Below are 56,115 nucleotides of genomic sequence, written 5' to 3'. Positions count from 1 at the left end.
GCATCTTAACCTTCCGTTATTTGGATAATAGATAATGTCTTTCAGTTGCCATCCAAGTGTCTATTGAGGACCTATATGTATTTACGTAATGACCATATAAAGAGTCTACAGCCATTAATAACGGAAACTGAGGAGATATTAATCCCGTCAATTCCTCTCCATTCAAAGATGGAGTAAATAATACATATTGAGAAAGACTGACCATTTTGGATTTTTTGTTGGATGTCATACATGCAATAGTTACGCCCCGTTCTTTTAAATGACTTAAATATTTTATTAAACGTTCATTACGCCCATTTAGCGAAATAATAAGAAGTAAATCGTTTGCATTCATCGGTGGGCCATACATATCCATTGAATCCGTATCATGAATAATGTCAACGAACTTACCCAGCCTTCTAAATCTTAACTTTAAATCTTGTGCAACAAGTGTGCTAAAGCCCTCACCATAAACATGAATACCTGGACGACGGTGAATCTCTTCAGCAATAGTCTGAGTGACTTTATCATCAAAGATGTCATATCTGTTCTGTAACAGATTTACATACTCATGATGCAGAGCACCTTGCTGATCCTCCTCAATATCCGGTGCCGTTTCCTCCAAACGTCGTTGATAACGATAATAAAATTCTTTAAACGATTGGCATCCAAGTTTTTTTGTAAAACGAGTCAAAGATGAAGCTGATACATCAATCGCTTTTGCAAGAATTTCAATCTTATCAGGTACTGGGTTTGCCAATAAATAGTCTGCAATTTGATTCTCTTTTCGGGTAAACTTTACTCGAGAATAAGCAATCACCATATCCAGATCGTTATTCATAACAGTCGCTCGCCTTAATCATCGCGTCAGCTTAACTAGTCCCCTAAAGACGCTAGCTAAGCTGAAGCTAGCTGGTCGTTTTGGCGCTATAGTTCACGCCTTTGTACCAAGAAAGTTTTTATTTGCTTAGGTTTGAAATCACCTAATTCTAACCTTCCATTATCTATTGTTATTTCTTCACTAATTTTTTCTGAGAGACCAACCAAATATATTTGCTCTACAGGTATCGAAAAATCGATATGACCAGCAGTTTCGACCGTTTCTGATGAAGGGTTGAAGATTCTGACAATCAAATCTTCGCTTTGTTGGGCGTGTTTTAACGCGCTATAAACCAGGCGAGGTGCATCAATTGTCAGTAAGCTTATCGTAGGATTGCTATCGCAAGTGACAGGGTTAATACCAAAATACTTCATAGTATTCGTAAATCGATTAATCTCTTGCTGTTGATAACTTTGCACCGGAACCGCAAACTGCTTCCATAGTCTCATGTTTTGGGCAGCGGAATACTGCTCATCAAGTGATATCGCAATATCAAAGGTCAGCGGTTCGAGAAGCTGGCTATCTGGCGTTGGAATATATTTAAATTGCTGGCCGGAAGCGATCCCCGGACGTCTTGCTAAATCAGGCTTACCTAACCATCCCACAGAGCGGAATAACGTCAATGCAATTTTACTTGTCGTAGCGCAGTTGCTTTCATTAATCACTTCATATTCTTTGATACCATTACTAAACAAAGTTAGACAATGATAGTCATCATAGATTGAAGCATAGTGTATCATCGGATAAATACTTGTCGGTTCTTCCTTCCATTTTTCGGCTCGCCATGTCTGCCATTTAGGGTGACGATTTGGCCTATGAACAACGCCAAATGGTGTATCTGCAATCGACTCTGTAGACTCAATATCACTATCAACAACAATCTGCATTCGATGATCTTTCGCAGTATTATTGACCGATAACTTTATCTCGAGTGGACTAGAACCGTTAGAAAGAGTGAGCTCAAGAGTAAAGTCTACCTGAGCTGAAGTGGTATGCTTTTCCCGTTCTTCAAGATCTTTAGGTAGTAACCATGATCCCTGAATAAGCATGGACTGACTTAATGACGTTTTCGTCGTATTAATAACACTGTTTAGGAAATTGAAATGCAACTCCCAATCATGTATCGGCGGTGAGTAATCATAATTATCACCATCATCACCGACATCACGTATATATATGAATTGTTTGGCTTGTTTTTTACTAGTAGTGTCTTTAAGCACCAACTCACCATTATCTATCAGCAATAAATAGCGTTCATTATTAATGAATCTATCTTCAGACTTAAAGTTTGTACTTGCTCTACCAGTTGACGTACTATGCTCTTGAATATCAAAGCTACGATATCCCAACGAAGGTAGCGATGCCTCTAATTCAATCTTATGGTGATAGTGATATAATTCCTCAAGTTGTTCTTCTACCGTTCGCCTAATTGAGCCATGATAAATTTTTTCTGAATTGAGCACATTAAAGGATAAAGGTACACCAGCGTCATCAAAAATCGAAAATTCTGAAGTTAAAGTATCTAACTCAAGAACAACACGCTCACTTCTAACATACGGCAGTGTGTTAATAAGTAATAAATTTCTTTCGTTATATGTCAACACTGACTCAGAAAGTTTACGAACCAAATAATCGCTGTTAGCTGCTGACATTTCATCCACAGTAATCAAGCGCTGCTTGATATGGCGATTGGTTCGATCACTATTACAACCACCAGCGCTATCATGCGCATGGCAACGCAGTAACGTCTTCCATATATGACTCAAAAGATCTCTTTTATAAGGAATATTTTGATAGTCAGCTATAGCCATAATGGGCTCGAGAACATAACTTAAACGAGTTTCCACACGATCATTAAGCTGTTTATGATCATAACGGGTTGAATATATCGAGCGATGGATTTTTGAATACTGTGCATCTATCATTTCGCCTTGATAAACGAAGGCATTTTCAAACGTATTATCTAAGCTTTCAAATAATGAATTGTAGTTACTTTCAATAAATTCATGACCCACAACAGTGGTTGAGTTATAGCTTTCGATTTTACTTTTTACATCAAAGTCGACTTTAATTTGATCCGCTCCGTACGGAAATGGAATCACATCGGCTGTTGTACCTTCTGATATCTGAGCTACGAGTTCATCTGGATCCATTCCAGAAATTTGAGGTTCTGCTAGATAATATCCATTCCGAATTTGGTAACAATTTACTTTACTTCCATCCTCACTCGTCCAGACAAACTCTCGCGATTCACAAGTATCACTAGATAAACCTCGCCAAAACACGGAGTGATTGATTCCAAATCCGTTATATATTTTGGGCATATCTATACTTTGACCGAAAGCATCCGGGACATAACCTATATCCCAACTAGCGCCTAATGAATCGGCAATGTTAGAACCAATAAGCAAATTTCTGACGATAGATTCACCGCTGATAATGAGCTGGTCTGTTTGCGTGTACCAGGGACCAATCTTAATTTGGCCATTAGTCACAAGCTTTCTCAGTCTATTTTCATTTTCAGGAGCAAGTTGAAGGTAGTCTTCTACAATGCTGGTTTGCCCGTCTAGTAAATACTGCTGTATTTGTTGTTGATCGAGAGCCTGAAATACATCATCCATATGATAGGTAAGCTGAACCGAAGATTCAGGATGTGTAAAATACCATTCATAGTCCCAATGTGTATGAGGGATAAGGTGAACAATCTTGGCCTTCATATAACACCTCCAAGTACTCTATCAATTTCAGTCGCAACAGTATCGCTTTCTGCATTCTTTAAGATATCTCTAAATTCAGCTTTCATATTTGCTCGAGAAATAGCAATAAGAGATTTCATGACATTTTCGCTTCCCTTATTCGGAATAGAAAGAGCAATAACAGTTTGAACATCTGAATTATCCATAGTTTCCCACGGAATAGGATTTGAAAAGCGGACAACCCAAATACTAGCATTTTTTACTTGCTTACTTTTCGCATGAGGAGTCGCAATACCATCTTTAAAACCTGTTGAATCTGTGCTTTCTCGTGCGATTAAGTCTTCAAGAAACTTATCTGGGTTGCTAATATAATTACGATTAAAAAGTTCATTTGCAATAAATTGCAAAGCTTCATCACGAGTCTTCGAAGAATCATCCATAAGTACATGAGTTGAGTTAAATATAGGTAGTGACTCCCCACCTATTAAGCCTTTAAACAGCTTGCTAAGCATACGCCTTCTCCATATTTTTCTCTGATTTTGTGCGCCAAACACCAATGATTACAGCTGTAAGTAGAATTCCGGCACCAGTACAAAGCACCCAAGAAACAATAGGGATAGGTTGTTCGATATAACCGATAATAGTACCCAACGGTGAACCTAAACCACCAAAATTACGGATTCCCCAAAGGCCAACTAATCCACCAGCCAATGCAGACCCACAAACGCTCGCAACGATAAGTTGTATTGGATTCGCGGCCGCAAAAGGGATCGCACCTTCTGAAACTCCTACAATTCCCATCGCACAAGCAGCGTTTGCAGTATTTCTCTCCTCACTGGAGAATCGTTTTTTAAATAAACGTGAAGCGACAAATATGCCAAGAGGAGCGATTGAAATCGACGCTTGTACAGCAGTAAACGGAAGTAAATTTGCCCCATCAACGCCATATTGACCTAAAGTGTCAACAAATACAGCAGTACTAAAAACATAAGCCGTTTTATTTATTGGCCCTCCGAAGTCGAATCCAATCATTCCACCAATTACAGCACCAATTAAGAATGATGAACTTTGATGCTCAGTAACTAGGATATTTAACCACTGATACATAGTGTCCATCGCTAACGAAATTGGCTTACCAATACCATAAAGAACAAATATGAAAATGAGAAATGTGGAAATAACAGGGATAATCATAATTGGTACAGCAGGTCGAAGAATCTTCGGCCAGGGAATACGTTTTAGATAGAGAACCATATAACCAACAATGAAGGCAATCAGTAACGCAGCTAGAAAGCTCCCCCCTGTTTTGGTTCCAAGGAAAGTAGGATCATTGGCAATATAAGCACCGATCATAGCTGGAGCGATCGCCGGGCGGTCGGCAATAGAGTTCGCAACAAAACCAGCAAATAAAGGGATCATTAAAGTGAAACCAACTTTACCTACCATGAATAAATGCGACATGAAGTAGCCTAATGCAGTAGACTCATCGAATCCCCAATTGACTAAGTGTCCCTGAGCATCACTATTGAAAGCAAAAATATTGGCGAGAGCCAAAAGCAGACCACAAGTCGCCATTGGTATCATGTAACCAACACCACTCATGGTGTGACGAAAAAAAGCGTTGTGTTTAGCAGTACCAATCGTAACTCCGCTACCTACATTTTTTCCTTTAGACTCTTCGATTGAATCCATCGTCATTTCGGCTTTTTCTGATGCCTCACTAATCACTTTCTTTGCATCGGCAATAGCATCATTTGTTGATACTTGGTAAACCCTTTTACCGGTAAAGCGAGCCAACGACACAGTGACATCACTTGCTATCACGACAAGATCAGCATCTTCTATCTCTTGTTGGGTTAAAGGTGTTTGTGTTCCAATATTACCTTGAGTTTCGACTCTGACGTTGTAATCAAGTTCTTTACCAGCCTCAACTAAAGCTTCTTCAGCCATGAAGGTATGAGAAATACCAGCAGCACAAGAAGTAACAGCAACTATTTTCATAATTATTTCCGTTCTTGGTAGGGATGTAATGTGTAATTGTTTTTCTTTCCAGTAATTACTTTATAAAATACCTAGTATTATCCTCAGTGCAAAAAACATTCAAATAAAAGTAACGTTTAGCTCACAAAATAACTGTATTTTGACGTTTTTTTTCAAAACAAGATGGATTGTTTGGTTTTATTTTCACTAGAAATAAGTAAATATCTTTATGTAGTGAGCGTCTATCTATTAATCGACTAAATATCGATTTTTCAAATTCACTGATGTGTAAAGAAGGTTGGATATTCGTTCAGCGATATACAAGCTGATATGAAAATCTATAATTTCATAATCTAAGCTTATGGTTACTTTTAATCGATCCCGAAATACTATTCACCAAAAAACGAGCAATACGGAGAATAAGTGGCTTATTTTACATATGAACTATCATAGAAACATGCGTTCAATACACAAATATCTCCTGTTTACGTATCGGTAAGCCGTCTCACTGAACGGTAGAAAATATAACGATGGTTTTATCCTATAAATTATCAACTATGATATTCGTTATCACCTTCCCTGTACCGCATTAGCCAATAATAACGAGAAATGGTTGAAAGACTTTAACCGATTAAAAAATTTATTATATAAGTCGATTTCAGATAATAAGAGTGACATTCATGGAAAGGTATATAAGAGGCAGGCAATTGCTGAAAGTGGTACGCTCTTCCGCCAAAGAAACAAGCAGTACTACCATGAATTATCAGCAGTTGACCGAAGGAAGAAGAGACCAGATTTTTGCTTTTTTGGAAAGGAGAATTTCGATTTCTGACATAGCTAAAACAGTTCAGCACCACCGCTCAACGGTATACCGCGAGATTAAGCGAGGTCGTAAAGATAACATTTATTGTCTGAACGAAGCTCAGATGTTGTCGATTAATAAGCTCAGAACAGCACGTAAATACCGCATACCAAAGGAGCGGGTGGATTTTATCCGCCACTTCATTTCTGTTAGCAACAATATCCAGCATTTATCAATTTATCTCGGATTTATCTAGGTTTTATTTGTAAAAAATAGTGATTTAGCATGTGAACCTCAAACAAATCCATGGTAGACATAAACATGAATCAACCCACGCGAAACATAGTACATAGGCTGTTATACAAAAGAGGCTATTACCCTGATAATTCTTATATTGAGTTAATAGTAAATGGAAGGATTAATGAAAAAACAGATGAAGCAATGTATACCTCACCACTAAAAAGGTCTTAAGGTTAAACATAATAAAATCTGTATTAAAGTAAATTATTTAATTGAGGTAAAAATGGGATTTACAAGTGCATTACTTTCTATTTTAGCTATTCACTTAATGGCTTCAATATCTCCTGGGCCTGACTTTGTTGTCGTCTCACAGAAAACATTATTCCAAGGCCGTAAAGCCGGTATATTATGCGGATCGGGTGTATGTATTGGACTATTGTTCCATATGAGTTATTCCTTATCCGGATTAGCAACGATATTAGCTCATTCAACACTATTTTCTCAGGGGATTGGCATTTTAGGGGGCAGTTATCTTATTTATCTTGGTTATAAATCAATAAAAAATTCTTTTTCAAAAAAAAATATAGTTAATGATACAATTTATACTAATTCAAAATCGTCTGCATTTTTAAGCGGCCTCATCGTTAATATTTTAAATCCTAAAGCAGCGATATACTTCATTTCACTATTTTCAATCATTATCAAACCATCAATGAATATTGAACAGTTAATTTTGATTGTTATTTCGATAATGGCCGTGCAAATGGCATGGTATTTGACATTTATCTATCTTGTCACCGTGCCTATGTTCAAAGAAAAATTCGATAATAATGTGTATTTGATTGACCGTATTTTAGGTAGTCTAATGTCGATAATGGGATTATATATGATTATTTCTTATATTTTTTAAATGAACATGAATAAAATTGGTGAGCATAAACTCGCCAATTTTATTTTATCAAATCGACCGCCTGCTTTAGTTGTCTTAATAAAATGTTCAGCTCATTTTTATAATCTGAGCGGAATTTATCATCAGTCAAACTATCGCCTACACGCCAATAGATAACATAAAGTAGTACCTTAGTGATTTTTTCTCTTAGCTCAAGAAGTTCAATACTATTTCCAGGCTCTGAATAGCAATCTAAAAATGAATGATAACAATCATCTATACGAGAAAAATGTTCTAATGCCTTTTCTTTATTTGGTTTAATAAAAGAAAAACCACTCCTATCATGACTTATCTCAGCAGCTTCACTATACTTAATACTATCTTGAATAATGTTAGTAATTGTATTCAAAAAAACATCTTTTTGGTCTTCGTCTTTACTTTTTCCACTAACAGGTAACCATTTATTAGAAACTTTATATCCAACGCCTCTGACTGTGACAATAAAGTCATCAATCATTAGATTTTTTAAAATATTTCGAGACTTAAAAATATATTTATTAGCAATAATACTATCAGCACAATCTTCCATATGAAAAGTAGATTTTTTCTCTCTTACAATACTCGCAATATCACTATACTCAACAAACACATTTTTGTGTGTAAAAAAACGCTCAAATAAAAATAAAACAGCAGAATCTTGTATAAAAACTTCCCGACCAAAGGATTTCAACATTTTTAAATTGATATCCATTGTTATAGTTCGAGATGTTTCTATATGTTTGAACGTAATCTGATTCATTATAATTATTTATTTCCCTAAGAACTGACACTAATACATGTAAAACATACATAATTTTCTAGCGATAATAAACCATATTACACACAACAACAATATCAAGTTTTCGGCAACCACAGCGAACTAAAGAAGAGTACCTTGAAAGCTTACAGGTTTGTTATGTCTGCTACTGGATAATGCATTTCTATTAGTTGATGCTCACCAACCACCTCTACCTCTTGAATGTACACAAAACCAAACCTTTCATAGAAGCTTCGTAAATAGGTATGAGCATGTATTTCTATTAACTGTACACCTTGCTTCTGCGCATACTCAATTAGTGCCTTTACTACTATAGAAGCAACACCGTAACCTCGATATTCTTCAATAACGGCGACTCTAGCCATTACCGAATAGCCATCAGAATTTATGTTTAACCGTGCGGTAGCTATTGATTGATTATTTTCAACGACAAGGACATGCGTAGCGATACCATCTAAACCATCAAAATCTAGGTCATTCGGAATGTTTTGCTCAACGGTAAATACTTGATATCGAATAGCATGAGCCTTTTCTATCAGATCCGAACTTTTTCCTATAATAACTTCCATGTTTAACTTCCTCTAAGTACATCATACCCTGCTAAGTGGCTAGCAACACAAACCACAATACTTAAATCAATAACGTAAACACTTTACCAAATTAGTAACAACATTGCCGAGTATTAATATAGTGAGTCTTGAGTAGATTGTGATTTTTAAAGCCAATCCAGATCACTGTACGGTTTCGTTCTTAAACATTCCGCCCGACTTTTTAGCGATCCCGAATGTACCTATAGCTTGTTGCCGTCAGGATCCAATCCGCTGAGGCAAGACTCATTGAAAACAAGGCAAAACCAGAGTTCACCTACAGACAAGTAAACTCCCTTATCCCACTTCGCATGAGCAGTAAAGCCTATAGTCTCTCCGTAGAACTTAAAAGGGGATTTCATATCATAACTGCGATAGTGATATGATTAAGTCCGAAAACCACCGCTTCTTCAGTTAAACATAACAGTATCTTTTAGGCAGACATCACCTTTAAATCTTTACCTGAAAATCTCGAATAATGATAGACACGGTTAAGGTCATATCGGTTACGCTTGGCGATATTCAGCCAAGCGTAAAAATCATCATTCAATGCTTTGTTGTCACCATTATAATTGGATCAGGCATTGTATTGAATGTGGCATCAAACACTTGTTTATCCCCTTCAGAGAGGTCTGATTGAATACTGAGTGCCTTTTCATAAAGCTCTATCGATTGAGCTTTTTCTCCCACAATAAGTAAAGCGTGACTTAATACCGCATTAGTGAAGGCTTGAATCCAGTCTGCACCACTTTTGTCAAAATAATGGTATGCCGTTTGCGCGAATGAGACACTCAGAGGAGACTGATTAACACATAACGATCTTGCTACTGCTAAATTGGCAAGCTCAACATTCTCCTGAGTACCAACCTCTTTCCAGTGATAAAGAGAAGAAAACGCGGTTACCATCAATCGATGTTTCTCTTCCTCATTTAAATCAGATTCAGATAACGACCAGAATTCATTATTGCTTTCAATAGCAAAATATCGATTAAAACGGGAGATGTCTTCTACATTTGGCTTAGTCATAAATATCCTTATTTATATAAACTATGAAATTCGCTTTATTGATTCGTTACCTGAAAGTAACTATTTATTAGTTATAACGATTTGTATTGTAGTAGTCAATAAAAATCATCTCAAAGATTAATAACTTAAAGAAAATTAATATTAGATTAATTTAACTTTAAAATATTTTACGATAAACTTTGATAAAGAAAATAATAAATCGTAAATAACGTCTAACTATGTAAAAATACACTCAGTGATGTCACCTCTCTGAGATTAAATTACTGAATTAAATATCGTAACAATTAAGAAATGATCGTTAATATAGGATATGCACAATCACCTAATAGAAATCCTGAGTTCTTTGCCCACTATCCACTTTAGTACAACTTTCGTTCATATCTGCAAAACCCAAATAGAGAACGGGTAAGGGTCAGTCGGAATACAAATTTGAGAATAATAGGACTAGATTACTAGCGCTTGAGTGCAGTCGATATATAGGATTGCTGGTAGTACTCACTGGCATTTTGGAGTGCTGAGACTGGCTTACTAGTGGATTTTAAAATAGAAAAGGCTAGATGGGTGGAAGCCCCAGCCACATCCCGGCACACACGTCGTTCGCTGTGGCTGCTTCCTTCCGGATCTGACCAGGTTCACGAATTAGTGTTGCGGGAGGACCAGGGCCTCCATAGGTTACTTCAACGTTGTTGCGTCGCTGAAGATTGATGAGGATTATCAAGCATTCCCTCTGCTAATGCAACCCCCAAGGGTAATAGATTCCGAGTTTTTTAATCAAGCGTTGAGTATTTAAACAAAATGTTGATTTTACAATCACTAAGTCAAGTTAATCAGCTTTTTGGGTGTCTTTGGTTACGCAGTTTTTTCAAAACCGCGTGTAATGTTTCAAGCTCTTGGCGTCTCATTGAGGTATTGATTTTTAACTGATAGGTGATATCAACTCCTCGTTTTGCGTCGATGTACACGCCGCCCTCTATTGTGTCAATAATCGCCTTTACCCTTGACTCATTCATCTTACCCACACCGACAAATGATGTAGAATGCAATCGATATACCTTACCTCGCCAATGCTTTTTAATATTTTTAGTAAGCTCTTTCAGCGCCTGGTCACCCACATCAAATCCGAAACTACGATTCACTTCTTTGATATTAAGTACGTCAATTCTCATCACACACAAATTTGCCGGTACACCCTGTTTAAATCGATGAAATAGCGAACGACGGGAAAACAAACCCGTTAGCGTATCCGTCATCATCGTCCTGCGTACGTATAAGAAAAACGCGATAATCATCACGAACACAATGAATGACATCACTTTAATCCGTTGTTGATAATTATTTCTAATAACAAAAATCGACCGCAGCTCTGGCTTTACATCGTACTTACGTACAATCTTATCGGTATCAATGAGAGCGATAGCGTCAGAAAACAAATGCGCTAATGCCAAGCCTTTCGGTGTTTTGGGAAAACCGAATGAGATGTTGTTCTGCTCAATGCTCCCTATCGCTTTATCTACTGTGAGCGGCATCATTTCGGGCGTACGCCCTAATGCGTAACTGTAACTGATCCTATGCATCACGATGTAATCAATCTTATGGTGTAATAGCGCGTTCACCATCTCTTGTTGAGAATCAAACTCTAATAAGGCTTTATTCGGTAATCGTTTATGTAGTAACTCAGCAAAGAAATCATCTTTAATTACACCAACGCGTTCGGCCAATAATTGCGACACATCTCGGTATGTACCATTTTTATAACCAGAGCGTTTGATAATATACGCTTTGGGGTGATAGAAACTGTCACTAAAATACGCGGTTTGTTTACGCTTTTTAGAGACAACTATCGGCCCTAATACATCAATGTCCCCGGAGACGAGATTGTGATACATACTGGTCCACTGTTCATCGGCAGTACTGATAATTTCGCAAGGTAACAATAAGATATCGCACGCTTTGGTCAATACGTCCGCACTCATACCCGAAACTTGTCCATTCGAGTGATAAATAACGTAGCGAGGCTGATTAAATAATTTTATCGTGAGTTTTTTTTGAGTATTAAAACCACTATTGAGAACCCGGCGGCGTAATGCTTGTCGGCGCAATTGAAATTGATAGTGTTCAACTGAATGACGTAACATCTTCTGCTGTTTATCAGTCAGAGCAAACGTTTCGAGAGCTTGCAGTATTTCTTGATTATGCCCCTTCGCTGTCACGATAGAAGTTGGTGGGATCAATAGCTGCCTATTCAGCATCTCTGCATTTAAGCCATCATTTAATAATGGCTTAAGCTTACTAAATACATCCACTACCCCTTCAATTTGACCTTGAGCGAGCAGTTGTCTAGCCTCACCTAAGTTTTGATAATAACGCAATTGAATGCTTGGAAACGCTTGCTGTAATTTGGGGATATAGCTCGCTTCTTCGGGAACACCTAATTTATGAAAGTCCTTCAGGTGTTTCTGACTTTGGCGACTAAATAGATATGTTGGTTCGATGTTGATCGGATCAGAGAAATCGAACGTTTTAGCACGCTCTTTCGTATAAGTAATATTAACCGCGAAATCGCTTTGTCCAGTTTTTACCGAACGCAACATTGCTTTATGACTATCAAACCGGTTAAATCGGATATCAAGATGATGCTCATACGCAAAAGCATCAAATAATACTCTTGCGATAAAATCATCGTCTTCTGTAGCAACAGAGTAGGTTTTGGCGTGTACTTGACATGAAAACAAAAGCACCATCAACCAACCCCAAGGGATTAGTTTTTTTGACATTGACGTTGTTAAATATTATTTATGTTTTTGTATTATCTATTGTATCTGAAATTAACCTATATGCCTAAAACTAATAAAAGCGAGGGTCGTGTAAGCGGCTAAGGATCCCACTGTTGCTCATCTTCATTACTTCTTAGAATGTAATCTGTCATCCAAGCGGTTACCAGTAAACACATCCAAACCACAAACACCGCGCTTGGCATTTCAAGATCAGGAGAAAGTACAAAAGTAACAAAGCCAACGGAAGGTAATGTCCAACACAATAGTGAATGCCAACAAAATTCTTCTTCATCGAGCGCAACATGTAAGCTCTCTAATGACGCAATGATACCAACGAACGTGAGTGATAATAATGCCGCATACTCTAATCCCGACATATACATAGGTATCACCAAACAAAGCACCCACCAGCTATGATGTTTTTGGGCTTTCCAACTTCTCGCAGCCCACCACATCAACATCACCGATACCAACTGCACCGTAGTAAGCCAAGGTGTACCATTGAGTTTACCGCTCGATTGACTAACCATAACGCCGGTTTCCAGTGCGATAGCAATCAAAGCACAACACACCACAACGGCTAAATTACTGCGAGAGGAAAATGCTACCATTAGCATCGGAAATAAAACCCAGACACTGATAGAAATATAAGCGGGCTGCTCGGACAACGTAACACCGTATGCGCCCATTGAGAGAAGTAAAATCACCCCAGATGCTCCCTGCCTAGGGAGAAGCCATAAGGCGGGGATGATCATAGCAATTAACGGTATATCATGATTACTGAGCCCTAAGGTCCGTGCACAAATAATCGCTAGAATGATGGCTATTAAAAAATGTAATATAGAATATCGCATGACTAAATCCTCTCAACCTTTCCGTGGTAATGATATTTAAGGACATGACTCTTATGAATAGTATGGATCAGTTTTTGGCACAGATCTTCCTCGTCATTGCAAGAATCCCACAAAGTAGTATCTCGACATATGGCGATATAGCGCGTATGGCGGGATATCCAGGTTATGCTAGGCATGTCGGAAAGGCGTTAAAACAATTACCTCAAGACTCTAAACTTCCTTGGTATAGAGTCATCAATAGCCAAGGTAAAATCTCTCTCACTGGTGACGACTTCAGTCGTCAGCGTGCTCAATTACTCGAAGATGGCATTGAAGTCAGTGCTTCTGGGCGTATTTCTCTACGCACTTATCGCTGGGATCCAGGAAAAAGCGAACAATAACCCCACCGATTAAAGACGAAGCCTTTTGCTTCTCGTGTCTTCATTTATTTCAGCAAACCATCGGTGCCTCTTGCGTCATAAGCTCAAAGTGACGTACTGTTAAAGTATCGATAGGCAACAAGGAATCCATTATTCATGAGTCAAGCATTGACCGAATTACTCGACTTATTACAGTTACAACCCCAACCGGATGGGCTGTATTTGGGAAATAGCCAAAATTTAGGACTACCTCAAGTTTATGGGGGACAAGTGATTGGACAAGCGTTATCAGCCGCTCGGTATACCGTCGAGGCCGATCGTAACGTGCATTCTTTTCATAGCTATTTCTTACATCCTGGCGATCCTGAACAGCCGATTTACTATGATGTCGAAACACTAAGAGATGGTCGTAGCTTTAGTACACGCCGCGTAAAAGCCATGCAAGGTAATCGTCCTATTTTTTATCTTACCGCCTCTTATCAACAAGCCGCCGAGGGATTTGAGCATCAAAACACCATGCCCGCCATTCCAGGGCCGGATGAATTTGTCTCTGAACGTCAGATTGCTGCCAAAGTCGCGCATCTATTGCCAGAACCATTGAAGTCAACCTTTTGTGGCGATCGTCCGATTGAAGTGCGTCCGGTGAACGTCGTCAATCCTTTGCAGCCTGAAAAAACGGATCCCATCCAATACTTGTGGATTCGAGCTAATGGTGAGCTCCCTGATAATCAATTACTTCACCAATATTTACTCGGCTATGCATCAGACTGGGGCTTTTTGGTGACCGCACTCCATCCACATGGTGTGTCATTGATGACACCAAACCTGCAAGTGGCAACTATCGATCATTCTATTTGGTACCATCGCCCAGTGAAAATGGATGAATGGCTATTATTTGCGATTGAAAGTCCTACCGCATCAAACGGAAGAGGACTCGTAAAAGGTGAGATTTACTCGCGAGATGGCCGCTTGGTCGCAACCGCTGTTCAAGAAGGTGTGATTCGTTATAAAAATTAGCGCTCTAATAGCGCATAACGTGTTGATTCATTCCCTATGGTCTCGCCATGGGGTTTGTGCCTTCGCCATGCACATTGTGATGATTAGTCATTTACACTAAAACAAAAGTACACTAAAACAAAGGCAGCTTCGTGGTATATTTCAGCGATTCCATAGCAAACGTTGACGTCACATTATTGATACCATCGACTCGATTAACGAGCTTTTTATAAAACTCATCAAAATGCCGCATGTCTCGCGCTAATACTTTCATCATATAATCATACTCCCCCGCCATACGATAAAATTCCATCACTTCTGGCAACTCCTGCACCGCATGAACAAATCTCTCATACCATTCATTAGAGTGATCATTGGTTTGTACCATCACAAAGGCCACAAACGACAAACCCAGTTTTTCCGCATCCAACAAGGCGACCCGTTGCGTAATCACGCCGGACTGCTCAAGTTTCTTCAAGCGCTTCCAGCAAGGTGTGGTGGTAAGGTTGACCATCTCCGCTAAAGTGGTGAGTGAGACATTACTGTCTTCTTGTAACTTCTCTAGCAAGATACGGTCAATATGATCTAATTCCATTCAATCTAAACTCTCTATAAAGGCAATATCATTGTTATGCTGTGCAATTTCAACATAGCAAATTATGACGCTCGCGTATGGTTTATCAAGGTTAATACTGCGCCTTTTCTGACATTATTGAATCCCTCCTGACTAATTAACCCTTTATTGACGCATCTATTACACATGTTGTTTGAAAGATGACGATGCACTGACTCGTATATTTAGCTCTTCATAAATAATAAGTCCACTCAATAACGAAGTCCGTTTATGTATAAACACAAAGGATGAATATGATGAAAAAATCCATTATCGCTTTAAGTGTCCTCACTGTTGTATTAGCTGGTTGTGACGGTGCATCCGATCAATCAAAAGAACCAAGTAAAGATCAGCAACAAACAGAAAGCTCAATTCAACAAAATGCAGAACCTGCTGCGAATGGCGACATGTCATCAGATGTTAGTGAACCGACAGGTTCGGCACCAGCCGAATCTGCTGCCTTGCCCGCTCACGGCGACAAGCTAGATTGGCCTGGCTCGTATCACGGTACATTACCGGGAGAAACAGGCACAGAAGTGAAAACAGATATCACGCTGAAAAAAGACAAAACTTTCGTAATGGAACAAGAAGTCGATGGAAAAGAAGTCACGACAACAGGAAAATTATCTTGGAATGATGATGCATCAAAACTCATTCTAGATGACGGTAAAGGTAAGCCAATGGAATTTGGTATCGAGAAAGACACCATTTTCAAACTGGATGCCGCCGGTAATCGCGTTAAGGGTGAAATGGCAGAACAATTCGATCTTGATAAAAAGTAATCGCTGCAATTGATGAAGGTTTCTCATAAGTTAGTGTCCACTGCATTATGAGTAATAAAAACGCCGGCAGGAAGCCGGCGTTTTTATTGGTAGTCAGTTACGAATAATCAAACAGCGTCACTCAACTATGCGTTTTGAATACCCACAATCAGCCATGGTGCATTCGCTACCGTAAGATCACGCTCAAGATGCCAGATGTCTTCAATGTTCTCTTCAATGTTTTCAGCAGAGTCACGATAACGACCAGAAAATTGCAAGCTCAACTGCGCCGTCGAGGCATCATAATCACAACGAACAATTTCTGCATCCACATACATAACATCAGTATGTTGCTCACCAGCCAATTTACTACGCTCAGCTTTCAAATCATCGAATAAGCTTTGCGATACATATTCGCGAATTTTATCCAACTGGTTGTAGTTCCAAGCACCTTGAATAATGCGATAATGTTCACGTGCACCATTAACAAACGCAACTTGATCAAAGCCTGGCGGATAATTATGGGGAACATCACTTTGTGCATTGGCACCAAAGCCACCCGTCTGTTGCGGTTGTTCGAAGTTGTGCACGTTATCGTTGCGGTTATCACGAAAATTGCCTTCATACGCATGCTGTTGATTCATACTGGCTTGCTTCGCCGCTAGTGAACCTCGCATTAAACGGAAAATCACAAACGCAATGCCCGCAAGAATCAAAATATCCATAAACTGGATACCTTGGAAGCCACCACCGCCAAGTAGAGAGGCAAACAAGCCTCCAACTAACAAGCCACCCAGTAAACCGCCCATTAGCCCACGGCGACTCGAATTAGGGTTTGTAGCGGTCCCTTTTTTATTCAGAGTGCTGGTATTACTGCTGTATTTACTCGCAGGAGCCGTTTTAAAACTTTTACCGAAAGATTTGCCACCACCGAACTTACGGGCATCTGCGTGAGGTATAACCATCACTGAGACCATAAGTAATGCGACAAATGAGAATAAACGCTTCATAGTAATCCTTTGGTTTATTTACATGCCAAAAATAACAAGTAAAAATATGACTATCGCGATAATAGCGGCTTCATTACCATAATCAAAGGTTTTCCCTACTTCTATCTGTATCAGGATATTGCAAATTGAGAATAAGTTGACGCTAACGCTATCGGTGATTAGTATAATGAACAATGTACATTATTTTTTAGAACGCTATGGCAAGAAGAAACGACCACTCACGAGAAGAATTGGTTCAACTAACGCTGGCATCCGTGAAAAGCTTCTTAGAGGAGCACTCTTATCACGAGCTAAGCTTAAGAAAAGTAGCAGGTATGATAGGTTACGTACCAAGCACATTAGTCAATGTGTTTGGCAACTACAACCTACTCTTGCTGCATGTGGTCGCCAATACTTTGGATGAACTTGCCGAGCGTGCTCATGCTGCCGTTGATGATTGTGACGATCCACAACAAGCTTTGTACTTATTAGCGTACTGTTACCATGATTTTGCGTTAGAGAACCCCTACCGGTGGCAGTTGATTTTTGAGCATAACATGAATGGGGACACACTACCTGAATGGCAAAAGGATCGTATCGATAATATGACCGGAATGCTTGAAGCCCTGCTCAAAGTGCTCGCGCCCCAGCGAACCGAGGCTGAAGTATTGCAAGCCAGCCGCGTACTATGGTCTGGCGTACATGGCATTACGTTACTCAGTGTTGACGATAAATTTTTTGCTTCCTCGCCTATCGATGGCAAAGAGCTCATTGAGAACTTACTCTCTCAATATCTTATGAATTGGTAGTGGCATGCCAACGTCTTCTTTATTGTCCAATCGCCGTTTTCTTCCTTATTTCATCACTCAATTTTGTGGCGCATTTAACGATAATGTGTTTAAAAATGTTCTTCTCTTGCTTGTGGCCTTCACAAGCCAAGATGCGCTGCCTATTTCTAGCAACCTCTTTATTAATATGGCTGCGGGATTATTTATTCTACCCTACTTTCTTTTCTCTGCTTCTGCTGGGGTACTCGCCGACAGCCATGAAAAGTCACAGTTTATTCGCTGGGTAAAACTTGGAGAAATTTTGATCATGGGGCTAGGCGCACTCGCCTTTATCACGCATAGCTTTGCCCTATTACTTGGTGTGTTGTTTTTAATGGGGACTCAATCGGCTTTTTTCGGTCCAGTGAAATACGCACTGCTGCCCCAACACTTAACCAAGCACGAAATTGTCCCGGGCAATGCGTTAGTCGAAACGGGCACGTTTCTGGCTATTTTACTCGGTACCATTGGCGCTGGCATGATTACTCCTCTCCCTTTTGCCGAGAGCATCGCGGCCACTGCCGTGGTTTGCATCGCAGTGTTAGGCTATCTCGCTAGCCGTTGGATACCTATCGCGCCTGTCAGCCAGACACATGACACGTTTCAATGGCGCCCCATTGCTCACACCAAGCAAACGTTGCAAATGGTGAAACAAGATCCGGTATTAAAGCGTACCATCATCACCATCAGTTGGTTTTGGTTTCTAGGCGCGGCCTATCTCACACAGTTTCCTAATTTTACGCGAGAACATTTGCTCGGCAATGAAAGTGCCGTCTCTTTTTTACTGGCACTATTCTCTGTCGGGATTGCTTTAGGCTCTCTCGCGTATGACAAGCTAGCAAACCATCGGGTTGAACTCGGCTCTGTTCCTATTTCAGGCATACTAATTACGCTGTGGGGGTATTTGTTTGCTACGCAAATCCCAGCAGACTTACCGGTTTTATTTACCTTTTCTGACTTCATCACTCATCAAGCATTATGGCCAACCTTCGCCTATCTATTTTTACTCGGCATGAGTGGTGGACTTTTTATTGTGCCGTTATATGCACTCTTACAACAACGTTCACAAGAGAATAAACGCGCACAAGTGATTGCCGCCTTAAACATTTATAATGCTTTGTTTATGGTTGGTAGTGCGTTACTGGGTATTGTGACACTCAGCATCATAGGGTTAGATATCCCACAATTGTTTGCGTTACTAGCACTGCTCAATCTTATCGTGGCGCTATGGCTTTTTTACCAATATCCGGTACATGTCGTTCGCCTAGGCCTATGGGTAGTATGTCGCCTGTTCTATCGAGTGCGAATCAAACACTTAAAGCACCTTCCAGACAGTGGCGGTGCATTAATTGTCTGTAATCACGTCAGTTATATGGATGCTCTGCTATTAAGTGCGACATCGCCGCGGCTTATTCGCTTTGTGATGGAAGAGGATTATGCCAATTTTCCTCTGGTGAGAGGGTTTTTACGTCGCGCTGGCGTCATTCCCATCAATGCAGCGCGCAGCCAATCGATTCGCCAAGCCTTTCAAGCAGTCGAGCAAGCGCTCGCTCAAGGAGAGTTGGTGTGTATTTTCCCTGAAGGAAGATTAACCCATGATGGGGAAGTGCACTCGTTTATGCGCGGCACCGATATTATTTTACAGCGTAGCGCCGCGCCGGTCATTCCTGTTGCCATTCGCGGTTTGTGGGGCACGTATTTTAGCCGTCACTTAGGCCGAGCCTGTAAGGGACTACCTCGCCGTTGGTGGTCAACCGTCGATGTTGTGATTGGCCCTCCCATCCCCTCAACAAAAGCCAATAGCCACATGTTACGCGATAAAATTCGCCTATTACGCGGCTCAAAACGCTAACGCATCCATAATGGATGGCGGTATCGGCCAACGCTCGGCGGCTCCATCTTAGAGGCGCTCCCAACCCCAGTATACCGCCTCTTAAATTGTCGTCTAAGAACAGCAATCGCGTTGTATTACAACAGCAACAGGTCATGGTAACGAGCAATATCATATGAGTTGAATTGGCCCACGTTCAATTTAATTGAACACCTGTTAAAAACTTTAAGACTTTTTGATTGGCTAAGTTACGTTACAATCGTATCCTTCTTCACTCACTGATAAATCGAATACCGCTCTTATGATAAAACTAAAGACCCTTCCCTTTTGGCTCGGCTTGTTGATCTGTTTTACTCCTGCGATTAACTCGCCAATTGCACTCATCCTGGGTTTTTTAATCACATCGTTTGGGCTAGTACCACACAACATTGCCGTCACCAAAATCACTAAAAAACTGCTGGCTTATTCGATTGTTGGGTTAGGCTTTGGGATCCCACTGCAACAAGCATTGACGGTCACCGCTAATGGTATTGGCTTAGTCATGAGCACCATTGTTGGCACCCTACTTTTGGGAACGATTATTGCGTCTTGGATTGGTTTGGATCGTAAATCTGGTCACCTTATTGCATCGGGAACGGCCATTTGTGGGGGCAGTGCGATTGCGGCGGTCGCCCCAGCAATTGATGCAAAAGATGAGCAGATTGGTGTGGCATTAGGTACCGTTTTTGTCTTAAATTCCGTGGCATTATTTTTATTTCCGCTGATCGGCCACGCACTGCATTTAGATCAACATACATTCGGTACTTGGGCTGCAATCGCCATTCACGACACCTCATCGGTAGTTGGCGCTGCCTCAGCTTATGGAGCCGAAGCACTCAAAACGGCCACCACTTTAAAGCTTGCACGCGCTTTATGGATTGTGCCAGTCGCGTTTGTCAGTGCTTGGCTATTTCGTAGCGAATCGAAAAAAGTCACCATTCCCTACTTTATTATTTTTTATTGCATTGCCATCGGTATTACTGCTTTATTTCCACAAGGGCAAACGCTCTATCACGGTATCTTTTTGCTATCGAAACAAGCACTCGTCGTATGTCTTTACCTAATTGGCTGTGGTATTTCAGTCGCACGTTTAAAGCAATCTGGTCCGCGACCGTTTATTTTTGGGGTAATACTATGGGGACTGATTTCTGGCTCTTCATTACTATGGCTACTTAATCACCCGTTATAAACCAAGCGATCCTTATTGGTACGCTGGGCACTATCAGCGCCCCCAACAATCAGAGGTTAAAGCGCTCAATTGTCCATTGCCGAGCGCGATTGTGGCCCAGATAACGCAAGGGCGATACAAGATAAAAATGCACTTAATTGCGCGGCATAACACAGCCAGCCTTGCTCAGTTAGCGCGATACCAATTTGCATCAAAATTGAAAGGAGTAAGATGAAGCGAATCATCATGTGCCATCCTTATGCCCAAATCATAATGGCATCAGTATGAGAAAATCACACGCAAAGCGGAAATGCACTTTTCATCTATCTCATAACTTTTCTTTTGGTTCCCCGTAACTCGTTAAGAAACGTGACACTGCAACAACCAGTCACGTAACGCACGCCGTGGCAATTTAATTGCGCCTGCCTCAAGGTGGCCGGGCATCGCATAATACGCAACAGGCCATTTATATTTTTCTAATTTTCCTTGGCACCAGACATTCCAATCCACCTGTGTGACATCATGGGTGGTTTTCACAATAGCCACAGGCCTAGCACCGTAGCGCTTGTCTGCAACAGGGACAACAATGGCACTTTGCACCGCATGATGCTGATTCAACACAGCCTCTATCTCTTCACAATGGATGTTTTCACCACCCGAAATAAATTGATTATCGGCGCGACCTACTATCACCAAATCGTCTGTGCTTTGCCAATCGCCTAAATCTTGCGTATCAAACCAACCACTCTTATCGAATAACGGCGTTAGCTCGCCTTGGTGATAGTAGCCGCTCGCTAATGTTTGTCCGCGCAGAAAAATACGCTGATCCTGTATTCTTAATTCGCGATACGGGAGAACACGACCCACCCCATTTCCCTCTTGTACTCGTCTTGCAGTAATGGTGGAAGCCGCTTCTGTCATGCCATAACCAAGCCAAGTGTCTATGCCTAATGCCGCAGCGCGTAAGCCAAGCGATTGAGGGATATGGCTACCTCCCAATAATACATGCGATAAACTGAGCGATCGTTTGCTCGCGAATAATTGCTGTAATTGAAACGGGACTAACGAAGCATGAGTCACGCCTTCTATATCGTCAGCCAGTTGTCCTTGGCCTATTTTCAAACACGCTCCCGCCGTTAACCAGCGATAAATAATCGACAATCCAGAAACATGATACAACGGCAGGCTTAACAGCCAACAATCTCCCGGAGCATACTGCAACCTTTGCAGTAATCCCATGGCAGACGCAAAATGGTGCAAGTGATTATGCGCGACAGCTTTTGGGTGTCCCGTCGAGCCCGAGGTAAAAAGAAGGCTCGCCAACTGCGGGGCAGCATACTGGACATCAGGAATATAAGAAGGTGTCATCGCTTCAGGAGAGACATGCAATAGCGGCCTGTTACCATGCATCATCTCTGTGGCAAGTGGCTTATCTAAAGTTGGGGATAACCATAGAAAACCATTTTTATCATCCGGATAAAGCGTTTTCAATTTACGCTCTAATAACTCACTAGGCTGTGGCATAGTCAATGCGCAACTCGCGCCTAGTTGATGTGCTGCAAGCAATATCCAAAGCATGTGCGGGTGGTTTTTACCCACCATTGTCACCACATCGCTCGCTCTCACTCCTTGCTGATATAATTGGTAGCTTGTGCAATCAACTGTTTCACACAGTTCATGCCAAGTGTAGCGTTTACCCTCGGCATACAACGCCACCCTCATTGGCGCGTTAATGCGCCAATGGTGCCATAAGGGCTGCGTCGGTAGTGAGGCTATTTCAATGCAATTTGTTCCCATAATAGCTCTAGTTCCTCAATCCCTTTGACAGGTAATGAACACTCCGGCCACGGCGTAATGAGTTGCTCTTGGAACAGGTCGACGGTGTCTAGTCCGGGTGTCGCAGTGGGCGCGACTAACGCAGCCCAACGTGCTAATTGCGTCAAACCTAAGCTTGATTCAATACTAGAACTCACGACCACTTGCATATTCATTGCGTTCGCTTGCTCAATTAAGTTTTGGCAATACCCAAGTGAGCCCAATACCATTGGTTTAATAATTAGAGCACGCCCACCGGTTAAATCCGCCACCCGAAAATTAGGTTGCTGCGCCGCATCTTGTAAGGTTTCATCCCACGCAATAAAAACGCCAGAGTCTAACGAAAAGGACAAACTGTCTGATGGCTTGTGACAAGGTTCTTCAATAAATACGATCCGATGACGCATAGATTGCGGTAAATAACTAATAAATTTATCAGCCTGTTCACGGCTCCATGCTCGATTGGCGTCCAAGCGTAGTTTTAAATTAGGGATCGATTCTAAAAGCAGTGACACCATCATGCCATCACGAATTGGCTCGTGACGCCCGACTTTCACTTTGGCGATTTTTTCGCCAACCATATTCCCTAAAATCGGCCATAAAGCGTCCGGGTCGCCTTTGCATAGTGGCGCTGTATTGTAGTTACCTCTTTGCGGTAACTGCTGGGTAAGCTCCATTTCAGCCATCGATAAACCACACGCGACGGAGGCAAATGCGTGCTCATAGTTAAAGCATCGATACTCTACCCAATCACCCATCATTTCTTTCGCCAGTGCTCCGGCCTCTTCGACGCTTTCAGGACTAAATCCTGGCAAGGGGGCGATTTCTCCATAGCCGACTCGACCTTGCTCACTCAACTCGACAACATAGCCGACCCGATGAGTTAATTTGTTGTTACGAAGAACTACACCACTGTCCATAGGCAAAGTGTAGCGATAGAGTTTTACGCTGCGCATAACGCTCCTAAACGGTTGTAAAAATAGAGTGATAGATAGTCGTACTGATAAGTCCAATACGTCTATCTATCATCATTCATGACCAAAGTTACTGATGTAAAGCCGCCAGAAAGCCACGCTCGCTGACGGCTTGCGAACGCACTATGGATTACGTGGAAATTTATCGAAGTCTGGATGACGCTTTTCATTAAAAGCGTTACGGCCTTCTTGGCCTTCCTCTGTCATGTAGAATAGCATTGTAGCATTCCCTGCAAGTTCTTGCAGGCCAGCTTGCCCATCACAATCTGCATTTAACGCCGCTTTTAGGCAGCGCAGAGCCATTGGGCTATGTTGTAAAACCTCACGACACCAACGTACAGTTTCTTGTTCAATCGTATCCAAAGGTACGACGGTATTGACTAACCCCATAGCTAACGCTTCTTGCGCATCATAGAAACGACACAGAAACCAAATCTCACGAGCTTTCTTTTGGCCGACAATACGTGCCATGTAAGATGCGCCCCAACCACCGTCAAACGACCCAACTTTAGGCCCCGTTTGGCCAAATTGCGCATTATCTGCCGCAATGGTTAAATCACACATCATATGCAGCACATGGCCACCACCCACAGCCCAGCCCGAAACTTGAGCAATAACAGGCTTTGGACAAGTCCGAATTTGGCGTTGAAAATCCAACACATTCAAATGATGGGTGCCGTCGTCATCTTGATAACCGCCATAATCGCCCCGGATACTCTGATCACCACCGGAACAAAAGGCTTTCTCGCCAATTCCTGTTAAAATAATCACGCCTATACGCTCGTCGTAACGCGCCGCTGCGAGAGCATGAATCATTTCTTTTACAGTTTTAGGGCGAAACGCGTTATGAACTTGCGGACGCGCAATCGTAATCTTAGCAATACCATCAACCGATTTATGAAAATAAATGTCTTCATACCCTTCACTACAATCTTTCCATTCTACGGGTGCGTAAAGTACCTCTTCTGAAATACCGACCGTTTTAGCCATAGTTAATCCCCAATAATTATCATGAACAACTCACGGTTGTGGTTGTAACCCATTCTTCAACAAGCGCAGCAAAAGCCTGTGGCTGCTCTTTGTGTACGTTATGTCCGGCATTCGCCAATACACTGGTAGGCAGCGCATATTCACTAGCAAGACTCTGAAATTTTGTGTCTTTTTCGCCACACACATAGTGAATAGGTAGCGGCGATCGTTGTAATACTGGCAACATATCAGCTTGCGTCGCTAGCGACGTCGCAGTCAGCATTTTCGCAATCGCCGAGCCTACGTTATTCCGGCGCGCCGTAATCACGCTGTTTCTTTGCTCGGTATTCAACGTGCCAAACACTGGCTGTTGATACCAAGCCTCAAGAACCGTTTCGATAGGTTCACAGGCAAAACGCTGTGCCCACAGGCTATCTTGCTGCCAGCGAGCCACTCGCGCTGGTTCGTTATTCAATCCAACATTACCGCCTTCAAGCAGTACGGCTTGGATATTTATCCGCTCGCTGGCATCACTGTTTACCACAGCCATGGCGATGCGCGCGCCCAGCGAGTATCCAACAATAATCACCGGCTGCCGCGCTCCCAACTGCGCTTGAATAGTAGTAACGACTTGCTCAGCACACATTGGTAAGCTGTCACATTCCAGAGCTTGACTGCCACCGTGTCCAGGTAAATCAATGACAAAATGAGCAAAACTCGACAGGCAGTACAAGGTTTCAGACCAATCGTCACCGCTGCCTAACAAACCATGTAACCATACAATGACAGGTTGGTTAGTGGTCACTTGGCTAAATAATGCACGGCTATAAAGCATGTACTTGCTCCACCAGTTGCTGCACATGCTGTGAGGCCTCGTGTGGTGGCGTGATCACTTCGATCAAGAGCGCTCCGGTACCTTCACGCCAATGCTGCTCAATCACGCGCTGATACTCTTGTAGTGAATGCGGATTTGCATAACTGAGTCCAAATTGCGCCGCAGCGTGACAAAAGTTGAATCCATGTGGCATACGATACAAAGCGTCACGTTGGTTGATTTGCACCGGTAGTAAATCAAAAATCGCGCCGCCATCATTATTCGTGACGACCACAATCATGGGGTCGGATACGTCATGTAATAGTGCAAGAGAATTGAGATCGTGTAACAACGCCGTATCTCCAATTATCACCAATAACCCATCATGTAGCCCTTTTTGCACACCAGCCGCTGTCGCAATTAAACCATCAATTCCCGAGGCACCGCGATTGCTATACACAGGCACATCCGTCAGAGTGCTTAACATATCGATCATTCGGATCATTAAGCTATTGCCTAAAAAGAGTGGATGCTGCTCAGCCATGTCACTAAGTGTCAGCGCCACCGCGACTTCGGATAAATGGTCTTGATTAAGGTGCAGAGCGGCAAGCTGCGCGCATGCATCGGCAAAATAAATGAGGTCATCAGCCCAGCCTTGATGTGTAAGCTTACGTTGCTCGTACTCATTCTCGTGAGAGCTAAGATAAGGCGCTGTCCACACTTGCGGCGACATGACCCAACGCTGCTGCGGCAAATGGCTTGCGTTATGCTGAGCCGCATCTTGCGTTATCACTTCATAATGCGCGCCATATCCTTGTACTTGCTGAGTAATCCACTGATTAAGCCGTTTAGACACTAAGCGTCCGCCAAACTGTACAATATGCTCACAGCGAGAAAGCTGCTCGGCGGCCGTTGGATTTTGCAACCACAAATCGTAATGAGACCAAGGGCTCGTCACCCCTGCTTGCGGATCGCACAAATAAGGCCACCCCATTTGCTCGGCAAAGGCAACGGCCGTTTGCGCCTGACGAAAGGCCACCGCCCCAATAATCACCACCCCTTTCCCCTGCATCGTCATCGCAGGTGCATCAATATGGCTTAACATGGAGCGTTGCGAGTAAAGTTGTGAACCGGCTTGCCAGGTTTTTATTGGCTGACAATACGGCGCATAGTTCGATTCAGGTTGCACAGAATACAAAGGTTCAGGGTACGGGCAGTTGATATGTAAACTGCCCCCATGCTGACGCTGCTGATGCATCGCTTCATCGGTGCGACTTAATAGCCAAGCCAGTGGAATTTGGGTGGTAGGCGAAGGTAAATTGACGCTATGTGTTACATGGCTAGAAAAGATGCCCGCTTGCTCAATCGCTTGATTGGCCCCGCAGCCCACCAGCTCTATCGGCCTATCCGATGACAAGACAATCAACGACTCGCCTGTTAATTTCGATTCCACAATGGCCGGTAAAAGGTTCGCCACAGCCGTGCCCGAGGTCACAATCACCACAACGGGTTGTTGCGTGACTTTAGCGAGTCCTAACGCCATAAATCCCAAGCCCCGCTCATCAAAATGCGTGTGCAATTGCAATGCACTATGCTCTGCCGCTTCTAAAATCAACGGTGTGGAACGAGAGCCTGGAGCGGCGCATACATGCTCAATTCCCCAGCGTGATAATTCTTCTAATAAAGTCCGGCTCCAAATACGGTTGAGTAACGCTTGATCGTGTTTCATAAACAAGCTTCCTCTTGCTGCATGTCCGTGACTAAGCTTTTTAACGTTGCCATTTTTCTATCTAACTCTTGCCACTCTTGCTCAGCATCCGAGCCAGGGACAATACCGGCTCCGGCAAATAAACGTACTTCGTTATCCATCACCAAGGCGCTACGAATGGCAACACAAAACTCAGAGTTTTCCCGGCTCACATACCCCAGCGAACCGGCATACCAACCGCGCACAAACGGTTCATGCTTGAGAATAAATTCATAGGCCGCTTGGCGAGGCAATCCAGACACCGCGGCTGTGGGTTGTAAAGCCGTCAATAACTCACCGCCATCAACTTGCTGACCCAACGTGGCGGTAATCTTACGGCGCAAATGCTGCACTTGACGCAGTTTGACCAAGCTCACGTGTGGCTCTACTTCTAGGAATGTACACATTCCCTGTAAACGTCCGACGATATCATCAACAACATACTGATTTTCATGAACGTTTTTATTATCGCTCATCAGCCAATTAGCGTTTTGTTGATCGCTCTTTAATGTAGCGCCACGTTCAATTGTCCCCGCTAACGCTTCCGTAAATACCCTATGACTCTGGCGCTGATATAAGCGCTCCGGGGTTGACCCGACAAAGGCCTCATGAGGGCTAAGCGCCAACATGAAATGAAAACTGTCTTTATTATGACGGCGGCTTTCTTTTAGCAAACGCGCAGCACGTAGGTGGTGAGAGAGCAGCAAACGCGTTTCCCTCGCCAAGACCACTTTTTTAAAGCACTGTTTTTCAATACCATTCAGCACTTGGCCTACTAACTGTGACCATTGTCGATGACTCGGAGAGTGAGACTCTGTCATAATGGCAAGCGCCGTTTCTTGCGGCGCGCCGTCTACAGGCACTAATTGCTGTAACGTCTCTATCACGGCTGAGCGATGATGATTGATATTGGCAGCTATATACCAAGTATGCCGACGCCGAATCACCTCAATCTTAGGTAAGAAAAAATATTCCGGTAAACACTGTGGGTTTTTAGACGTACGACCGTCAAAAGAACGACCGCCCCATACACGTTGGTTAGCACCTAAAACCTGATTTATTTCGCTCGATTGACCTGACGTAAACGAGGATAATGCGCCCAGTGCCATAACTTCTTCATTACCTGAACGTGGTTGCCAATAAAATTTCGGATAAACGTTTTGTCTATCAAACCAATCAAGTGTGAATAAAGAGGTCGATAAATTCAGTGGCAACTCAACACGTACAGTGTCTAAAGAAGCGCAATGAATGAGTTCGGTCAACTGGGTAACAATCTGTTGGAAGTAAGTCAAAGTGACCTCGGCAATACAGGGCTGCGGGACTGGCTTTCACTGTATTGAGAGCCCCTAATGAAATCAAGGCTGTAGTACGGCTTTCCTGCGTTTCATTGAGGTAGCTCAATTTTGCTCTTAAAATACGTAGATAGATTCCGCTCAATAAGCCAATAAATTCCAGTTTTTTATTCTAAATAAATAGCAATTGGTGTACTTTAATAAAGCAAAGCAACTAAAAACAGGAACCAAATAATGCAAAATATCGGGATGTCGTCAAAACTCGATAATGTCTGCTACGACATTAGGGGACCAGTACTCAAACATGCTAAGAGAATGGAAGAAGAAGGGAATAAAATACTGAAGCTTAATATCGGTAATCCCGCCCCATTTGGTTTTGATGCCCCGGATGAAATCCTAGTGGATGTGATCCGTAACCTACCAACATCGCAAGGTTATGCGGATTCCAAAGGGATTTATTCCGCGCGTAAAGCCGTGGTGCAATATTATCAGAAGAAAGGCATCCGTAGCTTGGATGTCGAGGATGTTTACATCGGTAACGGAGTCTCTGAACTGATTGTGATGGCAATGCAGGCGCTGTTAAATAACGGCGATGAAATGCTAGTCCCAGCTCCTGATTACCCATTATGGACAGCAGCAACATCCCTCTCCGGAGGCAACGCTGTGCACTATATCTGTGATGAACAAGCCGATTGGCAGCCTGATCTTGACGATATTAAAAAGAAAATTACCAAAAGAACACGCGGTATAGTCCTTATTAACCCAAACAACCCAACGGGTGCTGTGTATTCGCGTGACTTTTTGCTCGAAGTGATTGAACTGGCGCGTAAAAATAATCTCATTATTTTCGCCGATGAAATCTATGACAAAGTGCTTTATGACGGTGCGACTCATACCTCGATTGCGACACTGACAGAAGATGTGCTTGTCGTGACGTTTAACGGCTTATCAAAAGCCTATCGCGTATGTGGTTTTCGTGGTGGCTGGATGTTTTTAACTGGCCCTAAACACCTCGCACAAGGTTATATTGCCGGTTTGGATATTTTGTCCTCAATGCGCCTGTGTGCCAATGTGCCGATGCAGCATGCGATTCAAACCGCGCTCGGTGGGTATCAAAGCCTCAACGAATTGCTGCTGCCTGGTGGCCGCTTACTGGAACAGCGTGACCGCGCCTTTGAACTCTTAAACCAAATTCCGGGAGTATCGTGTGTTAAGCCTAAAGGCGCCATGTACTTATTCCCGAAACTGGACAAGAAAAAGTTTAATTTAAAAGACGACCAAAAACTGGTGCAAGATTTCTTAGTACAAGAAAAAGTGCTACTTGTGCAAGGAACAGGCTTTAACTGGCCAGAGCCCGATCACGTGCGTATTGTCACATTGCCTCATGTTGAGACGTTGGAAATCGCTATTGGTCGTTTCGAGCGCTTCTTAAGTACCTATCGTCAATAAACTTTGCGAAAAATCACTAACTTAGTTTGGTGAATCCGGCTCTCTTTTGTACACTGGTTTTCCTTTAAGATGAAAAAGGATTATTCAGTTATGAAAGAGAGCCATTTTTTTGCTCACCTTGATCGCATGAAGCTTATTCAGCGCTGGCCGCTAATGCGATCAGTTTCTAAAGAGAATGTGTCTGAACACAGCTTACAAGTCGCCTTTGTCGCCCATGCCCTTGCGGTGATTAAGAACAAAAAATTTGATGGCCAACTGAACCCTGAGCGCATCGCTCTAAAAGCGATGTATCATGATAGCAGCGAAGTCCTGACGGGCGATTTGCCCACGCCGATTAAGTACTCCAACCCCGATATCGCTAAAGAATATAAAAAAATAGAAGCGGCCGCCGAGCACCGTTTACTAAGCATGTTGCCTGAAGAGTTACAAGACGACTTTGCGCCTTTCCTGCTTAGCGAGCATGCCGATCCCATTGATGAAGCGATGGTCAAGCAAGCCGATTGCCTTTGTGCTTACTTAAAATGCTTAGAAGAGCTTAGCGCCGGCAACCAAGAATTCGCTCGTGCGAAAAAACGTTTAGAAGTGACCTTAGAGGAACGTCATAGCCCAGAGATGGCTTACTTTTTACAGACGTTCGCGCCCAGTTTTGAACTGAGCCTCGATGAAATCAGCTAAACTTAGTCCATGTATTAATGCCACACACCGGAGGTGACATGTCCTTTGTCATTAGCGACCAATGGAATGAGCGTAAAGACGACGAACATAAAATTCGTCGCCACGATCATCGCAGCCCATTTCAACGTGACCGCGCACGCGTTCTGCACTCGGCAGCATTTCGACGCTTACAGTCAAAAACACAAGTGCATGGTAGCAGCACCAATGATTTTCATCGCACACGCTTAACCCATTCCTTAGAAGTGGCACAAATTGGCACCGGAATCGTCGCGCAAATCAAAAATAAGCAGCCAAACCTGCGAGCGTTAATGCCATCAGACAGCCTGATTGATTCTTTGTGTTTAGCCCACGACATTGGCCACCCACCCTATGGGCATGGCGGTGAAATTGCCCTAAATTACATGATGCGTGAACACGGCGGCTTTGAAGGCAATGCGCAAACCTTTCGGATTGTCACTAGTTTAGAGCCGTACACTGAACATCACGGTATGAATTTATCGCGCCGCACCCTGCTGGGATTATTAAAGTACCCAGCACTACTCAGCCATACCCATGCTGCGAAACAGCCAGAGCCTGTTCTGCATCAACGTCAGCTTAAAGCTCGTGACTGGCTACCGGCGAAAGGCATTTATGATTGTGATGCCAACCTGCTAAATTGGGTACTGGCACCATTATCCGATAACGACCGACAGTTACTCAATACACTGCGAGAGCCCGATGTCAGTGCTTATGAGCATCAAAAAACCCGCTTTAAATCATTAGATTGTTCGATTATGGAACTGGCGGATGATATCGCCTATGGCGTACACGATTTAGAAGATGCCATCGTGATGGGGCTGGTGACGCAAAGCCAATGGGAGGCGCATGCCAAGCCTAAGCTTATCGCACAAAAAGGTTGGTTTGCCGAGCAAGCGCAACTGACAGATATGCTGTTTTCGGATAAACATTACATTCGCAAAGATGCGATTGGCGGTATTGTTAATGCGCTGCTTACCAGCATTCGCGTGGAAAAAGTCGCCGCCTCTTTTGATAATGATTTACTCGCCTACAATGCCTACCTTGAGCCGAACATGGCACATGCCTTAGATATTTTGAAAGGGTTTGTCAGCAACTACGTCATTCAAGTGCCGCAAGTACAGCGCTTTGAATACAAAGGCCAGCAAATCATCATGGATTTATTTGAAGCAATCAGTGCTGATCCCGAGCGTTTACTCCCCACAACCACCAGCGCGAAATGGTGCCATGCGGAAGCCTCTCGCGGAGATGGGATGCGTATCCTATGTGATTATATTGCCGCTATGACCGATGGGTACGCACAAAAAATTCATCATGAGATGTTTGGTTGATATACCAAACCACATCAAAAAAATAAGGGTAAATATTGAAGGTTTGATCGTTTGTTATATCCGTGGTTGAAGTCTACGACTCACTTGGATCCGGTAAAACGGGTGGTGTGCTGTCCATATAAGTTAAGAAATTTTTCCATAGCTCGTACGTTCTCTGTTTAGTTAACGTCGTTTTGCAGGTTATCGCCATAATTCCACGGATAGTACCATCACGCCATTGCGTATATACCGAATCACAGTGAGATAACATATATGCCTGCCAATCCTCTTGAGCAAGCTTAATCGCGGCTACCAATTCTGGATCATGCGAGTTGTGCTCAATGCTAGTCTTGAGATATTTGTCTAATGTCGCTTGTGCTGATTCTAATTCAATAGCACCACATTGATTTATCTCGAGCGTGGTCATCGCGTTATTACAATCAATGGATTCTTCTTTGGCAACAACACCAAACGAAAGGCTCGCTAATAAGAGGATTAGATACTTATTCATTGCTTTACCCCAAAGTACATAACGCTTTCCTCAGCGGTGAGTTTACGAGTTCTCTGCCGCAACTTGTTTTACGCTTTCTTCGCAGATGCTATTGATCTTGTAATTAAAATACATTGGAGAAAATAAAAATGTCCAAAGTCCATGAAACCATTCTCTATTGTCTTTATTAATCTCGTAAGCCGTGTTCAGCCGATTGCGAGCCATAAATCCCCATACAATGAACATTATCCCCGATATGCGATCTGAAATATCACTTAGGATCGCGACAGGATGACCTTCATCGACCGCAAGGTATGCAAAGAATAAAATCAACGAAATGTAAGACATCGCCAGTATTGCGTTTACAAAACCTTCTGATATTTTATTATTCTCACCAGACAAATCATTAATCTTAATCGTTTGCTTTTTGGTATAATGGGCAAAGTAGACACCGTAGGTGACTATTCCAAGCCCAACAAGCCGCCATGTGCTTTGATCCTTAAAAGATGTTATCGAATCGAATTCTTTCACGTTATATATCCTATAGGGTAGAACAGTGCCTTTTCAGCAGACACTGTTCTTATAATATTGACAAGAAATACAGAAAGTATAAGGTGAGATACTGTAGTAAAATAGTTTTTTAATTATAAATCGCAAAAACCCACTGTCTAGCATCATACAAGTGTGTATATTATAAATGTTTGTTATTCACTACTCCTTTCATGCCGATAGTTACTCAAAAGTACTCGACATAATATGCTCACTACTTGCCGATTTTTTTGCTACTTCCTCTGTTTTTCACTTCAATAAAAGTCCTTAATCGTCAAGGTCACAATTTTTCGTTGTACGCGAGGAAAAAAAAGATCGATATTCGCTCCCGATCATAACTATTTCCCTGTTTAAAAACGAGTTTAGAGATAAGCACACTGGCTTAACTCTAGAGATCGTTTGACGTTATTTTGAGGCTAAGTCGTTGAACAATTCCGATGTTATTACCGCATCACCTCGGATCGCTATCCCAGTGACCGCATTAACTTTATTTGCCATTGCATCAGGCTATTTAATGAGCCTAATCCCACTGATTTTGCCTACTTATGGTTTGAATGAACACATCGCCAATTGGTTAGCCAGTGCGTTTTTTATCGGTAACTTTGTTGGAACTCTCTACACACAAAAGAGCGTCAGACTTTATGGATATCGTAATGCATTTATCGCGTGCCTCATGACATTAATGGTCGCCACGTTAGCTTTGCTTTTCTTTACCCATGAATGGGCGTGGATGGTACTGCGCTTTGTTGCTGGTATCGCTGTCGCGGGCATTTTTGTGATTGTCGAATCGTGGTTATTACACGGTAATGAATCCGGCCGTGCTAAACGTCTTGGTGTCTATATGGTCGCGCTTTACCTCGGCACAACCGTTGGCCAATTAGGCATCTCTACCATCGGTATCAACGGTTATGGCCCTTTTGTATTCATCACCATCGTACTTTCAATGGCAGCCATGACATTAGTAAGAGCAAAAGATATACAACCCGACGCGAGCGAAAGCGCCACAATGTCATTTAAGCAGATTTCACGTTTGAGCCATGCGGCTTTACTTGGTGGTGTGGTGTCTGGATTAACCACCGCTGCGATTTATGGCTTAATGCCATTAGAATTGATGAAACGCGGGCTCAATCACCAAGAAGCCGGCAGCTTAATGGCCGTTGTGATTTTAGGCGCCATGGTTGTGCAAGTATTGATTCCCAAGCTCACTAAATATTTAGGCCGCAACCTATTAATGGCACTACTGTGTTTCATTGGGGCGGCAGCGGCAGTCATCACAATCTTAGACGACGGCGTAGTAACGCTCGCGATATGCTTATTTTTCATCGGTGCTGCCTCCTTTGCCTTATACCCGATTGCTATCAACCACGCATGCTTAAACTTAAATGCGAATTACATCGTGTCTGCCACCCAGGCAATGCTATTTTGTTATAGCATTGGGTCTATTATCGGCCCTTTGGCAGCCGATTGGTTTATGCAAGGTCATCAAGGGGTGATGGCGTATCTGTTTATCACTTTACTGGCAACTTGCTTGTACATGCTGGTTGCTAGCGCAAAGACCAAGCATCAATGGGTTGCTGGAAAGTAACAACTGAATAATGCAACACGCACATCTCCAGCCGTATGATTGATATCATGCGGCTTTTTCTTTTCTCAGAGCCAAACTTGCCAAGTTATAAATACGGCTTGTGATCTATCGCTCTAATCAAGCCTTTGGTAATCCGATAAATATTAAAGATAAACAGAGCGAAAAACAGCAACATGCCAATGCCAACGACCCATAACAACAAGGACACAATGGTCAGTACGAGTGAAATCCAAAAGGTACGGATCACGTTGTCAAAGTGCGAATAGTAAATAGTTTGCCTTGCATCCCCGCGTTTTACATACGCCCAAATCACACCGATTAAGGTAAAAAAACCACCACTAAACAGCCCAATCGCTAACAAAATATAAGAGATGATCGCGTGTATTCTTGTGCTATCGGGTTGGTGTGACGAGTAAGAAAAATCGTTATTCATAAGTAGCCCTGACGTTAAACTATTATTTTTATTAATGATGTAAACATAAATATATATGCTTTAATGATGAACCTACCCTTTATATCAAAGACCTCACCAATTTACACCAAGCAAAATTAATATAGGGCATGCTCAGTATATAACGCTACTCGGAAACCTAGTTCACAACGTTTTTGTGGTTTTTTTGCATTCGCGCCCATGGTAAGTTCCTGTGGGTCATCGATGGTCAAACACCTAGGAACCAGTTAAATGAAAAAGTCAGATAAGAAAATGGACAATGCCTTACGTGTAGCGTTAACGGAGGTATGTGAACACGCCAAGGAGAGCCACACGGGGTTTGAGTGGTTAACCCATCAGGTGAATTACGCCGATTTTCCGCGCTCATTAACCATTACTTGCGTCTTTGATACTCATCATCATATGGAACAGGCCGACAAAGCATCTATCATCACGTCGCTCAAACAAGCTTTACAGCCTTTAAATGTCTCGCTCAACAACACAGACAAACAGATACGCTTTGATTCTGAAGAAAGCTGCACGTTAGAACATCAAGGACGCTGGAATAAACGCTTGTCGTAGCCAGCCATTTGACGGCTTGACCAAAATCTCTACTGCGTTCTCCCCTGATAATGGTAAAATCCTCGCACCAAAATGACTGAGGAACCCTATGTATATCCATCATGTTAACGGCATCGACTGGCTGGTGATTACCGCGTTTGAAGAACTCAAACCACTGTTTATTGAAGACGCCGGTGCGATCCCTGCTTGTTTTTCTGCTACTAGCGAATTAAGCCTGATTGATCAAGCTAAGCGCGCTTATGGGTACTTACCGACGCTCAGCGGCGTCATCACCGATACTGGCACCTTTAAAAGCCAAGATAATGAGGAAGATTTAGAGCCACAACTTGCCTGCATCGTTGAGGGGCGTGGTCGGGTGTTTATCTATTACGGCGGCTTTGTGGCGTTTGTCGATGACGAGCAAACCTTTATTACCCGCATGGACTGAACATTACTCGGCAGTGGCAACCTACGAAATAGCCTCACTTGCAAAAAGGGATGAAGAGGCAAAAACGTTTTACAATTTGCCTCTTTGATAAAGCGAATCTAGGCACAACCGTTTTAGGGCTGTTGTATTCAAAAGGTTCTGCAAAAATTACCTTACAGTTTGTTATGTAGCGATGCTCGCAAGGACACAAACCAAGAATGCAGGCACCCCAGCTATAAGCAGTTTGATACAAAAGGCTGTATTTTCTGATAACCGCTCGTCATCGATTTCGTCCGCAACACTACGGTCAACCATTGAATCTGTAACCCTACCAGCTTTGTCGTTAGGCTGCCCCATACCACCCATAGGTGGATACATGAAAAATAAGGCTGTGGTTCCCCATAAAAGTACAACGATTAAAAATGCGTAGTCCGAAACAAACTTAAGTCCAAAGAAGCCTGTAGACCTCTCAAGAGCAACAACTATTACGGCTGCTATTACATTCGCAATCACTACAAATCGAACTAAACCAAGCATTTATACTCCATTTCTTATCTAGCTACATAACGCTACGGTCACCGGTAAAATAGGAGCGTAGCGAGTAATTTATCCGAGTGCAGCGCTTTGTTATGCTTTCACCGCATCTTTTATTTTTTCTGGTATTTTTCCCGCTTTTTCTACCAATGAAACTGCTTTGTCAAGCGTATCGTTATCTAGCGACACGTCTTCTCGCTTGCTAAAAGCGTTGCTGCCTGTGATATTCCAATGCTCAAATGCTTCTTTTACTTCTGACCAGTCAGCAGTAGCACCATATGATTCCAAGTAAAATTTCCCGAAATTAATCGCATGCCTGCGGTCTGCATTTTTAAGTGATTCTTGCATATATGAACTACTAAACAAAAATGAGTATTTCGCAACACCGACTAGTAGGCCAACAGTTATGATCCCTTTAAATAAAGCGAATATCAGAAACTGCCATGATATATCTTTTAGTGAATCCAAACTGATAGAAAAAGTTACAGCAACAAAAAATATTACACCGGCAATCAGTGAGGCAGCCCCAATTCCACTCCAAATTCGTGAAATCGTATGAAATTGGGACTCTTTACTATTTAGTGCGTCAAGTGCGTCTGCAACATAATCTTGTGATGTTTGCTCTAATTTTTTTCTACTTTCTTCTGTTAAACGAGCCTTCTCTTGTTCCAGCTCAATAGAAGCTTTTTTGAGTTCGGATTCTTTTATGGCAAGTTCATTTTGCAGTCTATTACGAAGTGCTTGAGCTTCCATTTCTCTATGCTTGAGATGCTTTTCAAAATCTCGTTGACGTTCAACTAATTTCTTTTCCCTCTCTACGAAATATCGCTCTCTTTCCTCGAATTCTTTCTGGAGATCCATTTCCCGTTCAATTTGTTCTTCTTTTAATCTTGACCGGTACGTATCGAAATCACGTTCCTGATTTTCAATTACCTCTCTATATTTAGATAGCTCTCTTTCACGATCATTAAGATATCTTTTTTTCTCTTCAGATAATTCACGATTACGTAACTCTTTCATTCTATCTTGCATGATATTTACTCTTCATAGCATAACGTCCAGCACAGTGGCAGGAAAAGCTGGCACATAATTGCTCAGCAATTTGAGTTACAGGTTTGACAGTCCGTTGCTGCTTGTTAGCCGATGACATACTGAGCCTTAAACTCTTCGACTCTATCAACAAACTGTGTTTTGTGTATCATCCGGTGGCAATTTGAACACAGTACAGAAAAGTCCTTTACTGGATCCAAGCCTACCTTTTTACCCTTAATCTGATAAACAGGAGTTAAATGGTGCGCTTCAATAAAACCTTTACCGATTTCACCATATTTCTTTTCGAAATCAAAACCACATGCAGAACACTTGTACCCTTGAAGTTCTTTGACTTTCTTTGCTAGCTTTTGATTCCGCTCAATCCTTTTATGCTCACGCAGCTTAGTGCCATCTTCTACACCTAAGCCAGCTTCATCTTCCTCTACATTTGAACCATCTGAGACGCTTTGATTTACAACCATTTTAAGATAAAGTTCAACAAAGGCTATTAGGTCATGCTCAAGCTGAGAACTATCAGGGACCTTACCTTTTTCATAGTAAATAGAATAGATAGCCCCATGTTGATATAAGTCTCCCAAAGAGCCTTTTTTAGATGAAGCTAAGTCAATTGGTCCTTCAATAGAGTCTTTATGTTGAAATCTAAGCTGAGCATTAAAATCTGATGCTCTTACTCGGAGTACATCAATTACAGACTTGCCATATTTTTCTTTTAGATTTGTGACACCTTGATTGAGGCTTAAATATACACCTGCACCATCTTCTCTAAGTAAGTAAACAAGATAAAAACCATTTTGAGGGCTTGTGGTAACTGTTCTATCTAAAACTGAAATCCAAGGAACGTTGGCCCAGCCACTTTGGCCAGCACTCCCTTTGACGTAATATCGGTCGTTTTCACCTAACACCTTCCTTAAATTTGCAGGAATTACATTTCTTAAATGATTCGCTAAAACATTACCTGTGAAATCTTTCGTTTTTTCTACAAGATAGTTTTCGATTAGGTGATCAATAGATTCTTTAAAATTCACTGAGTTTTCATCCCTTTCTCAGAAGCGGCTAACGCCGCATTAAGGGGTGAACAACGCCTCCACCCAACCTAAATTATTGTGCCATAAACACTAAATTTGAAGTAGAAGCAAAAATGCCAAGCGTTGAGAATCCCTCTTAAATGCCTTGTTAGCATGTTGTTTCCGCTACAAACTCATTCACTTGAGAGCGTGTAGTAAAACGTACTTTAGTACCGTGAAAATCACTGAACAATTGCTGATGGAACTGTCGTGAACTTTTGGATTCTCGAACCGAGTATTCAGAAGCCCATTTCAATAATTCACGAAAATTCTTCTCCGCCTGATCCTCATTAAGTTGCTTAGAGCTCTCCGAGCCACGAGCATAAAGAGAACTTTCACACTCAGCCCATTCCAAATCCAAAAATAACAGCATGTCAGCAGAAAAAACAAGCTGTTCAGCTAAAGCACCAAATACTCCTTCAACTACCCAGTTACATTGAGACTTTATACTAGTCATTTCATTTTCGATTGCTCCGGTGGAGCGTTTTTGATTATAGCCACCTGGCTCCCATACAATCGAGTCCAAGTTAACTTCTTGCAACTGAAGTTTGCAGGACAACTGTTTCGACAACCAACTCTTTCCTGAGCCAGAATTACCAATGATGAGAATTTTCTTCATATTATTCCTGCATGCTAACGCGCAGCTCAGCCGTGCGCTTTAGCGCATCGGCTGGAGCGTTTTGTTAGGCAATTATGCCAGCATGAGCTGCCACAACTTGCCAATGACCGTTTGATAATTGTGCCCAAACACGTGTGAATCGAAAGTCTCCACCAGCAGGTTGACCGGCATAGGTTCCGGAAAGCTGGACCCGCACTGTAACAACCGCCGCGTCATCACCGACTAACTTAATTTGCTGTTCCGAAGGTTCCAGTTTAGAAATGGTGAGAGCGCCCGATTCATGGGCCGAAAGATCAGCCTCTTTACCCAAGCACTGCCCAAGGTGGTTTGTGAAAATGAGACTTGGAGAAAGAAGCTTATCCAAAGCTTCAACATCGGAGGCAAGCATAGCTTGGCGCAACTGCTCTTCCGCCTTTTCTACCTCAATGTTGCTATCCATAGTGTCCTCTCGTGTTTTTGCCTAACGCCGCCAGCATGCGCGGCTTTGTAGCGGAAGCGAAGCCGCAACGAAAAAGCCGTCGCCGTGTCTGGCCTTGTTATACGTTCTCACCCAAGGCCTCTATAATGAGAACAAATGCTTGATTCAGGGACTCTCCGGCTTTTGAGTCATAGTAAGTGTTCGACTCGATCATCATACGCAGAATTGAGTACAGACTACTTTTGTGATATGAGATGATGCTGCCCATGCCATTAATGCGATTAATTAGCTTCTCCGTGTCTTTAGCCGAGTCATCTAAACCTTCAGATTCCAGGACAGGGACGGCTCTACTGAGCTGATCAATTATCTCTTCAAATTCTGGTTGTCTGGCAGACATCCTCGACTCTTCTTCTACGTATAACATTTTAATAGTGAAAAATACTAACAAGCCAAATAATATCATTTATTATTTGGCTTGAATAATTTTTTAACTGACGTTACTCAATAATATTAACTCCTTCTATTTGCGAAATAGTAATATATTTACTTGGTTCTAAAGCCAATATCGAATGATCTGTCTTTCCCTCTATAAGAGCAAAGTCATTTGTTTTATAAATTTCTGAGTTTATTTGTAGACGACCTTCAAGAACATATATTTGTTCCCATCCAGGGTGATTATGCAACGGTAGTTCCGCATGATCATCAAATTTCAGTATTGCTGTTCTACCATTTTCAGTTTTCTCAGATAGCCAACAAAACTCAACACCAGAAAATGGAGTTTTTGACCATTTTATATTCTCTTTCATAAAAGGGATAATCATGTATTTTCCTTACATAAAATATAACGCCACGTTAAGGCGTGAGTGAACGTGTGCCAAAATTGGAGCGAAGCGTAAATGGCACGCGTTTACGAATCGCTCTTAAACGTTTTGTTATGCGCGTTCTAGCTTATATGCGACATTATACGCTCTGCAACATGCTCAGGTGCAACATTCGTGTTATCAATTTTAATCGTTTTCGATGTTTTTATTGGAGCATATTCACATTGCTCCAAATAGTTCGATAGTTGATTAGCACAAGATATTTTATGTGTGGGTTTACGTTCTTCAGATTCCACACGGAGAAGCAGTTCTGATTTTGATGGAGACAAATGAACAGGGTAAAAGTCAATTTTTTCTTGTTCGAAAAAGTCCAAGTAACCCTGAATTTCTTTTTGATGTAATTTAGAACATACCACCCAAGTCATCACGACATGTTCAACTCCAATTTCTTTAGCTTTTTGTAGAGTTAATCTACGAATACTATCCGTAAACTCATGAAAATCTTTTGCACCAAACTCATCGTAAATTGATAGGCTTAAATCAACAGCTAGATGGTTGTGCAACAGTTTAAAGCCATACTTTTCTTTTAGTTCTTTAGCGACAGTCAGCTTACCAGCAGCTGGTGCTCCATGTATCCATACTATTTTCATTATGTTCCAATTTATTCAATACGATAAAAGCGCATAACGCTCGCATAAAAGGCGGAGCGTCAGCGACGTCCAGCCCGCAGGGCGATTTTTAATGCGCTTGTTATGCATTGGCTACGCACCCACCTTCTTTTAGTACGCGGGTGGTAGATGCCGGGTTGTTTCTAAGTGCAGCTACAGGGCGTATAGGCCGTGGCACTAAGTTCCCTGAGCAATTTGGACAGATATGATTAAGGACATCCTCAGCACACTCAGCACAAAATGTGCATTCAAAAGTACAGATTACTGCACCTGTCGATTCCGGAGGTAAGTCCTTGTCGCAGCACTCACAGTTTGGTCGAAGTTCTAACATTGGCTTGCCTCCTTCTTAGGTGCATAACATTTTAATAGTGCGCATGCGCGTTTGCGCTGTACATGAGAGTTCAAAAAACCACCTTTAAAAGGCTGTTTTAAAAACACTTTTAAGACTTATCCCAAAGCAACTCAAAATACAAATTCGAGCATGCGCGTTATATCATTTATCCACAGCGCGTTATTCTGGCTGATAAATTGGTTAATGATTGATATTAATACACTTTCATTGACACGACTATGACAAACTAAGCAAAAAAACACTATTCGGGTCATAAAAACAGGCATCCAACTGGCAAACATAAAAATAAACTGTGTATTTATACAGTAAAGAGGTAATGTATCCACAAGGAGTGGTCGATGTGTTCCAGTCCATTTATCAGTCACCTCAGAAGTGAGTTGCGTGTACGGGGCTACAGCATGAAAACGGAAAAACCTACTTGTATTGGATTCGTTATTTCATCAGGTGCAATAACCTAAAGCATACTAATCAGATAGGAGCAAACGAGGTTAGAGCATTTCTTTCGTTTCTAGCAACCGAGCAACATGTAGCGATCAACACTCAGAAATCGGCTCTGAATGCGCTCGCATTTTTGTATAATAAAGCGCTTGCACAGCCACTTGGAGATCTTGGTTTTCAGCATGCTAAGCAAGGTCGGCGTTTACCGTCGGTACTATCTGCTACTGAGGTTAAATCGATTATTGACCACATTGACAGCGAGCGAGAGAGGCTTATTTTTGCATTGCTGTATGGTAGCGGCCTTAGAATCAGTGAGTGTCTAAGAATTATTATAGATATGCACCGACTACTGACATACAGTGCTCAACAGTACTTTCTTTTTCACCAACTGGCGCAACATAATAAATTGCTGATTCAGCGTCTGCCCTACCCGATAACTTGCTAATCACCCACGCAGCCAAGTACTTTGATGACAAACACCCACCTGCGGTTGCAAGATTACCTTGAGCATAAAAAGGTTGATCTAAAACAGTCGCCCCTGATTCGATCACCCAAGGTTTCGTTGTTAAATCGGTACAAACGGGTATGTGATGCAGTAAACCAAGTACTGACATGAGCAATGTACCTGAACATTGCCCACCAATTAACTGAGTTTCAGGGTTTAGCTTTAGCCTTGAAAGTATCTCTCTGTCTTGAGCAATATCGCGCGTGAGTGCGCCGCTACCAAATAAGACAACGTTGGCTTGATTGGCAAATTCTAGAGGTTGCTGAGATTGAATTGTCACCCCGTTCATTGAAGTGACGTATTGGGATGGACTCGTTATTTGTACATTCCAACCAGCGTCTTTCATTCGGTTCAAAATGCCCGCGGCTATAAATGAATCCAGTTCATTAAATCCATCAAAAGTTAGTACAGCAATGTCCATATTTGCTCCTATTCTCGTTAACGGTGTGTGTCTCAATTAATTCCTAGAGCGAGTGCCCAATTATCTTGTTATGTGAATTTATACCTCTGACATATAAACACTGACTTCACGTTCTTTACCTTGCATCCGGTTCACCTGATCGCCCACGTATTTTATACCAAGCTTTTTAATTACTGACTTTGAGCGCTCATTTCCAACTAAATGCATGACTTGTAACTTGGTTAAACCATAATGCTCTTTGGAAAATGAAATCAAACTTTTCGATGCTTCTGTCGCATAGCCACTGCCCCAGTAGGGCACTCCTAGCCAATAGCCAAGAATACCTAAACCATTTTCTAGCTTTGGAAAGCTAATCGCACCAATTACCTCTGAAGTGGCTTTTAGTACAATAGCGTAGACTACACCTTTACCACTTAGAAATAACGTTTCGTGAGTACGTATCCAGTTTTCAGCATCGGAGATACTATATGGATAAGGAATGTTTGCCGTCATTTCTGAGATTTGTTTGTCACCAGCCAACTCTGCTACATGCTTAGCATCAGCAAGAGAAAACGGTCTTAATATTAATCGATGACTTTCAATTATTTGCTGCATAATGTCCCTATTCAGATAACGCCCAACTCTTACGAATCCCCTCATAATTTCTTTATAAAACAATGAGTAGATGCGTATTGCTCATTCTGATCTAATGAATTTCGCCAAAAACACACTTGATTGTTTGTAGTCGTTGCGTGGGCTTTCTCACGTCGACTGCCTACTTTTGTTAAAGTTATAAAATATGGATGTCTTATTTATTTAGTTTTCACCCAAAAGAATCGCAACATTACACCCGTAATATTAATCCTGCATTGCCACTCTCTCATTCTCCCTGAGCGAGGTGAACATCAAAGCTATTCTGTTAACGATGGTACTTACTATCTATCTTAGTAATAGCGCAATGGGTCGCATAACTCGGATAGTCATGCAGTCAGCATAATGTCACTCAATAGGCAAAATGGGATACAGTGCGATTTGTCACACTTTTTAGCTGTCAATCCGGTGCTGGTGAACGGTTACGTCATATTTACTATAAATTAAATACGAGATAACATAAATTAGCGAAAACCCTAAAAACGAAAGATAACTAACACATTCATTAAACCAAAAAAAAGAAATCGAGAAAAACACGTATATTACAACATTTATTAACCCAGTGCCTTTATTTATATAGGTCCATACAGAGATTGATAACACATCTTCAGCATCAATGTTGTTTTGAATTTTTGATTTTGTAATTCCTGATATTATCGTCATTGATAAGCCACCAATAACAAACATAAAGAAAACAACATTAAAATTATCACTGTATATAATAACAAAGTAAACTAGTATTAACACTACACTCATTAAATAGCTGCTAACAGAATTAATTTTATTTCCTAAAAATAGCGACATGAAGCCACCTACCCCCCACGCTGCGACGATATAACCTATTTGTTCTCGTTCAAAACCGTTAAAGGAAAGAGCTGGAAACTCAACTGCATTCAAAGCGGCACCAGAAAACAAAAATAGAAACCATACTATCATAATGGCTTTTATTTTTTCTGGTGAATGTAAAAAATTGAATGCTAAGTTAGAAGAGCTTTTTGTAGCTGTTTTTTTATTAAATTGTTGACGGAGAATGTCTAGTATAAAAAATAATGAAACATAATAAGAAAAAAAGTCAATAATCAGTAAGAAATTCAACCCCATTTCAAGAGATATATAAGCCCCCAACGCCGGAGATGCCATTATTGCAAAGGAACCTGCCGCAGAAAGTTGAGTATAAAATTGAGTTCTACTTGCAAGTGTTGCGGTGAATTCACCAATAAGACTGTTGAAAACAGGCGTATAGAAAACTCTAATAACTGATGAGACTATCATCATAATATATATCATGTATATATTATCGTTGAGTACTATACCTAAAATACTTAATGATAACAGTACTTGGCTGTATATCACTAAATTCTTTATTGAAAATTGATCAGATACTCTTCCTACATACTTAGATAGTAATACAGATGGGATTGACTGAATAAGCAAACCAATTGTAACGTGCTCAACACCATACTCCTCAAGAAGCTTCAATGATAGCGCGGTAAATGTTAGCCAATTTCCTATGCTATTAATCATGACAAACAAAAATAGTTTTGTTTTGTTATTTAATTTCATATTATCTTACATTAAAGAAAAATTTTGCGTTAATCGCGAGGTATGTTTATCTCTGCCAAAACCAAAGTCACTTGAGTGATGTAACTTACTACCCTTGAAAAATGTCAATCTATTATATACGAATAGTTAACGGTGTGTGCCCCAGGTAATTATTGACGCTCTGTAAGCTTGGAAATTTAACACTGAACTAAATTACAGCTAACGTACTTTAAAAAATTTATCTTAACGCCATAAATACCAAACTCAACCACACCAATAGTGCTAATCGTTAGCTGTCAATTTGAGCAAATTGTTATAACGCAGATCCATTAACCAAAGACCAATGATGCGGCATGAGCTCTCGAAGAGTTTTAAAAACTAATTGATTCTCTTCTGTGGTTATTGCCGCTTTTACGTCACCGCCCCAGTGAGCTAAACGCTCTTGGCAAATACCACAAGGTGATAGAACCAAAAACTCACCTTTTTCGTCTTCTCGACAGATACACAACGAATGCGTGATTGCTTCATTTAATTTGTGAGCCTCCAAATAAGCCCCTACTTCCATACATAGTGATAAAGCGTCATTTTTTACATCTGGAGCAACACTAGTTAAAATTGTTCCCGATTCGGTTCTAACGGCTGCAGCCCCACCCCAGCCAATAGGATAACGAGACTCGATTAATTGTGCCGCTGCGTCATACAAATCTTTTTCTATGTTTTCCATTTTGATAATTCCAAATTTTCACATTAGCTATAACGCCCAATTAATACGTGAGAAACACTTGGCTACACTTGAGCTAAGCGAAAATGCCAATCCCTCTTGAGCAGTTTGTTAGCTGAGCTTTTTTAGCAACACTTGCTTAATTTCAGACCACTCTGAATCAATAATTGAATAAACAACCGTGTCCCTTACAGAACCATCCTTTAGTATTTGATGGTTGCGTAAAATACCGTCTTGATTTGCACCTAACCGTTCAATAGCTTTTCGAGAAACTGTATTGCCAACATGAGTTCGAAACTCTACTGCAATTGCCTCGTACCTCTCAAATAACTGTTTGAGGAGAAGATATTTACACTCTGTATTTATCAGAGTTCCCCTAGCCGAATTTGCATACCAAGTATAACCAATCAAAGCCCGTTTATTTGAATCATCAACGCCATAATAACGAGTCGACCCTACTATCTTATTAGTCATTCTGTCTCTCACCGCATAGGCGATATTACCTAGAAGCATCTGAGTGATGGCATCACTGACATAGCGATGCATCTTTTCTGGGCTTGGTACATTAGCGAACCATAGCTTCCAATGCTCTCCGTCTTTAACTGCCTCAATCAATGCCGGAACATGATCTAAAGTAAGAGGTTCAAGAGCAACATAATGACCTTCAATTAAGCTTTTTTCTATCCACATAAGCCTCAATTTCCTTTTGCTAACTAACGTTCGCCATCACCGGTGGCAAAAACGGAGCGAAGCAGAGTTTTTGGCATCCGGTGCATGGCATTGTTACAAGTTTTTATCGAAGACTAGCTGGGTCTTCACAGTCGAAAAACCCTGCTTCCTATATAACTCGTGAGTATCCTCACGCACCGAGCTACAACGAACACGGAGTTTTAAGCCCTTTTCGGCAGACCAGTCCGACGCATGAGACGCGAGGGCAGATCCAATACCCTGTCGCTGATGTTCCGGATGCACAGCCAGACCGCAGATCTCGACGAAGGCGGTCGATGCTGCCCGTATAGAGACGTAGGCGTGCAGCCAGCCCACGACAGCGGCGTCAACTGTGAACACCCACAGACGGTCACGTTCCGAACGAATGAGCTCAGCCAGGTCGTTCTCTACATCCGTGATTTCGCGCATGGGATAACCAAGACTCCTCGAGGTTTCCACTATGCCATTTAGATCGGATTTTACCGCCTCGCGGATAGGACTCACAAAGTCTCCCTGTGATTGTTAGCACTATACTCGTTCAAGTGCTATGTGTGGTTCTGGAGGAATCTTTAGCGAAATGCTGTCTCCAACTTTTACAATTCCGCCTTCTTTAACAACTGCCATTATTCCAGCTTTACGAACCAAATTACCATCTTTATCTCGATCTAGAACTGCCTTCGTTAAACCTGACTGATAATTATCAAGCTGAGCACACGGATTCCTTAAACCAGTAACCTTCAATACAACTTGTGAACCGAGGCTAATCAATGTATCTCTAGGTAGCGATAATAAGTCTACACCTTCAGTAAGAACGTTTTCTCCGATAGTCCCAGCATCTACGTTGAAACCGGAGATTTTAAGTTCTGATATTAACTCAGAATGAACTAAATGGACTTGTCGTAAATTGGGCTGCGTGGGGTCTGCCTTAACACGAGAGCGATGTTTCACAGTAACACCACAATGTGCGTCTCCTTCAATTCCATGGCCTTTCAAGAAAATTAGCGACTCACATGTTCCTTTAGAAAATTGGTGTTCGGAATCTTTACTTAATGAGACTACTTTCACACTTCCTCCTTGGTGCTAACGCCGCATTAAGGGATGAACAACGCCTCCACCCATCCTAAATCATTGTGCCATAAACACTAAATTTGAAGTAGAAGCAAAAATGCCAAGCGTTGAGAATCCCTCTTAAATGCCTTGTTAACATGTTGTTTCCGCTACAAACTCATTCACTTGAGAGCGCGTAGTAAAACGTACTTTAGTACCGTGAAAATCACTGAACAATTGCTGATGGAACTGTCTTGAACTTTTGGATTCTCGAACCGAGTATTCAGAAGCCCATTTCAATAATTCACGAAAATTCTTCTCCGCCTGATCCTCATTAAGTTGCTTAGAGCTCTCCGAGCCACGAGCATAAAGAGAACTTTCACACTCGGCCCATTCCAAATCCAAAAATAACAGCATGTCAGCAGAAAAAACAAGCTGTTCAGCTAAAGCACCAAATACTCCTTCAACTACCCAGTTACATTGAGACTTTATACTAGTAATTTCATTTTCGATTGCTCTGGTGGAGCGTTTTTGATTATAGCCACCTGGCTCCCATACAATCGAGTCCAAGTTAACTTCTTGCAACTGAAGTTTGCAGGACAACTGTTTCGACAACCAACTCTTTCCTGAGCCAGAATTACCAATGATGAGAATTTTCTTCATATTATTCCTGCATGCTACGCCTAAAGCAGCCGCGCATTTATACGTCGGCTGGCTTTACTTGTTATATTCTTTTGGCAACGGACAATCATAATTAATGTCTATCATGTCTAGGTTTGTTATGGAGAAGTTGGCATATTTTTTATCTGCTTTTGATGTGTTCTCACTTGGAGAACCATAAACAAATACAAATGCTGTTGGCTTATCTTGTGCATTTATTTTTTCGATCCTTGTTGCAACTAACTTTTTTATTTTATAGCTTTCGACCAAGCGGTCAGCAACCATTATTGTGCTCGTATATTCATCATCGCCTTTCTTGAATTTCTTCTTGAATTTAATCTGAAACCCCGCATCCGAGTAAAGCCTATTTATATAAGCCCAGCCGTAGTAAATTACTGGATAGTTTGGGAGCTCATTCAAGTCTTGCTCCCATATGCATTTAAATATACTTCGGTTGTAATGGTACGATTATCTTGGAAAGCAATTAAGCCTTATAATCAAATGATTAACTGAGGTTTATGATGCAACGAAAAGAAAGAATTATTATCTCCGATCAGCAAAAACTAGAATACGCAAAAATGATGGTTGAAGATGGCTACTCTAATCAACAGATTCAAGAAATATCTGGGGCATGCTCTTCGGCTGTTGTCCGCTGGAAGCGGCAATACAAAGCTGAAAAGCAAGGTATTACACCGCAAAATCAAAAAGCCTTAACTCCTGAGCAACAACGAATACAAGAGCTTGAAAAACAGCTAGCTAGAGCAAATCGAGACATCGACATATTAAAAAAAGCCAGCGCTTTGTTCATGCGAGACAATTGAAGCAAGAAGCCGTAAGGCAAATGAAGAAAGCGCACTCTCGTTACACTGTCTCCGAAATATGTCACGCTCTTGAAGTGCCATTGAGTAGTTTTTACTACCAAAGAAGCGATAAACAGAGTGACGCGCGATTACGTCATCAAATCCGTGTGATTGCAAGTGAGTCGAATCACACCTATGGCAAGCGGCGCATTAGAGAAGAACTTAAAGAGCAAGGCACTTATGTAAGTTTGTATAGAGTTGCTAAATTAATGAATAAACTCAATATTTATGTCCGTTACCCAAAAAGGAAGCATTACTATCCTGATTTTGGTGATGAAAAGCGATATGCACCGAACTTACTTAACCGGCACTTTAATCCTGAGACATACAATACTCATTGGGTGACAGATGTGACGTATATTCGTTCTCATCAAGGTTGGAGTTATCTCGCATGTGTTATGGATTTAGCCACGAAAGAAGTTGTGGGATATGCGTTATCACGCTCGCCTGATACAAAGTTAACGCTTGCTGCACTCAATCAAGCAATCATAAATAAGAAACCGATGACAGGTGAGTTGATGGTGCATTCAGATCAGGGTTGCCATTTTAGTTCTCATGCTTTTAGAAATCGTTTAAGTGCTTTAAATATAAAACAAAGTATGAGCAGAAGAGGGAATTGTTGGGATAACTCTGTAATGGAGCGATTTTTTAGGACACTTAAGTCGGAGCACTTGAACGTACTGAATTTTATCAATCATCAGTCGGTCATATCAGCAGTACAAAGTTATCTTAATTTTTACAATTACAAGCGAAAGCACAGCGGACTCAACTATATGACTCCACACGAACATTATGCAAAGATGAAAAAAGCGGCTTAAGAACTCTCCAGTATTAGTGGACCATTACAGGTAGTATATGTCTTTGCCAAGTATGTTTACTCTACGCTGATCAATGGAGCCATCATTTCTATATCTGATATACCTGCCAACAACAGACCGAACGGAGTATATATTTCCGATACTTCCTGCTTCTCTCAGTCTTGTGTCTTTTGATCTTCGGACAAACTCGGGCTTTTTAAAAACTTGATTATTAGCTCCCCGGTCAGTTCTAGCTTCATCATAGTAAGAGTCTGGTCGCTCTAGAAGGAAGAGATCTACAATAGATTCATCTACAGTTCGTTTTTCTTCCTTTACAGATGTGCCATCTTCGTATTGAAGGTTGAGAGGCTTATTATTAAAAACTTCACAGTCTTTAGAGTGCTCTCCGTAGATTCGATAGTGCGGGGCGACCTTCATATCTTGAAGGTCTTCATCTAAGTTTGCACAGGTTACTTGTGCTGTACAATCTGTTCCCGGGCAAAGAAATTTCTTCTTATCTGTGATGACGCCAGACCAGTAAAGATCATATGCTCTATCAGGATCTAAATAATCATTTGCCTCAATGCTAAAAGCAACATCTATTGCCAACTCAAAACTCCTTGTGAATATAACGCCCGCCTAACACGCAATGTGTTGGCATGGCTTTTTGCGTTGTTTGCCAAAACCATGACAACTTTACATTGTCGGAGTTTAAGCGCTTGTTATATATTGTTCTTATTAATCAATTGGATAACTATCTTCATAATGGTCGTCACACACAGGGTGATCTTGAACGTAATTCGTAGCGGTTTTTTCACAAAACTCACATTCAGTTCCTTCTGGAACTTTCCACTCAGCGCAATGAGGACATCCATCTTCTTCAGATGAATACTCCGTTCCACATTCATCACAAGTTATCTGTTCTTCTTCAGAACAATTTGGGCAAGAGTCAAATTCGTCATCGGAATATTCTTCACCGCATTCGTTACATACAATACTTTTACTCATTTACTTTTCTCCTTGTGTAAATATTTAAAGATATAACGCTAAGCTAAACAGCGCAGTAAAGCTGGCGGCTTTTTTGGAACAAAAAAGATGACAGGTTTACGCAGTCCGTTTTGAGCGCCTTGTTATGTGTTTTCTGCATTATTGAAAGGTATGATGCTTGCTAGGCCATCATCAACATCAAGACCATATGCAACAGCAATATCTGCTACAGAGACACCACACTTTTCTCTTAACTTGAAAAGCTCCCGCTCAAGCATCGATGTTTGAACCGGGGCATCGAATTTTGAAAATTTCGGGTGCCCAAGCTTGTCACTAAACTCTTGGCAGGCTTTTCTCATTCGCTTTAATGACTTTGCTAATTTGGAATCACTTGGCAAAGCCTGAAGGCCCTTTGTTAATTCAGATCTAATATCAATGACAATCATCGCCTGCGTTAGAAAGATGGTTGTCATCTTAAATTCAATGCTAAGAGACGGTACTATGTGGAATGACAATATGGCGAAAAATTAACGATTGACGCCATACTCGTTTATGTGGACTCCCTATTTTCAATACATTTTTTGCTTAATGATATTTGCTTGCTTATGTGCGAGTTCTGATGAGGTGCTACCTCGACTCTATGACAATTTCGCTGATTAGGGTGCAACGCTTGTTAGCGAGATTTACTTCTCAAACGAGTATTCTGCATCACCTAATTTAATATTCATTTCGCGTTCGTATCGAAAATTAATTGAGTTGATAATCCGTTCCATTTTTTAACATCGCAAAAGCTGTTCTAACATTTTTATTGGCTAATGCCACTGCAGCACATTTCTTTCCACGCCGTTCAATTAATGCTTTCAACCAGCTTTCTTTCTTGCTTTTAGCTTCTCTTTTTTCAACTTGTTGAATGACAGACATGGAACCTGTAATCAGTAAACTTCGTAAACTTGTATTTTTACGTTTACCTATTGTTCCTAATTTTACTTTACCACCAGAGCTGTGTTGAACAGGGATTAATCCAATACAGGCTGATACATCTCGCCCTTGCTTAAACTCCCCTAATTCTTGGTCAGCAATCACAATATAAAGATAAATAGCATTGAGCAAACCTATGCCTTCTATCTTCATCAATTTTCGACAATCTGGTGTATTGATAACCCACTCTTCAAGCGCTGTATTGTAACTCTCTAACGTGACACAGATTTGCTGATACAGCGATAAGGATTTATTCAACATGGCTCTGAATGAGACACTCAAGCCATTTTCAGCGTCTTCGAGAATCAATTCGATCGTCGATATAAGCTTGCTTTCTCCTCGACCCACTTGAAAATTAAACTCACGTAAAAGGCCTGCCAGTTGATTCCTCAATGCCGTCTTTTGTTTGATGCATTGCTCACGTAACCGGAGTATGGCTTGTGCCTGCTGTTGTTGTGGCGTCTTACTGGATACAAAATGAATATCAGGTAATAACGCTGCTTGAACTATCGCTAACGCATCATTTCTATCCGTCTTTTGGTTCTGACGAATCGCCATAACCAACCTTGTTGAAATCAGTTTCGCTTCATGCCCTAGAGAGCGACTAACCTGCGACCAATAATTAGAACCACTACACGATTCGAAAACTACGATAGATGGGGATTGTTGACGTAAAAACTCACTAAACTGCTGAGGTGTCAATTCTTTATTAGACTGCACCTTGGAGCGTGCATAAACGCACACTTGAATCGCTTTAGTCGCTAAGTCGACACCAACAATCGTAGTATTCATCTGATTCTCCCAGTACGTTGACTCACTCAAAGGTTAGTCTGTAATTAGAGCGGGAGTCCAATTATCTTGTTAGGTTTGTTCATCACGCTCATTACCATGAGTCAGATTGAATACTTCATCAACTATATCTGATTCCAGTGCTGCACTCATTTTGAGCTTAACATACTGACTAACACCTAGGATGATGTTATCTTTGAGGGCGTCCTTAACTTGGGTTTCATATACATCTGGTGTTTTTAGTAGTTCGTCGCGATAAACATAAATTGCGCCTTTCCATTTGCGATTTACTAACTTCGCGCCTAGGAAACGATCGCGCTTCCCAGTGCAATTAGGGAAAGACATACGATGGTAATAGGCGGAATCAACTCTGAACGGTTCACGCTCACCTTCAAAGAATTCCGGCAATAAGAAAGGAAGCTCGATTGACTCTAAACTTTCCCCTTCTAATTCGCCTTTTAACTCCGCTTCAATTTTAAACACATACCATGAATGAGGATTACTTTCGGGTAACTTCGTAATCTCAAACGATACGTCTAAGATAAGGTCACTCAGAGAATGGCGAGCAACATACACATCAACTAGCTTTCTTAAAACAGCGCTAGGTGTTGTGTTATCCCACTCACATAGTTGCTTTAACTTTGCTTCAACACCACGATCTATTCTGACACGAATAGATGAATCTTTATTGTTTTTCATAACTCACTCCGTAGTACAAATTAAAAATGCACTACAATAATAAGATACAAAAACAATTGTGTCACGTTTTATTTTTGTCCTACAAATACAAACCTAACATTTTAATAGTGCGCATGCGCGTTATTCTGGCTGATAAATTGGTTAATGATTGATATTAATACACTTTTACTGACACGACTATGACAAACCAAGCAAAAAAACACTATTCGAGTCATAAAAACAGGCATGCAACTGGCAAACATCAAAATAAACTGTCTATTTATACAGAAAAGAGATGATGTATCCACAAGGAGTGGTCGATGTCTTCCAGTCCATTTATCAGTCACCTCAGAAGCGAGTTGCGTGTACGGGGGTACAGCATGAAAACGGAAAAAACCTACTTGTATTGGATTCGTTATTTCATCAGGTGCAATAACCTAAAGCATATAGCAAGACATTCATCGTATTCGCGTGAGCGCAAAGGCTGCATTGCCACGTCCTCATTTTGCTTGAGCAACGCAACCTCAGCAAACCGTATATCTACTGCAACCTTTGATGCAGTGCGGCCTTGTATTTATTGGCGATAATTACGTTCAAAGGTGCCTGGCGGCATATGCTGAATTTGCGCATCAATCATATGATCAAACGCGGTGAGCAATGGGGTGAAGTTCTGCTGCGGGCGTAATACCCGTAATACATGAAAGCCGGCTTCTACCGTTGATAAGGCATTACTGTCTGGGGCTTTACGAATGCGGTAATTACCGGCGAGGTCTTTGGGTAGGTGTAGGCTGGCAAAGTGATGTAATTGCGTATTAATCTGCCACATTTTGAAGGCTTTTTTCCATGTGCCATCTAATAAAATAATGCGTATTGTTTGTGTGGGGCGCTGAGCAATCTGTGTGACTTCTATCGAGGCATCGCTAGGGTATAAAACATAATGGCTGACGTTAGGTTCACTCAATAAGGTATTGAGCTCTGCGTGTTCACGAAAATCTTCCCCCACAAAGCATCGCGTTGTTTCTGGCATACACAAAGAAAGAATACGCGCCGTGCCCATCGGCCGAGAAGCTTCAGTCGGGTGTTGAAGAATGATAAGCTCGATGTCCGTATTCAGTGGTATTATCGCGTCACAAATACAGACTTTGTGTGCTTTACCACATTGAGAACAATAGCGGGACATAACGTGAACCTTTATCTAGCATTATTGATTATTACTGGCGTGTGTGTCGGATTGCAATTTGAGCCAGCAGCGTCTTGGGCTGCGTGGGACTACACCGATATTATCCACGGCGAATGGTGGCGCATAATAACAGGAAACTTTACCCATACCAACTTTTATCATTTGGGTATGAATATCGCTGCACTTTGGCTCATTAGCTGGATATTTAAGCCGCAATCGCGACAATTAGCTTGGTTATTAGCATTGAACAGTGTCACTGTCGGCTTGGCAATTTTTGCTTCTTCTCTGTCCCATTATGTCGGGCTGTCAGGAGTATTACACGGTTTGTTTGCCTTTTGGGCACTACAAGAAACGCTCAACGGGCGTCGTTCTAGTGGGTTATTATGCGCCGCAGTTGTCGCCAAGGTGTTATGGGAACAAACCATGGGGCCTGCTCATGAAACAGCCGTACTCATTGGCGCTAAAGTTGCTATTCAAGCCCATTTAGCTGGCATGGTCACGGGGTTTAGTGCCGCGGGATGGTCACATTGGCGCGCGCTTCATCATATACATGAGAAAACTTAGCCTTTACCTCAGCGCGGTATGATCTGCCATCAACCTTAATTTATTATTCTGACGGCGGCAGCTTGCTGCCAGATGCCCCACCTTGCAGCTTATTAATAAGCGGCAATATACGTCCATTAAACATCTCTGTCGCTTGGCTTTGCATTGTTTCGACATTCAGTTGTGGCTGTTCAAGCAAGCGATCACGTAACGTTGAGACTTGTTTAGCACAGAGCTGACTCACCTGATCATCACTACTAGAGGAGCACAACTGATTCAATTGTTTAGAAGGGAGCTGGGATAACAGCTTAGACATGGTTTCGCTATCCATGCCAGAGGCCTGTGCGGCGCTGGCACATAACAATAAAGGTAAAAAGGCGAGTGTCTTTTTCATGAAAGTGTCCTTGGTGATGAGTGTGGCATAACGGTACTGAGCAATATCAATATGCAAGCAACGTGTGCGTCTTTATTCAGTCAATCGTCGCGGGATTAAACGTCTTAACAACGATGACTTAACTAGCATGATATATGCCACACTGCATCTAACGGGCATCACGGCTTTAAAGCGGCGCGACTCCAGCCACTTCCATCACGCTGACCGCTTGAGTACGTTCCAAAATTTTCACAATCACGGTTTGAATCGTTTCATCATGGCGAGCATCAACCGTAGACGACAATTTTTGCTCTTGAGGAGCTGCGCCTTCTTCTGTAATAAACTGCACCATAACATGCGTCGCTAGCTCTGGTTTAACACCAAAATAGGCAATAGAGACCATAGGGTAGCCTTTAAATCCTTTGCTAACTTGCTTTGCAATCCGTTTTTTTGCTTTATCGATGTTCATTCGTTGTCCTTACAATCATGAACGAGGAAGGAAAACCTTCCCTATCTTGCC

The 56,115-nt window shown here is 41.8% G+C and carries 67 protein-coding genes, 1 other RNA gene and 1 pseudogene (1 of these 69 only partly in view); 19 read left to right on the top strand and 50 right to left on the bottom strand.

The annotated features are described in order from the left end of the window. The 5 genes from OCU30_RS04830 to OCU30_RS04810 form a co-directional block, all read right to left on the bottom strand. A protein-coding gene (locus OCU30_RS04830) for an ROK family protein (RefSeq protein WP_077313500.1) crosses the window boundary here: on the bottom strand, positions 1–4 show its beginning. It extends 914 nt beyond the left edge of the window; only the first 4 of its 918 coding nucleotides appear in the window; its start codon is at positions 2–4; the stop codon falls past the left edge of the window. A gap of 12 nt (positions 5–16) precedes the next feature. Next, complete coding sequence (locus OCU30_RS04825; protein WP_077313502.1) at positions 17–820, bottom strand: MurR/RpiR family transcriptional regulator; 804 nt, start codon at positions 818–820, stop codon at positions 17–19. Positions 821–906: 86 nt separating this feature from the next. Then, positions 907–3,576: a glycoside hydrolase family 38 N-terminal domain-containing protein gene (locus tag OCU30_RS04820; RefSeq protein ID WP_077313504.1), complete on the bottom strand. Its 2,670-nt coding sequence runs from the start codon at positions 3,574–3,576 to the stop codon at positions 907–909. Continuing rightward, a complete protein-coding gene (locus OCU30_RS04815; RefSeq protein ID WP_077313506.1) occupies positions 3,573–4,067 on the bottom strand; it encodes a PTS sugar transporter subunit IIA in 495 nt (164 codons plus the stop codon). The genes OCU30_RS04820 and OCU30_RS04815 overlap by 4 nt, the downstream gene beginning before the upstream one ends. After that, positions 4,060–5,556, bottom strand: coding sequence for a PTS fructose transporter subunit IIC (locus tag OCU30_RS04810; RefSeq protein WP_077313508.1), 1,497 nt, complete (start codon positions 5,554–5,556; stop codon positions 4,060–4,062). The genes OCU30_RS04815 and OCU30_RS04810 overlap by 8 nt, the downstream gene beginning before the upstream one ends. Positions 5,557–6,215: 659 nt before the next feature. Here OCU30_RS04810 and OCU30_RS04805 point away from each other — a divergent pair. Next, positions 6,216–6,593: a helix-turn-helix domain-containing protein gene (locus tag OCU30_RS04805; protein ID WP_235861833.1), complete on the top strand. Its 378-nt coding sequence runs from the start codon at positions 6,216–6,218 to the stop codon at positions 6,591–6,593. Positions 6,594–6,860: 267 nt separating this feature from the next. Then, positions 6,861–7,487, top strand: a complete 627-nt coding sequence (locus OCU30_RS04800) for a LysE family translocator (protein ID WP_077313510.1) — start codon at positions 6,861–6,863, stop codon at positions 7,485–7,487. A 40-nt stretch (positions 7,488–7,527) separates the two neighbouring features. On the opposite strand, the gene OCU30_RS04795 is transcribed toward OCU30_RS04800, so the two are convergent. The 7 genes and pseudogenes from OCU30_RS04795 to OCU30_RS04765 all read right to left on the bottom strand — a co-directional run bounded on the left by OCU30_RS04795 (position 7,528) and on the right by OCU30_RS04765 (position 13,524). Continuing rightward, on the bottom strand, positions 7,528–8,265 hold the full coding sequence (locus OCU30_RS04795) for a helix-turn-helix domain-containing protein (protein WP_077313512.1): 738 nt from the start codon (positions 8,263–8,265) through the stop codon (positions 7,528–7,530). A 143-nt stretch (positions 8,266–8,408) separates the two neighbouring features. After that, positions 8,409–8,852 carry a GNAT family N-acetyltransferase gene (locus tag OCU30_RS04790; RefSeq protein WP_077313514.1) on the bottom strand — a complete coding sequence of 148 codons (444 nt, stop codon included), beginning with the start codon at positions 8,850–8,852 and terminating at the stop codon, positions 8,409–8,411. 146 nt (positions 8,853–8,998) lie between these two features. After that, positions 8,999–9,273, bottom strand: a pseudogene (locus tag OCU30_RS04785) (VOC family protein). Between the two features lie 143 nt (positions 9,274–9,416). Next, positions 9,417–9,896, bottom strand: a complete 480-nt coding sequence (locus tag OCU30_RS04780) for a hypothetical protein (protein ID WP_077313516.1) — start codon at positions 9,894–9,896, stop codon at positions 9,417–9,419. Positions 9,897–10,461: 565 nt separating this feature from the next. After that, an RNA gene (ffs, locus tag OCU30_RS04775) (signal recognition particle sRNA small type) lies at positions 10,462–10,558 on the bottom strand. Between the two features lie 165 nt (positions 10,559–10,723). Continuing rightward, positions 10,724–12,670, bottom strand: a complete 1,947-nt coding sequence (locus OCU30_RS04770; protein ID WP_077313518.1) for a transporter substrate-binding domain-containing protein — start codon at positions 12,668–12,670, stop codon at positions 10,724–10,726. 98 nt (positions 12,671–12,768) lie between these two features. After that, complete coding sequence (locus tag OCU30_RS04765) at positions 12,769–13,524, bottom strand: VP0952 family biofilm-associated protein (RefSeq protein WP_077313520.1); 756 nt, start codon at positions 13,522–13,524, stop codon at positions 12,769–12,771. 62 nt (positions 13,525–13,586) lie between these two features. Between OCU30_RS04765 and OCU30_RS04760 the strand changes: the two genes are divergently transcribed. Next, positions 13,587–13,904, top strand: a complete 318-nt coding sequence (locus tag OCU30_RS04760) for an MGMT family protein (protein WP_077313714.1) — start codon at positions 13,587–13,589, stop codon at positions 13,902–13,904. Positions 13,905–14,039: 135 nt separating this feature from the next. Then, positions 14,040–14,900 carry an acyl-CoA thioesterase II gene (gene tesB, locus OCU30_RS04755; protein ID WP_077313522.1) on the top strand — a complete coding sequence of 287 codons (861 nt, stop codon included), beginning with the start codon at positions 14,040–14,042 and terminating at the stop codon, positions 14,898–14,900. 112 nt (positions 14,901–15,012) lie between these two features. On the opposite strand, the gene OCU30_RS04750 is transcribed toward tesB, so the two are convergent. Then, complete coding sequence (locus OCU30_RS04750) at positions 15,013–15,474, bottom strand: Lrp/AsnC family transcriptional regulator (protein ID WP_077313523.1); 462 nt, start codon at positions 15,472–15,474, stop codon at positions 15,013–15,015. 272 nt (positions 15,475–15,746) lie between these two features. On the opposite strand from OCU30_RS04750, the gene OCU30_RS04745 reads away from it, so the two are divergent. Further along, the gene (locus OCU30_RS04745; RefSeq protein WP_159439109.1) at positions 15,747–16,274 is read left to right on the top strand and encodes a copper resistance protein NlpE; all 528 of its coding nucleotides are present in this window, start codon (positions 15,747–15,749) and stop codon (positions 16,272–16,274) included. Positions 16,275–16,399: 125 nt separating this feature from the next. Here the strand turns inward: OCU30_RS04745 and OCU30_RS04740 are convergent, their stop codons facing one another. After that, complete coding sequence (locus OCU30_RS04740; RefSeq protein ID WP_077313527.1) at positions 16,400–17,263, bottom strand: Tim44 domain-containing protein; 864 nt, start codon at positions 17,261–17,263, stop codon at positions 16,400–16,402. A 197-nt stretch (positions 17,264–17,460) separates the two neighbouring features. Between OCU30_RS04740 and OCU30_RS04735 the strand changes: the two genes are divergently transcribed. The 3 genes from OCU30_RS04735 to OCU30_RS04725 all read left to right on the top strand — a co-directional run bounded on the left by OCU30_RS04735 (position 17,461) and on the right by OCU30_RS04725 (position 21,128). Then, complete coding sequence (locus tag OCU30_RS04735; protein WP_077313529.1) at positions 17,461–18,051, top strand: TetR/AcrR family transcriptional regulator; 591 nt, start codon at positions 17,461–17,463, stop codon at positions 18,049–18,051. A 4-nt stretch (positions 18,052–18,055) separates the two neighbouring features. Next, entirely contained in the window at positions 18,056–19,921 is a 1,866-nt protein-coding gene (locus tag OCU30_RS04730; protein ID WP_077313531.1) for an MFS transporter, read from the top strand. A 280-nt stretch (positions 19,922–20,201) separates the two neighbouring features. Beyond that, positions 20,202–21,128, top strand: a complete 927-nt coding sequence (locus OCU30_RS04725; RefSeq protein ID WP_077313533.1) for a YeiH family protein — start codon at positions 20,202–20,204, stop codon at positions 21,126–21,128. Positions 21,129–21,193: 65 nt separating this feature from the next. Here the strand turns inward: OCU30_RS04725 and OCU30_RS04720 are convergent, their stop codons facing one another. The 7 genes from OCU30_RS04720 to OCU30_RS04690 form a co-directional block, all read right to left on the bottom strand. Further along, positions 21,194–21,355, bottom strand: a complete 162-nt coding sequence (locus OCU30_RS04720) for a hypothetical protein (RefSeq protein WP_159439110.1) — start codon at positions 21,353–21,355, stop codon at positions 21,194–21,196. 112 nt (positions 21,356–21,467) lie between these two features. Continuing rightward, positions 21,468–22,904 (bottom strand): o-succinylbenzoate--CoA ligase, encoded by a 1,437-nt coding sequence (gene menE, locus OCU30_RS04715; RefSeq protein WP_077313535.1) that lies wholly within the window; start codon positions 22,902–22,904, stop codon positions 21,468–21,470. Then, entirely contained in the window at positions 22,880–23,878 is a 999-nt protein-coding gene (menC, locus tag OCU30_RS04710; protein WP_077313537.1) for an o-succinylbenzoate synthase, read from the bottom strand. The genes menE and menC overlap by 25 nt, the downstream gene beginning before the upstream one ends. A 141-nt stretch (positions 23,879–24,019) precedes the next feature. Continuing rightward, a complete protein-coding gene (menB, locus tag OCU30_RS04705; protein ID WP_077313539.1) occupies positions 24,020–24,886 on the bottom strand; it encodes a 1,4-dihydroxy-2-naphthoyl-CoA synthase in 867 nt (288 codons plus the stop codon). A gap of 19 nt (positions 24,887–24,905) precedes the next feature. Then, a complete protein-coding gene (gene menH, locus OCU30_RS04700) occupies positions 24,906–25,700 on the bottom strand; it encodes a 2-succinyl-6-hydroxy-2,4-cyclohexadiene-1-carboxylate synthase (RefSeq protein WP_077313541.1) in 795 nt (264 codons plus the stop codon). Next, entirely contained in the window at positions 25,690–27,408 is a 1,719-nt protein-coding gene (gene menD, locus OCU30_RS04695; protein WP_077313543.1) for a 2-succinyl-5-enolpyruvyl-6-hydroxy-3-cyclohexene-1-carboxylic-acid synthase, read from the bottom strand. The genes menH and menD overlap by 11 nt, the downstream gene beginning before the upstream one ends. Beyond that, on the bottom strand, positions 27,405–28,718 hold the full coding sequence (locus OCU30_RS04690) for an isochorismate synthase (protein ID WP_077313545.1): 1,314 nt from the start codon (positions 28,716–28,718) through the stop codon (positions 27,405–27,407). Before OCU30_RS04690 ends, menD begins: the two co-directional genes overlap by 4 nt. 234 nt (positions 28,719–28,952) lie before the next feature. On the opposite strand from OCU30_RS04690, the gene OCU30_RS04685 reads away from it, so the two are divergent. From OCU30_RS04685 to OCU30_RS04675, 3 genes are all read left to right on the top strand, one after another. Next, positions 28,953–30,167 carry a pyridoxal phosphate-dependent aminotransferase gene (locus tag OCU30_RS04685; protein ID WP_077313547.1) on the top strand — a complete coding sequence of 405 codons (1,215 nt, stop codon included), beginning with the start codon at positions 28,953–28,955 and terminating at the stop codon, positions 30,165–30,167. 90 nt (positions 30,168–30,257) lie between these two features. Then, positions 30,258–30,842 carry a 5'-deoxynucleotidase gene (gene yfbR / locus OCU30_RS04680; protein ID WP_077313549.1) on the top strand — a complete coding sequence of 195 codons (585 nt, stop codon included), beginning with the start codon at positions 30,258–30,260 and terminating at the stop codon, positions 30,840–30,842. Between the two features lie 38 nt (positions 30,843–30,880). After that, on the top strand, positions 30,881–32,188 hold the full coding sequence (locus OCU30_RS04675) for an anti-phage deoxyguanosine triphosphatase (RefSeq protein WP_077313551.1): 1,308 nt from the start codon (positions 30,881–30,883) through the stop codon (positions 32,186–32,188). 73 nt (positions 32,189–32,261) lie between these two features. On the opposite strand, the gene OCU30_RS04670 is transcribed toward OCU30_RS04675, so the two are convergent. Further along, positions 32,262–32,678 (bottom strand): lysozyme inhibitor LprI family protein, encoded by a 417-nt coding sequence (locus OCU30_RS04670; RefSeq protein WP_077313553.1) that lies wholly within the window; start codon positions 32,676–32,678, stop codon positions 32,262–32,264. A 42-nt stretch (positions 32,679–32,720) separates the two neighbouring features. Further along, complete coding sequence (locus OCU30_RS04665; protein ID WP_159439111.1) at positions 32,721–33,188, bottom strand: DUF4234 domain-containing protein; 468 nt, start codon at positions 33,186–33,188, stop codon at positions 32,721–32,723. A gap of 442 nt (positions 33,189–33,630) precedes the next feature. Between OCU30_RS04665 and OCU30_RS04660 the strand changes: the two genes are divergently transcribed. Continuing rightward, entirely contained in the window at positions 33,631–34,791 is a 1,161-nt protein-coding gene (locus OCU30_RS04660; protein ID WP_077313557.1) for an MFS transporter, read from the top strand. Between the two features lie 85 nt (positions 34,792–34,876). Here OCU30_RS04660 and OCU30_RS04655 read toward each other — a convergent pair whose 3' ends face one another. Continuing rightward, a complete protein-coding gene (locus OCU30_RS04655; protein WP_077313559.1) occupies positions 34,877–35,224 on the bottom strand; it encodes a DUF4870 family protein in 348 nt (115 codons plus the stop codon). A 249-nt stretch (positions 35,225–35,473) separates the two neighbouring features. Between OCU30_RS04655 and OCU30_RS04650 the strand changes: the two genes are divergently transcribed. Both OCU30_RS04650 and OCU30_RS04645 read left to right on the top strand, forming a co-directional pair. Next, the gene (locus OCU30_RS04650; protein ID WP_077313561.1) at positions 35,474–35,803 is read left to right on the top strand and encodes a hypothetical protein; all 330 of its coding nucleotides are present in this window, start codon (positions 35,474–35,476) and stop codon (positions 35,801–35,803) included. A gap of 88 nt (positions 35,804–35,891) precedes the next feature. Then, positions 35,892–36,230: a cytosolic protein gene (locus OCU30_RS04645; protein ID WP_077313563.1), complete on the top strand. Its 339-nt coding sequence runs from the start codon at positions 35,892–35,894 to the stop codon at positions 36,228–36,230. Positions 36,231–36,392: 162 nt separating this feature from the next. Here OCU30_RS04645 and OCU30_RS04640 read toward each other — a convergent pair whose 3' ends face one another. The 9 genes from OCU30_RS04640 to OCU30_RS04600 form a co-directional block, all read right to left on the bottom strand. Further along, on the bottom strand, positions 36,393–36,746 hold the full coding sequence (locus OCU30_RS04640; RefSeq protein WP_077313565.1) for a hypothetical protein: 354 nt from the start codon (positions 36,744–36,746) through the stop codon (positions 36,393–36,395). A 90-nt stretch (positions 36,747–36,836) separates the two neighbouring features. Further along, a complete protein-coding gene (locus tag OCU30_RS04635) occupies positions 36,837–37,775 on the bottom strand; it encodes a hypothetical protein (protein WP_077313567.1) in 939 nt (312 codons plus the stop codon). Between the two features lie 104 nt (positions 37,776–37,879). Beyond that, positions 37,880–38,821: an MrcB family domain-containing protein gene (locus OCU30_RS04630; RefSeq protein WP_077313569.1), complete on the bottom strand. Its 942-nt coding sequence runs from the start codon at positions 38,819–38,821 to the stop codon at positions 37,880–37,882. Positions 38,822–38,969: 148 nt separating this feature from the next. Beyond that, entirely contained in the window at positions 38,970–39,479 is a 510-nt protein-coding gene (locus OCU30_RS04625) for a P-loop NTPase family protein (RefSeq protein WP_077313571.1), read from the bottom strand. Positions 39,480–39,543: 64 nt separating this feature from the next. Next, positions 39,544–39,918 (bottom strand): nuclear transport factor 2 family protein, encoded by a 375-nt coding sequence (locus tag OCU30_RS04620; RefSeq protein ID WP_077313573.1) that lies wholly within the window; start codon positions 39,916–39,918, stop codon positions 39,544–39,546. A gap of 97 nt (positions 39,919–40,015) precedes the next feature. Continuing rightward, a complete protein-coding gene (locus tag OCU30_RS04615) occupies positions 40,016–40,294 on the bottom strand; it encodes a hypothetical protein (protein WP_077313575.1) in 279 nt (92 codons plus the stop codon). A gap of 100 nt (positions 40,295–40,394) precedes the next feature. Further along, positions 40,395–40,718, bottom strand: coding sequence for a cupin domain-containing protein (locus OCU30_RS04610; protein ID WP_077313577.1), 324 nt, complete (start codon positions 40,716–40,718; stop codon positions 40,395–40,397). Between the two features lie 122 nt (positions 40,719–40,840). After that, positions 40,841–41,368, bottom strand: coding sequence for an AAA family ATPase (locus OCU30_RS04605; protein WP_077313579.1), 528 nt, complete (start codon positions 41,366–41,368; stop codon positions 40,841–40,843). 100 nt (positions 41,369–41,468) lie between these two features. After that, the gene (locus OCU30_RS04600) at positions 41,469–41,717 is read right to left on the bottom strand and encodes a DUF1272 domain-containing protein (protein ID WP_077313582.1); all 249 of its coding nucleotides are present in this window, start codon (positions 41,715–41,717) and stop codon (positions 41,469–41,471) included. A 439-nt stretch (positions 41,718–42,156) separates the two neighbouring features. Here OCU30_RS04600 and OCU30_RS04595 point away from each other — a divergent pair, with 439 nt between their 5' ends. Further along, positions 42,157–42,621 (top strand): phage integrase N-terminal SAM-like domain-containing protein, encoded by a 465-nt coding sequence (locus tag OCU30_RS04595; RefSeq protein ID WP_235861834.1) that lies wholly within the window; start codon positions 42,157–42,159, stop codon positions 42,619–42,621. Here the strand turns inward: OCU30_RS04595 and OCU30_RS04590 are convergent. From OCU30_RS04590 to OCU30_RS04550, 9 genes are all read right to left on the bottom strand, one after another. Continuing rightward, positions 42,506–43,102, bottom strand: a complete 597-nt coding sequence (locus tag OCU30_RS04590; protein ID WP_077313584.1) for a DJ-1/PfpI family protein — start codon at positions 43,100–43,102, stop codon at positions 42,506–42,508. The genes OCU30_RS04595 and OCU30_RS04590 overlap by 116 nt on opposite strands. Before the next feature lie 78 nt (positions 43,103–43,180). Further along, positions 43,181–43,696: a GNAT family N-acetyltransferase gene (locus OCU30_RS04585; protein ID WP_077313586.1), complete on the bottom strand. Its 516-nt coding sequence runs from the start codon at positions 43,694–43,696 to the stop codon at positions 43,181–43,183. Positions 43,697–44,125: 429 nt separating this feature from the next. After that, the gene (locus OCU30_RS04580; protein WP_077313588.1) at positions 44,126–45,295 is read right to left on the bottom strand and encodes an MFS transporter; all 1,170 of its coding nucleotides are present in this window, start codon (positions 45,293–45,295) and stop codon (positions 44,126–44,128) included. A gap of 292 nt (positions 45,296–45,587) precedes the next feature. Next, positions 45,588–45,998: a cytidine deaminase gene (locus tag OCU30_RS04575; RefSeq protein ID WP_077313590.1), complete on the bottom strand. Its 411-nt coding sequence runs from the start codon at positions 45,996–45,998 to the stop codon at positions 45,588–45,590. 108 nt (positions 45,999–46,106) lie between these two features. Then, on the bottom strand, positions 46,107–46,685 hold the full coding sequence (locus OCU30_RS04570) for a GNAT family N-acetyltransferase (protein WP_077313592.1): 579 nt from the start codon (positions 46,683–46,685) through the stop codon (positions 46,107–46,109). Between the two features lie 93 nt (positions 46,686–46,778). Continuing rightward, positions 46,779–47,207 carry a GNAT family N-acetyltransferase gene (locus tag OCU30_RS04565; RefSeq protein ID WP_077313594.1) on the bottom strand — a complete coding sequence of 143 codons (429 nt, stop codon included), beginning with the start codon at positions 47,205–47,207 and terminating at the stop codon, positions 46,779–46,781. Between the two features lie 24 nt (positions 47,208–47,231). Continuing rightward, positions 47,232–47,768 (bottom strand): MOSC domain-containing protein, encoded by a 537-nt coding sequence (locus OCU30_RS04560; RefSeq protein ID WP_077313596.1) that lies wholly within the window; start codon positions 47,766–47,768, stop codon positions 47,232–47,234. A gap of 135 nt (positions 47,769–47,903) precedes the next feature. Then, on the bottom strand, positions 47,904–48,413 hold the full coding sequence (locus tag OCU30_RS04555) for a P-loop NTPase family protein (protein ID WP_077313598.1): 510 nt from the start codon (positions 48,411–48,413) through the stop codon (positions 47,904–47,906). A gap of 54 nt (positions 48,414–48,467) precedes the next feature. Then, on the bottom strand, positions 48,468–48,830 hold the full coding sequence (locus OCU30_RS04550; RefSeq protein WP_205408779.1) for a hypothetical protein: 363 nt from the start codon (positions 48,828–48,830) through the stop codon (positions 48,468–48,470). A gap of 101 nt (positions 48,831–48,931) precedes the next feature. Between OCU30_RS04550 and OCU30_RS04545 the strand changes: the two genes are divergently transcribed. Then, positions 48,932–50,088 (top strand): IS3 family transposase gene (locus tag OCU30_RS04545; protein WP_261821305.1). Its coding sequence is split into 2 segments (ribosomal slippage): positions 48,932–49,193 and positions 49,193–50,088, totalling 1,158 coding nucleotides; the frame shifts between segments, so codons are not numbered across the junction. Positions 50,089–50,112: 24 nt separating this feature from the next. Here OCU30_RS04545 and OCU30_RS04540 read toward each other — a convergent pair. The 5 genes from OCU30_RS04540 to OCU30_RS04520 all read right to left on the bottom strand — a co-directional run bounded on the left by OCU30_RS04540 (position 50,113) and on the right by OCU30_RS04520 (position 53,520). After that, positions 50,113–50,676 carry a hypothetical protein gene (locus OCU30_RS04540; RefSeq protein WP_205408762.1) on the bottom strand — a complete coding sequence of 188 codons (564 nt, stop codon included), beginning with the start codon at positions 50,674–50,676 and terminating at the stop codon, positions 50,113–50,115. A gap of 129 nt (positions 50,677–50,805) precedes the next feature. After that, positions 50,806–51,075 carry a hypothetical protein gene (locus OCU30_RS04535; protein WP_077311868.1) on the bottom strand — a complete coding sequence of 90 codons (270 nt, stop codon included), beginning with the start codon at positions 51,073–51,075 and terminating at the stop codon, positions 50,806–50,808. Positions 51,076–51,197: 122 nt separating this feature from the next. Then, complete coding sequence (locus OCU30_RS04530; protein ID WP_162494399.1) at positions 51,198–51,527, bottom strand: hypothetical protein; 330 nt, start codon at positions 51,525–51,527, stop codon at positions 51,198–51,200. Between the two features lie 274 nt (positions 51,528–51,801). Further along, positions 51,802–52,824: an IS110 family RNA-guided transposase gene (locus OCU30_RS04525; protein WP_077311864.1), complete on the bottom strand. Its 1,023-nt coding sequence runs from the start codon at positions 52,822–52,824 to the stop codon at positions 51,802–51,804. Between the two features lie 69 nt (positions 52,825–52,893). Further along, entirely contained in the window at positions 52,894–53,520 is a 627-nt protein-coding gene (locus OCU30_RS04520) for a hypothetical protein (RefSeq protein WP_077311862.1), read from the bottom strand. 274 nt (positions 53,521–53,794) lie between these two features. Between OCU30_RS04520 and OCU30_RS04515 the strand changes: the two genes are divergently transcribed. Further along, entirely contained in the window at positions 53,795–53,935 is a 141-nt protein-coding gene (locus OCU30_RS04515) for a hypothetical protein (RefSeq protein WP_235861809.1), read from the top strand. After that, on the top strand, positions 53,880–54,086 hold the full coding sequence (locus OCU30_RS17340; RefSeq protein WP_368677444.1) for a hypothetical protein: 207 nt from the start codon (positions 53,880–53,882) through the stop codon (positions 54,084–54,086). The genes OCU30_RS04515 and OCU30_RS17340 overlap by 56 nt, the downstream gene beginning before the upstream one ends. On the opposite strand, the gene OCU30_RS04510 is transcribed toward OCU30_RS17340, so the two are convergent. Continuing rightward, positions 54,074–54,679 (bottom strand): tRNA-uridine aminocarboxypropyltransferase, encoded by a 606-nt coding sequence (locus OCU30_RS04510; RefSeq protein ID WP_077311858.1) that lies wholly within the window; start codon positions 54,677–54,679, stop codon positions 54,074–54,076. The genes OCU30_RS17340 and OCU30_RS04510 overlap by 13 nt on opposite strands. Between OCU30_RS04510 and rrtA the strand changes: the two genes are divergently transcribed. Further along, a complete protein-coding gene (gene rrtA, locus OCU30_RS04505) occupies positions 54,578–55,243 on the top strand; it encodes a rhombosortase (RefSeq protein WP_205408761.1) in 666 nt (221 codons plus the stop codon). The genes OCU30_RS04510 and rrtA overlap by 102 nt on opposite strands. A gap of 43 nt (positions 55,244–55,286) precedes the next feature. On the opposite strand, the gene OCU30_RS04500 is transcribed toward rrtA, so the two are convergent. Beyond that, a complete protein-coding gene (locus tag OCU30_RS04500; protein ID WP_077311854.1) occupies positions 55,287–55,616 on the bottom strand; it encodes a hypothetical protein in 330 nt (109 codons plus the stop codon). Positions 55,617–55,782: 166 nt separating this feature from the next. Beyond that, positions 55,783–56,064, bottom strand: a complete 282-nt coding sequence (locus OCU30_RS04495) for a hypothetical protein (protein WP_077311852.1) — start codon at positions 56,062–56,064, stop codon at positions 55,783–55,785. Between the last annotated feature and the right edge of the window lie 51 nt (positions 56,065–56,115).

The sequence above is a fragment of the Vibrio palustris genome (assembly GCF_024346995.1).
Taxonomy (GTDB): domain Bacteria; phylum Pseudomonadota; class Gammaproteobacteria; order Enterobacterales; family Vibrionaceae; genus Vibrio; species Vibrio palustris.
Note: the sequence above shows the minus strand (reverse complement) of the source record. Positions and strands in the feature narration are given on the sequence as shown.

Excerpts from the sequence above, each read along its gene's own strand:
- OCU30_RS04770 (WP_077313518.1), bottom strand. The coding sequence starts at position 12,670 with ATGTCAAAAAAACTAATCCCTTGGGGTTGGTTGATGGTGCTTTTGTTT.
- OCU30_RS04580 (WP_077313588.1), bottom strand. The coding sequence starts at position 45,295 with ATGAAATTAAATAACAAAACAAAACTATTTTTGTTTGTCATGATTAAT.
- OCU30_RS04615 (WP_077313575.1), bottom strand. The coding sequence starts at position 40,294 with ATGTCTGCCAGACAACCAGAATTTGAAGAGATAATTGATCAGCTCAGT.
- menB (WP_077313539.1), bottom strand. The coding sequence starts at position 24,886 with ATGGCTAAAACGGTCGGTATTTCAGAAGAGGTACTTTACGCACCCGTA.
- OCU30_RS04570 (WP_077313592.1), bottom strand. The coding sequence starts at position 46,685 with ATGTGGATAGAAAAAAGCTTAATTGAAGGTCATTATGTTGCTCTTGAA.
- OCU30_RS04575 (WP_077313590.1), bottom strand. The coding sequence starts at position 45,998 with ATGGAAAACATAGAAAAAGATTTGTATGACGCAGCGGCACAATTAATC.
- OCU30_RS17340 (WP_368677444.1), top strand. The coding sequence starts at position 53,880 with ATGAAAACGGAAAAAACCTACTTGTATTGGATTCGTTATTTCATCAGG.
- menE (WP_077313535.1), bottom strand. The coding sequence starts at position 22,904 with ATGGGAACAAATTGCATTGAAATAGCCTCACTACCGACGCAGCCCTTA.
- OCU30_RS04585 (WP_077313586.1), bottom strand. The coding sequence starts at position 43,696 with ATGCAGCAAATAATTGAAAGTCATCGATTAATATTAAGACCGTTTTCT.
- OCU30_RS04730 (WP_077313531.1), top strand. The coding sequence starts at position 18,056 with ATGCCAACGTCTTCTTTATTGTCCAATCGCCGTTTTCTTCCTTATTTC.
- OCU30_RS04720 (WP_159439110.1), bottom strand. The coding sequence starts at position 21,355 with ATGATGATTCGCTTCATCTTACTCCTTTCAATTTTGATGCAAATTGGT.
- OCU30_RS04525 (WP_077311864.1), bottom strand. The coding sequence starts at position 52,824 with ATGAATACTACGATTGTTGGTGTCGACTTAGCGACTAAAGCGATTCAA.
- OCU30_RS04670 (WP_077313553.1), bottom strand. The coding sequence starts at position 32,678 with ATGAATAAGTATCTAATCCTCTTATTAGCGAGCCTTTCGTTTGGTGTT.
- OCU30_RS04735 (WP_077313529.1), top strand. The coding sequence starts at position 17,461 with ATGGCAAGAAGAAACGACCACTCACGAGAAGAATTGGTTCAACTAACG.
- OCU30_RS04620 (WP_077313573.1), bottom strand. The coding sequence starts at position 39,918 with ATGGATAGCAACATTGAGGTAGAAAAGGCGGAAGAGCAGTTGCGCCAA.
- OCU30_RS04815 (WP_077313506.1), bottom strand. The coding sequence starts at position 4,067 with ATGCTTAGCAAGCTGTTTAAAGGCTTAATAGGTGGGGAGTCACTACCT.
- OCU30_RS04520 (WP_077311862.1), bottom strand. The coding sequence starts at position 53,520 with ATGAAAAACAATAAAGATTCATCTATTCGTGTCAGAATAGATCGTGGT.
- yfbR (WP_077313549.1), top strand. The coding sequence starts at position 30,258 with ATGAAAGAGAGCCATTTTTTTGCTCACCTTGATCGCATGAAGCTTATT.
- OCU30_RS04790 (WP_077313514.1), bottom strand. The coding sequence starts at position 8,852 with ATGGAAGTTATTATAGGAAAAAGTTCGGATCTGATAGAAAAGGCTCAT.
- OCU30_RS04795 (WP_077313512.1), bottom strand. The coding sequence starts at position 8,265 with ATGAATCAGATTACGTTCAAACATATAGAAACATCTCGAACTATAACA.
- OCU30_RS04725 (WP_077313533.1), top strand. The coding sequence starts at position 20,202 with ATGATAAAACTAAAGACCCTTCCCTTTTGGCTCGGCTTGTTGATCTGT.
- OCU30_RS04745 (WP_159439109.1), top strand. The coding sequence starts at position 15,747 with ATGATGAAAAAATCCATTATCGCTTTAAGTGTCCTCACTGTTGTATTA.
- OCU30_RS04590 (WP_077313584.1), bottom strand. The coding sequence starts at position 43,102 with ATGGACATTGCTGTACTAACTTTTGATGGATTTAATGAACTGGATTCA.
- OCU30_RS04675 (WP_077313551.1), top strand. The coding sequence starts at position 30,881 with ATGTCCTTTGTCATTAGCGACCAATGGAATGAGCGTAAAGACGACGAA.
- OCU30_RS04555 (WP_077313598.1), bottom strand. The coding sequence starts at position 48,413 with ATGAAGAAAATTCTCATCATTGGTAATTCTGGCTCAGGAAAGAGTTGG.
- OCU30_RS04650 (WP_077313561.1), top strand. The coding sequence starts at position 35,474 with ATGAAAAAGTCAGATAAGAAAATGGACAATGCCTTACGTGTAGCGTTA.
- OCU30_RS04605 (WP_077313579.1), bottom strand. The coding sequence starts at position 41,368 with ATGAAAATAGTATGGATACATGGAGCACCAGCTGCTGGTAAGCTGACT.
- OCU30_RS04740 (WP_077313527.1), bottom strand. The coding sequence starts at position 17,263 with ATGAAGCGTTTATTCTCATTTGTCGCATTACTTATGGTCTCAGTGATG.
- OCU30_RS04600 (WP_077313582.1), bottom strand. The coding sequence starts at position 41,717 with ATGTTAGAACTTCGACCAAACTGTGAGTGCTGCGACAAGGACTTACCT.
- menH (WP_077313541.1), bottom strand. The coding sequence starts at position 25,700 with ATGCTTTATAGCCGTGCATTATTTAGCCAAGTGACCACTAACCAACCT.
- OCU30_RS04765 (WP_077313520.1), bottom strand. The coding sequence starts at position 13,524 with ATGCGATATTCTATATTACATTTTTTAATAGCCATCATTCTAGCGATT.
- OCU30_RS04530 (WP_162494399.1), bottom strand. The coding sequence starts at position 51,527 with ATGACAACCATCTTTCTAACGCAGGCGATGATTGTCATTGATATTAGA.
- OCU30_RS04510 (WP_077311858.1), bottom strand. The coding sequence starts at position 54,679 with ATGTCCCGCTATTGTTCTCAATGTGGTAAAGCACACAAAGTCTGTATT.
- OCU30_RS04625 (WP_077313571.1), bottom strand. The coding sequence starts at position 39,479 with ATGAAGAAAATTCTCATCATTGGTAATTCTGGCTCAGGAAAGAGTTGG.
- OCU30_RS04645 (WP_077313563.1), top strand. The coding sequence starts at position 35,892 with ATGTATATCCATCATGTTAACGGCATCGACTGGCTGGTGATTACCGCG.
- OCU30_RS04805 (WP_235861833.1), top strand. The coding sequence starts at position 6,216 with ATGGAAAGGTATATAAGAGGCAGGCAATTGCTGAAAGTGGTACGCTCT.
- OCU30_RS04515 (WP_235861809.1), top strand. The coding sequence starts at position 53,795 with ATGATGTATCCACAAGGAGTGGTCGATGTCTTCCAGTCCATTTATCAG.
- OCU30_RS04640 (WP_077313565.1), bottom strand. The coding sequence starts at position 36,746 with ATGCTTGGTTTAGTTCGATTTGTAGTGATTGCGAATGTAATAGCAGCC.
- OCU30_RS04495 (WP_077311852.1), bottom strand. The coding sequence starts at position 56,064 with ATGAACATCGATAAAGCAAAAAAACGGATTGCAAAGCAAGTTAGCAAA.
- OCU30_RS04535 (WP_077311868.1), bottom strand. The coding sequence starts at position 51,075 with ATGAGTAAAAGTATTGTATGTAACGAATGCGGTGAAGAATATTCCGAT.
- OCU30_RS04685 (WP_077313547.1), top strand. The coding sequence starts at position 28,953 with ATGCAAAATATCGGGATGTCGTCAAAACTCGATAATGTCTGCTACGAC.
- OCU30_RS04500 (WP_077311854.1), bottom strand. The coding sequence starts at position 55,616 with ATGAAAAAGACACTCGCCTTTTTACCTTTATTGTTATGTGCCAGCGCC.
- OCU30_RS04800 (WP_077313510.1), top strand. The coding sequence starts at position 6,861 with ATGGGATTTACAAGTGCATTACTTTCTATTTTAGCTATTCACTTAATG.
- OCU30_RS04655 (WP_077313559.1), bottom strand. The coding sequence starts at position 35,224 with ATGAATAACGATTTTTCTTACTCGTCACACCAACCCGATAGCACAAGA.
- OCU30_RS04610 (WP_077313577.1), bottom strand. The coding sequence starts at position 40,718 with ATGATTATCCCTTTTATGAAAGAGAATATAAAATGGTCAAAAACTCCA.
- OCU30_RS04635 (WP_077313567.1), bottom strand. The coding sequence starts at position 37,775 with ATGCAAGATAGAATGAAAGAGTTACGTAATCGTGAATTATCTGAAGAG.
- menC (WP_077313537.1), bottom strand. The coding sequence starts at position 23,878 with ATGCGCAGCGTAAAACTCTATCGCTACACTTTGCCTATGGACAGTGGT.
- tesB (WP_077313522.1), top strand. The coding sequence starts at position 14,040 with ATGAGTCAAGCATTGACCGAATTACTCGACTTATTACAGTTACAACCC.
- OCU30_RS04825 (WP_077313502.1), bottom strand. The coding sequence starts at position 820 with ATGAATAACGATCTGGATATGGTGATTGCTTATTCTCGAGTAAAGTTT.
- OCU30_RS04750 (WP_077313523.1), bottom strand. The coding sequence starts at position 15,474 with ATGGAATTAGATCATATTGACCGTATCTTGCTAGAGAAGTTACAAGAA.
- OCU30_RS04780 (WP_077313516.1), bottom strand. The coding sequence starts at position 9,896 with ATGACTAAGCCAAATGTAGAAGACATCTCCCGTTTTAATCGATATTTT.
- menD (WP_077313543.1), bottom strand. The coding sequence starts at position 27,408 with ATGAAACACGATCAAGCGTTACTCAACCGTATTTGGAGCCGGACTTTA.
- OCU30_RS04810 (WP_077313508.1), bottom strand. The coding sequence starts at position 5,556 with ATGAAAATAGTTGCTGTTACTTCTTGTGCTGCTGGTATTTCTCATACC.
- OCU30_RS04760 (WP_077313714.1), top strand. The coding sequence starts at position 13,587 with ATGGATCAGTTTTTGGCACAGATCTTCCTCGTCATTGCAAGAATCCCA.
- OCU30_RS04820 (WP_077313504.1), bottom strand. The coding sequence starts at position 3,576 with ATGAAGGCCAAGATTGTTCACCTTATCCCTCATACACATTGGGACTAT.